Raw genomic sequence first — 40645 nt, forward strand, 5'->3', positions numbered from 1 at the left:
AGATTTGCGCCAAAACAAATTTTTTTGCGTCTCCTTCCGGATAACTACGCCAATAACCAAGATATTTGCTTTAAAAACCTTAATATTTGTATCTACATGAAAAAAACGACAAGCACCCATGCTTGTCGTTTTCCTTTTAAGCTAATTAACCTCTTAGGTTATAGAAAGATGCTAAGCCGTTGTATTGAGCTGTTTCACCAAGATTGTCTTCAATACGTAGTAATTGGTTGTATTTTGCAACACGGTCAGTACGTGATGGAGCACCAGTCTTGATTTGGCCAGCGTTTGTTGCAACTGCGATGTCAGCGATTGTGCTGTCTTCTGTTTCACCAGAACGGTGAGAGATGACTGCAGTGTAACCAGCGCGTTTTGCCATTTCGATTGCATCAAATGTTTCAGTTAATGTACCGATTTGGTTTACTTTGATTAGGATAGAGTTACCTACGCCTCTTTCAATACCTTCTGAAAGTTTCTTCGTATTTGTTACGAATAGGTCGTCCCCGACTAATTGAACTTTTTTACCAAGACGCTCAGTTAGTAGCTTGTGGCCTTCCCAGTCGTTCTCGTCTAAACCATCTTCAATTGAGATGATTGGGTATTTTGAAACAAGATCTTCGTAGAATGAAACCATTTCTTCAGAAGTAAGAACTTTGCCTTCTCCCTTAAGATGATATTTACCGTCTTCTTTGTTGTAGAACTCAGAAGATGCAGCATCCATTGCAAGACGCACTTGTTCGCCTGGCTTGTAACCAGCTTTTTCGATTGCTTCTACGATTGTTTTAAGAGCTTCTTCGTTTGATCCAAGGTTTGGAGCAAATCCACCTTCGTCACCAACAGCTGTGTTTAAGCCTTTTGCGTGTAACACTGCTTTTAGGTTGTGGAAAATTTCAGCACCCATGCGAAGTGCTTCTTTGAAGTTTTCAGCACCAACAGGCATGATCATGAATTCTTGGATATCAACGTTATTATCAGCATGCTCTCCACCGTTGATGATGTTCATCATTGGTACTGGAAGAGTTTTTGAGTTGAAGCCACCTAGGTATTGGTATAAAGGCACTTCTAGGAAATCTGCAGCTGCACGAGCTACCGCCATAGATACACCAAGAATTGCGTTTGCACCTAATTTACCTTTGTTTTCAGTTCCATCAAGCTCGATTAGCGCATGATCGATTGCTACTTGTTCAGTTACATCGAAACCAATAATTTCTGCAGCGATGATTTCATTTACATTGTTTACTGCTGTTTGAACACCTTTTCCAAGGTAACGGCTCTTATCGCCATCACGAAGCTCAACTGCCTCATATTCACCAGTTGAAGCACCACTTGGTACTAGTGCGCGACCGAATGCACCTGACTCAGTGTAAACTTCAACCTCAACTGTAGGATTTCCACGAGAATCTAATACTTCACGAGCATATACATCTACGATAATTGACATTAAAAATCTCTCCTTTAAATTGGTTTATTTTATTAAACTGTTTCCTGTCATTTCAGCGGATTTTTGGACACCTAGTAAATCAAGCATAGTTGGTGCTAGATCACCTAAGATTCCATCTTCCCTTAATGTTAATCCTTCTTTAGTAACGATTACTGGTACTGGATTTGTTGTATGTGCAGTCATCGGCTGTCCCTCAAGGGTAACCACCTCATCAGAGTTACCATGGTCAGCTGTAATGATTGCTGCTCCTCCTTTTGCAAGGATAGCATCAACGATTTCACCTAAGCACTCATCAACCACTTCAATCGCTTTGATTGTTGGCTCAAGCATGCCAGAGTGACCGACCATATCAGGGTTTGCAAAGTTTAAAAGAATCGCATCATGATTATCTTCAGCAATTTCTTTTAAAAGTGCATCCTTCACCTCGTATGCACTCATTTCAGGCTTAAGATCATAAGTTGCAACTTTTGGTGAATTGATTAAAATTCGTGTTTCACCAGGGAATTCCTGTTCACGTCCACCACTCATAAAGAAGGTAACATGAGGATATTTTTCAGTTTCCGCAATGCGGAGCTGTTTTAATCCATTTTGTGAAAGGACTTCTCCTAATGTATTATCTAGATTTGTTGGCTTGAATGCCACATATCCATCGACACTTTCACTGAAGTGGGTTAAGCAGACAAAGAATAAATTCTTCGGATGCTTAGGTCCACGATCAAATGAACGGAAATCGTCATTTGTGAATGTGTTCGAAATTTGGATGGCGCGATCTGGTCTGAAATTATAAAAAATCACAGCATCATTGTCTTGGATGGTTGCAACAGGTGAACCATCTTCTTTGACAATGACAGATGGTAAAACGAACTCATCGTAAATGCCGTTTGCATAAGAGTCATCAACAAGCTCGAATCCATTTTTATATGTAGGACCTTCCCCGTAAACCATCGAACGATATGATTTTTCAACACGTTCCCAACGCTTGTCACGGTCCATTGAATAATAACGGCCAGACAAAGTGGCAATTTCACCAACACCGTATTCCTTGATTTTTTCATCAAGCTGTTCTAGATAGATTTTTGCGGTTTGAGGACCAACATCTCTTCCATCTAAAAAGCCATGAATATACACTTTTTCAATACCTTCTGATGCAGCAAGCTTTAATAAAGCAAAAAGGTGATCGATGTGACTGTGTACACCACCATCTGATAATAAACCGAAAAGGTGTAGGGCTGTACCTTTTTCCTTCACATGCTTCATGGCTGCTAGGAAAGTTTCATTTTTTTCAAATTCATGCTCACGAATGGCAACATTTACGCGGGTCAAGCTTTGGTAGACAATCCGGCCAGCACCAATATTTAAGTGACCTACCTCAGAATTCCCCATTTGACCTTCAGGTAAACCAACGGCCTCACCGCTAGCCTGTAAAGTAGCATGCGGATATTTGTTCCATAAGCGATCAAAATTTGGCTTGTTTGCTTGGGCAACTGCATTTCCTTTTACTTCATCGCGAAATGCAAATCCATCTAAGATGATGAGTGCAACTGGTGATTTACTCATTGCTACCTGCCTCCAAAAGCTTTACAAAAGAGGAAGCATCAAGACTTGCTCCACCAACTAGAGCACCATCGATATCTGGTTGTGACATGTATTCTTTAATGTTTTCGGGTTTTACACTTCCACCATATTGGATGCGTACTGCATCTGCCACGTCGCCGGAGAATTGCTCAGCAACTACTTTACGGATGTGTGCACAAACCTCGTTCGCATCTTCAGCAGAAGAAGATTTTCCTGTTCCAATCGCCCAGATTGGTTCATAGGCAATGACAACCTCTTTCACTTGTTCAGCTGTTAGACCTGCTAATGCTTTTTGAACTTGTGTTCCAACTAGGTCATTCGTTTGACCTGTTTCACGCTGCTCTAATGTTTCACCACAGCACACAATTGGAATTAAACCATGTGAAAAAGCTGCAAGTGTTTTTTGGTTTACCGTTTCATCTGTTTCTGCGAACATTTCGCGACGCTCAGAGTGACCAAGGATCACATAATCAACGCCAAGATCCTTTAAAGCAACAGGACTAATTTCACCTGTAAATGCTCCACTCTCTTCGAAGTGCATATTTTGTGCACCAATTTTAAGATTATAATTTCCTTCTTTTACGTTTGCTACTAAACGCTCTAGGAAAAGAGCTGGCGAACAAACGACAGAATCAACCTTTTCTGGTGATGGAATTAGACCATTGATTTCTTCTACAAATTGAACTGCTTCAGAAAGAACCTTATTCATTTTCCAGTTTCCTGCAATGATTGGCTTTCTCATATTTCACCATTCCTTTCAAATAGAAAAGTGCAAGGCGCCAGCCGATTGGCGGCAAGCATAAGATAGCTTTGACAGAAGGTGCATTTTACCTTCTGAAGCGATTGATTATGACCCGAGCCGATGGCGCCTGGAACTAGACATTGGTCTAGATTGCTTTTTTATTTATCGTTAAGTAATTCGACTCCTGGAAGCTCTTTACCTTCCATGAATTCTAATGATGCTCCACCACCTGTTGAGATGTGGCTCATTTTATCAGCAAGACCGAATTTTTCTGCAGCTGCAGCAGAGTCACCGCCACCGATGATTGAGTATGTATCAGTTGCATCAGCTAGTGCCTGGGCAACAGCTTTTGTTCCGTTTGCGAATGCATCTAATTCGAACACACCCATTGGACCGTTCCAAATAACAAGCTTAGAGTTTTGGATGACATCTCTGTAAGTTTCAGCTGTTTTTGGTCCGATATCGAGTGCTTCCCAATCACTTGGGATTTCGTTAATTGGAACAATTTTAATGTTCGCATCATTTGAGAAATCATCTGCTACTCTTACATCTACAGGCATATAGAAGTTTACGCCTTTTTCTTTAGCTTTGTCCATGAATTGCTTTGCAAGATCAATTTTATCTTCCTCTAAAAGAGATTTACCAATTTCATGACCTAATGCTTTTACAAATGTATAAGCAAGTCCTCCACCAATGATTAAGTTATCCACTTTATCTAAGAGGTTCTCGATGACTCCGATTTTGTCTTTAACCTTTGCTCCACCGATAATCGCTGTGAAAGGACGCTCTGGATTGGATAGTGCTTTTCCTAATACTTCAATCTCTTTTTCCATTAAGAAACCTGCAACAGCCGGTAGGTGTTCTGCAATACCCGCTGTAGAAGCATGAGCACGGTGAGCAGCTCCGAATGCATCGTTTACGTAAACATCAGCTAACGCAGCAAATTGTTTAGCTAGCTCTGAATCATTCTTCTCTTCTCCAGGATAGAAACGAACGTTTTCTAACAATAGAACATCGCCATCGTTCATTTCAGAGATTGCTTGTTCAACCTCTGGACCATACGCCTCATTTGTTTTGCGAACCTCGATACCTAAATGCTCGCCTAAGCGTTTAGCTACTGGGTCTAAGCGAAGCTCGTCTACCGCTTTACCTTTTGGACGACCAAGGTGACTAGCTAAAATAACCTTTGCTCCTTCTTTACGAAGGTACTCGATTGTAGGTAATGCTGCACGAATACGAGTTTCGTCCGTAACCTGACCATCTTGCATTGGAACGTTAAAATCAACTCGACAGAAAACTCGTTTGCCTTTCACATCAATATCTCTTACTGATTTTTTATTCATTGGGAAGGCCTCCGTTCTATGTAATATATTGAATCAAAACTTGTGATTTGACCCTTGTCTAAATGACATTAAAAAGGGAAGGGAACACTCCCTTCCCTACACATGTTTATTATATTGGTTGTTGTTTAGGATTCCAAGATAATGTGCTTTACTGTTTTATACGGTAAAATTATAGACCTTTTTTAGCAATGTAGTCTACAAGGTCAACTACACGGTGAGAATATCCACTTTCGTTATCATACCAAGAGATAACCTTAACCATGTTGCCTTCCATTACCATTGTAGAAAGTGCATCGATTGTTGAAGAATTTGGATTTCCGTTATAGTCACCAGAAACTAGTGGCTCTTCACTGTACCCCATAATTCCATTTAATTCGTTTTCTGCTGATTTACGTAATGCAGCATTTACTTCTTCTACAGTTACTTCTTTATCTAATTCAGCAACTAGGTCAACTAGTGATACGTTAGGAGTTGGAACACGCATAGCTCCACCATTTAATTTACCCTTTAACTCTGGTAATACTAGAGAAACAGCTTTTGCTGCACCAGTAGTTGTAGGAATGATGTTTTCAGCTGCTGCACGAGCACGACGATAATCTTTATGTGGTAAATCAAGAATTTGTTGGTCATTTGTGTATGAGTGAATTGTTGTCATCATACCACGCTTAATTCCAAAGTTCTCATGTAGAACTTTTGCAAATGGTGCTAAGCAGTTTGTTGTACAAGAAGCATTTGAAATTACATTGTGGTTTGCTGCATCGTACTTGTCTTCGTTAACACCCATAACGATTGTGATATCTTCGTCAGTTGCAGGAGCAGAAATGATAACTTTCTTTGCACCAGCTTCTAAGTGTTTCGCAGCGTCTGCACGCTTAGTGAAACGACCAGTAGATTCAACAACTACTTCTACACCTAGGTCTCCCCAAGCAAGTTGAGCTGGGTCGCGTTCAGCTTTAACTAGAATTTCTTTTCCATTAACAACAAGGTTGTTTCCATTAACAGATACTTCTGCATTTAGAGTACCATGTACAGAGTCATACTTTAATAGATGTGCTAACATGTTTGCATCTGTTAAATCGTTTACTGCTACAATTTCAACATTTGGATTGTTTAACGCCGCACGTAATACGTTACGTCCAATACGTCCAAAACCATTAATACCAACTTTTACTGCCATTTTGATTTCCTCCTTTTGTATGTGAAGCCTAAAAAAATTTTTTATATAAGGGTTACCCCTTTATTAACTCTTTTGCAGCACCCTCATCTGTTATTAACAGAGTTCCCTGTGCTTGCTTTAAGTAGGCTTGAATGGCTTTTGCCTTCGAAGCTCCACCAGCTACTGCAATCACATCATGAATTGCAGGAAGATCCTTAAGCTGGATCCCAATCGTTTGAACCCGATGGACTACATTCCCATCTTCATCAAAATAATAGCCAAAGGCTTCAGCGACCGCATGAGATGCAATGATTTTTTTCATATCCTCTTCATCTGTCTTTCGCCGCTCTGCCATTGTAATAGCGTCTCCTATTCCGTGGACAACCATACTTGATGACTTTATCAAATTCAGGACATCTCGTATTGATGGTTCCGCTACGAAAGAATGGTACGCTTCATTGCTCACAACATCAGGTACATGAAGAAGTCTGTAATCACCAGAGGCTTTTTCAGCCATCTTTGCGCAAATAGTATTTGCTTGATTTTCTACTCTTTCTCCTAACCCGCCTCTTGCCGGAACGAATAAAATGCTTCGCCCTTTTGAATCAGGGGTCATCATTTCTGCGACCTCAGCAAGGGTTGTTCCACCAGTAACTGCGACGATATTTTCTCCAAAAAGCCTTTGTTTTATTCTTGAAACGCAAGCTCTTCCCATTTCTTTTTTCACCCAAGGAGTCGTGTCACTGTCGCCTGGAACGACAATTACCTCTTTTATATTTAATTTCTCCTTAAGTTTTGATTCTAAAACCTTTAAACCTAAAACTTCCTTCATAACATTCTCAAGATCTCTTACAAGATCCGCGCCCTCTTTCGTCAAACTCATACCTGCTGTGCTAAAGTCCACGAGGTTTTGCTTTTTTAAAAACTCAACCTCACCGCGGAGTACACGCTCGCTATGACCAAGACTCGTTGAAAGATTCCGTCTCCCTATCGGCTGCATAAGTCGTATGTATTTGAGGATCTCATGGCGCTTTTGCATAACCTCGAGTAGATCGGGTAATAATTTCTGTTGTACTTCAATGATTGAACTCATTATTTTCATTTCCCCTTTTTACCATAAGGGACTTCTTTTGTCCCGGTGTGACATATTATGTCCCGCTTACAGTAAAAAAAAACAACATCTATAAAAATATAATATCGTCGTCGTGTTACATTAATTATAGTACCAATACTTTTCAAAGAATGCAATAAATAAACTGCCTATTTTTTAGGCAGTTGTGATAAAAGCTTATCTTTTTGATAAATTACTCAAGTAATCTTGGATTGTTTCTTTATGGATAATCCCATACTCTACTTCGTTTCCGTCAATTTCGATGACCGGAATCATAATCTGATATTTTTCTAGTAGTACATCATCTTGATAAATATCGATTTCCTGAAAATCTAACGGGTAATCTTCGCTTAGTTCTTCGATCACTTTTTTCGCCTTCGTACAAAGAGAACAATTTTCCTTTGAATACATCGTTACTTGAATGCGACTCACTTGTTACACTTCCAATCTACTGGCTATACCGTTTTCGTTTCGTTGAAGAAGGTATATTTAATTGGTCTCGGTATTTTGCAATCGTTCGCCTTGAGACAAGAATACCATGCTCCTCCTCAAGTATACTGACAATTTCTTGGTCTGACAAAGGCTTTTGTTTATTTTCTTCCTCAATCATTTGTTTCATGACATTTTTCACTTGTGTCGCTGATGTATCAGCCTCACCTGTAGTTTGGATATTTCGGCTAAAGAAATACTTCATTTCAAATATCCCAAATGGAGTTTGCACAAATTTATCCTTCACTGCACGGCTGACTGTTGATTCATGAATCTCAAGCGCGTCCGCTACATCATTCATGATCATCGGTTTTAAATGCGCCGGCCCTTTTATAAAAAAATCAAGTTGACGGTTAATAATTTCACTCATTACATTTTGCAAGGTTATTTTACGTTGTTCCAAGCTCCTCATGATCCATTGGCATTGGTCCACTTTTTCTTGGAGATAGGACTTTGTTTCTGAATCCTTCTCCTTTAAAAAATGCTGATAATATTGAAGGTTCAATGACACCTTTGGCAGATAAGAGTCTTGCATGCTCATTGTGACCACACCGTCTTCTACCTGAATGTCAATATCAGGAACAATGTAATGTGCTTCCCCACCATGAAAGGCCGCACCAGGTCTAGGTTGAAGCGTTTGGATAAAATCAAAGACCTGTTGAATATCAAAAAGCTTTACATTGAGATCTTTAGCGATTTCCTTCCATGACTTTTCAGCGAATTGTTCAAAATGATCTTGTATGATGGTTTCCGCTAAACTGTTTCGCTTCGGAAGTGACTTCAATTGCAATAAGAGACATTCCTGTAAGGACCTTGCACCTACCCCAATTGGATCTAAGCTTTGGATAAAGTGAATTGCCGTTTCAACAGATTCTGTATCTGTATTAAGATCCCTTGCAATTTCCTCAACCGGAAAATACAAATACCCATTGCTATCAAGTAACTGAATAATATATTCAATGGTCCGTTTTCTCTGTTTGTTTAGTTTCATATATGAAAGTTGTGTTAGCAAATGCTCATATAGGCTCGTTTCTTTTTTACCAATATAATCGATTGGATTTGTATATCCATCTTTTGTAACTTTCGTTTTTTTAGGTCGTTCAAAATCCGTGGGTTTTACATCAATTAGGGGATTTTCTAGTGTTTGCTCTTCGAGAAATTTAGTCAAATCCAAAGCTGAGTATTGTAAAAGAGTTATCGCCTGTGTTAATTCCTTTGTCATGACTAGCTTTAAAGATTGTTGTTGAAAAAGTCCAGTTTGCATATTCACTCAAGGTCTCCCCCTTTCTTTGAATTGTTTTATTTTTGGAAGCGTTTACTTTTTATTCGTTATTTTATCAATGTAGTTTGATTGAATGAATATATGGTTTATTTTATCTTACTTCTATCGTATCGAAAAAGTTAAATTTTAGCACGCATTTTAAAACATTTTTTGAAAGATTCTACCTTAAAGAGGTGATTATTGTTGAAAAAGAATGAAATCATGTACACTGGCCCAGTTACTGGGACTTTGAACGAGGCGAAGGAAAATAAAAACAAAGAAGAATTTGCATCAGAATTTGACCCCATCCAAACAATGTGGGCTGTGAATCCGGTTGATGAGGATGTGTATGATGGGACATTGGGGTATAAGGATAACTAAGTGGTTTAAAGTAAAGGGAATATGAAATTGCACCAGGGTTGGATTTATTCGTTCCAGTTTTACTAGATTTTAGGTTGAGGAAGGTAAGATTAAACCTTTTACGTTCCCTTTTCGTTCGATTTCCAGCAAGTAAAGGCACGAATACCACATTAAACAAAAAACTGACCAGAGATATTCTCTGGTCAGTTTTTATAGCGCCCTCGGCAGGATTCGAACCCACGATAAGAGAACCGGAATCTCTTGTGCTATCCACTACACTACGAGGGCATGTCTTTAATGAAACTGCACTCATCATTATAGGATAGAACGCTTTTGATTGCAAGAAGTATGTTTAAATCTCTCCAAATCGGTTATGATGGAATACGTATGAAATTTTGTTTTTTTCCCTGCTTAAAAAGGTATGGGATAAACGTTTGTAGAATACTATAAATTAGTAAAGCGAATTGTTTGACCTTTACTGACCTTAATTGTATGATGGAAATACATAACAAACCTTTTAATTTGTTTAAAGGAGGAAGAAAAATGAATTTAATCCCTACAGTTATTGAACAAACAAACCGTGGTGAGCGTGCATATGACATCTACTCACGTTTATTAAAAGACCGTATTATCATGCTTGGAAGTGCGATTGATGATAATGTTGCAAACTCAATCGTATCTCAGTTATTGTTCCTAGCAGCTGAGGATCCAGAAAAAGATATTTCTCTATACATCAACAGCCCAGGTGGTTCCATCACGGCTGGTATGGCGATTTATGACACAATGCAATTCATCAAACCAAAGGTTTCTACGATTTGTATCGGTATGGCAGCATCAATGGGTGCTTTCTTACTTGCAGCTGGTGAAAAAGGCAAGCGTTTTGCACTTCCAAATAGTGAAGTCATGATTCACCAACCGCTTGGTGGTGCTCAAGGGCAAGCAACTGAAATAGAAATTGCGGCTAAGCGTATCTTATTCCTACGCGACAAGCTAAACAAAATTTTAGCTGAGCGTACTGGCCAGCCATTAGAGGTTATTGAAAAAGATACTGACCGCGATAACTTCATGACTGCCGAAAAAGCAATGGAATATGGATTAATCGACAAAGTTATGTACCCGCAAGACAATAAATAAGAAATAAAAAATCCTCTCACATTTAATCGTGAGAGGATTTTTTTATGCTTCTTTTTGAACAAATTCCGTTAATGCTTCAACTGCATCTTCTTCATCATTTCCTTCCGCAATTAACGTAACTGTTGCGCCAGATCCAACTGCTAGACTCATTAAGCCCATGATGCTTTTTGCATTCACCTTTTTCCCGTCTTTTTCCAAAAAGATGTCCGCGGAAAATTTATTTGCTTCTTGGACAAACATTGCTGCAGGGCGTGCCTGTAATCCCGTTCTTAATACTACCTCAACTTGTCTTTCAACCATTTTTTCTTCCTCCTCAAATTTGTGTAGAATTCTAAAGTTGTGTTTTCTCTACTTATTTTCCTATTCATACGTAAATGAACCAAAAAGGTTTCAAAATGACAGCGCTTTATTTTATTCCAAGTGAGCAAAACGGCTCACTTGATGGATTGGCCTGCCCGTAACTTATCGGCAATTTCATCAATCTTGCGAAGTCGGTGGTTAATACCTGATTTACTAATCTTCCCGGACGTGACCATTTCGCCTAACTCTTTTAAGGTGACTTCCTGGTAGGCAACCCGAAGCTCAGCAATTTCTCTTAACTTATCAGGTAAAATACCAAGTCCGACTGTTTCATCAATATAGCGGATATTTTCCACCTGACGAATCGATGCACCAATTGTTTTATTTAGGTTTGCCGTTTCACAATTCACGAGACGGTTCACTGAATTTCGCATATCCCGCACAATACGTACATCCTCAAATCGGAGTAACGCCTGGTGAGCACCGATAACATTGAGGAATTCTGTGATTTTTTCTGCCTCTTTTAAATACGTAATAAAGCCTTTTTTTCGTTCTAATGTTTTCGCATTGAGATCAAAAACGTTCATTAATTCACAAAGAGAATCATTATGTTCTTTATATAATGAAAAAATCTCAAGATGGTACGAGGATGTTTCAGGGTTATTTACAGATCCTCCTGCTAAAAAAGCCCCACGTAAATAGGACCGCTTGCAGCATTTCTTCGCAATAAGTGCTGGAGAAATTTCATGATGTAGGGTAAAACCTTCAAAAATCTTTAAATCTTCTAAGATATCCTTTGTGTCCTCGATAAGTCGAACAATATATACATTGTTCTTCTTGAGTCTCATTTTTTTACGAACGAGGAGCTCAACACCCACATTATAGCATTTTTTTAGCAATGTATAAATTCTTCTCGCGATAGCGGCATTTTCCGTCTGGATATCAACCACTACTTTTTGACTGGAGAAGGAAAGTGCGCCATTCATTCGAATCAAAGCGGAAAGTTCGGCTTTTGCGCAGCAATCTTTGATGTCTAGGTTTGTCAGTTCTTTTTTCGTCTCTGATGCAAATGACACAGGTTCCAACCTCCTTTTTATCATTAAGGGTAATCTTCAATTACCCTTTTTTGTCTTCTACAAGCATATTATATAATAGATTGGCTACTTTTGTTGTGTCATGCCTGATGACATCATTGTCGTATGAGATAATCTTATCATTAATAATCGATAAACCTAAAGCAGAAAGTCTTTCTAAATCATACACAACAGGCTTTGCTAGTTCTTTTGCATATTTTTCCTTGATTCGTTCCGGAATGTCACCATCATTGACCAAAATCGTATCAATGAACTTTAATTTCATATGATCATATAAAGCTTGCACATGGTCACTTGCCGTATAGTTCAACGTTTCCCCGGCCTGTGTCATCACGTTACAAATATACACCTTTTTCGCCTTAGCTTTGATGACCTCTTCACCGATTTTTGGTACAAGCAAATTCGGTAATATGCTTGTGTAGAGGCTTCCGGGACCAATGACAATCATATCAGCCTGTTGGATTTTTTCGATTGATTCATTTAAGGGCTCCACATCATCGGGTGTTAAAAAGACACGCTTAATTTTTTTACCGGAGAATGGAATTTTGGACTCTCCTGTAACAACATTGCCGTCCTCCATTTCAGCATTTAAAACGACGCTTTTGTTCGCTGCTGGCAGGACTTTCCCTCTAACCTTTAGGACTTTACTCATTTCACCTACTGCGTGAACAAAATCGCCAGTTATCGTTGTCATCGCCGCCAGAATCAAGTTTCCAAGTGAATGACCAGATAAGCCATTGCCTCCAGCAAACCGATGCTGGAACAAATCCTCAATCAAAGGCTCCACATCAGATAACGCAGCTAATACGTTTCGAATATCACCGGGTGGTGGAATATCCATCTCATCACGAAGGCGACCAGATGAACCTCCATCATCAGCAACTGTTACAATTGCTGTAATATCAACAGGCTGATATTTTAACCCGCGTAAAAGTACGGAAAGGCCAGTTCCCCCACCAATGATGACAATCTTAGACTGATTTGAATTGGTCATTACTTTCGTTCCTTTCTCCTCTCAATATCGCGGTGAGAAACATGGGTTTGATATTCACCTTTGAAATAATTCGCGATATATTCGGCAAGTGTAACAGAACGGTGCTGTCCGCCCGTACAACCAATTGCAATCACAAGCTGACTTTTTCCTTCCCGCTTGTATTGTGGGAGCATAAATGCCAATAAGTCGGTTATTTTTTCAATAAATTTCTGGGTTTCCGTCCATTTTAATACATAGCTTGATACATCCTCATCGAGCCCAGTCTTTGGTCTCATAGCCTCGATATAGTGTGGATTTGGAAGAAATCTCACATCAAAAACAAGGTCAGCATCAATCGGAATACCATATTTAAAACCAAATGACATCACATTGACGGTAAATGTAGGTTTTGAATGGGATGCGAACTGTTTTAAAATTTTCTCGCGTAACTCTCTTGGCTTTAAATCCGAAGTATCAAAGATATACTGCGCTCTTCCCTTCATTTCCTCAAGTATCTCCCGCTCAGCCTGGATTCCTTCAAGTGGTGAACCAGTTGGAGCAAGTGGATGCGAGCGTCTTGTTTCCTTATAACGTGTAACAAGCGTTGTATCCTTTGCATCCAGGAATAAGATTTGCGGCGCAATCCATGAAACCTCTGAAAGTTCATCAAGGGATGCAAATAAGCTATCGAAAAATTCACGTCCGCGTAGGTCCATGACGAGCGCAACTTTATCCATTTTTCCGCCTGATTCCTTCATCAGTTCTAAGAACTTTGGAAGCAAAGTTGGAGGTAGATTATCTACGCAAAAATACCCTAAATCCTCAAAGCTTTGAATGGCCACCGTTTTACCAGCACCTGACATTCCCGTTATGATCATTAATTGTATTTCACTTGTTGAACCAACACTCATTGTTTTGCCTCCCAATACCCTAGCTTGGGTCTAATCGATATGAAAGTAATTGAAAATCTGTTGTATATGTAAATGTTCCATAAATAACCCCAGAACCTTTAAGTACATAATCCAATATATGATAATCACCAGGGGCCATCGGCAGATTAGGTATATCCTTTATCTCTTGCCATTTCAGGATTCCCTCTTCGGATTCATCAACATTTTCTCCTTCGAAGTCATTTGCTAAGAAAGAAAACATCATCCATTCTGAGGTTACCTTATCGCCTTCTTTAATGATAAACGTAAAAATCCCTTTAATATCTGGATTTTTTAGATATAAACCTGTTTCCTCACGGTATTCACGGATGCAGGAGTCGCGAACGGATTCACCCGGCTCCATTTTACCGCCAGGAGCCACCCACCACCCGCGTCGTGGCTTTTGTAAAAGCAATACTTTATTGTCTTTGCGTACAACGCAATTGGTTACTCTTTGCACTATCTTTCACCCCAAGTCGGTCCCATATCCAGGTAGACCGTTTGTAAGCAATCTTATGGTTATTATTATACTATTTCTGAGAGGTAGTCACAACGAACAAGATTTACATATTGTTTTTAAGCAAAAAAAGGGGGCACAGGGGATGCCTGTGCCCAAATAAAATCTATTTTATAAAAAGGGGGTCAATTACTACTATTATCATACTCAAAATATATTTCATCCGTGTTACAGGAGAGTTAAAACAAAATTACGTTTTCAAAGTTGTCCTTTACATAGTGAAACAATCGCACCAGATAACTGCTCCATTCCTGATTCTTAGTTCAAAAGCTTGAATTTAATGCATATATTTTAGTTACGGATAAATGTACGAAGGGGGAATGGGAATGAACGAAAAATTGATGGTTCGCCAGGAATTAATGGAGCTTGACCAGAAACATTTTTTACATCCAACCTCACCAATTCAGCAGCAGCAGGATTTCGGTCCGGCTTTTATTTTCACCAAAGGAGAAGGTGTGTTTCTTGAGGATGTGAACGGAAAACGTGTGCTTGATGGCATGTCCTCATTATGGAATGTCAATATTGGACATGGACGAAAGGAATTGGGGGAAGCTGCACAGGAACAAATGAACAAGCTTGCGTTTAGCTCTTGCTTTGCAACATTTAGCAATGAACCTGCGATTAGGCTATCAGCAAAGCTTGCGGAAATCTCACCCGGAAGCTTATCTACAACCTTCTTTACCTCAGGTGGCTCCGAAGCAAATGATACCGCATATAAATTAGCACGGCATTATTGGATATTACGCGGATTTCCCGAAAAAAAGAAAATCATTACTCGGAAAAGGTCCTATCATGGGGTGGCAATGGGTTCAACAAGTGCAACAGGGTTGAAGCCATTTCGGGATTTTACAAATTCATTAGCTCCAGATTTTTACTATACGGACAATTTGTCTGCTGAGAATTTGCGAAGTACGATCGAAGCAGAGGGACCGGATACAATTGCAGCATTCGTGGCGGAGCCTGTTCAAGGCGCAGGTGGTGTCCATATTGCTCCAGACGGATATTTTAAAGAGGTTCGAAAAATTTGTGATGAATACAATATTTTATGGATTACTGATGAAGTGATCACGGGATTTGGTCGAACCGGGAAATATTTCGGTGTTGATCACTACGAAGTAGCTCCTGACATGATGTGTTTTGCTAAAGGGGTAACAAGCGGATATGCTCAATTAGGCGGAGTCGTCCTATCTGAGGCGATTTTTGAGGATTTAAAAAAGCTTTCTACCGGTACACTTTTACATGGATATACGTACAGTGGCCATCCGATGGCCTGTGCAGTAGCGCTGAAAAATATTGAAATCATTGAAAATGAAGGGTTCATCGACAATTCTGCGAAAATGGGAGCAAAAATGCTTGATGGCTTTTCATGGATTCAAGGAGAATCCAGTCTTGTCAGTCATGTTCGTGGTTTAGGATTGATGGGTGCTATTGAAATCAATACGCCACAGCATATAAAAGGACCACTTGCCCCAAAAATCGTAACTGAGGCTGCTAAAATTGGTCTAATCTGTAGATCCGTTGTATTTGATGGGATGGACACTCTTGTCTTTGCTCCTCCACTATGCATTAATAAAGAGGAAATGGACTTGATGATTGAAATGCTGCATCACGCGATTTTTCGGATTGAACGGAGTGTGTAAAGCCACTAAAACCGCCCTTCCTTTTAGAAAGGCGGTTTTACTTTTCTCAAGCCATTACTGGAACTATTTTTAGTTACCTGAATCATAATCTTGGTAATATACTGTTCCTTTTGATTCATAACAACTGTATCATAAATATACTCTTCAAAAACATAATCCCCTAAGGATAAATCTAAGCGTTCCATTTCTGAAAGGAGTTTTTTATATGTATGGTGGATTGATTTATCATCTCCAATATGATATCCAATGAGAAAATCCCCCTTAACAGCTTGAAAATATGGATATCCTTCCTTTGGATGTGGTTGTTCAATGTATAAATGGCTATATTTTGAAAACTCTCCTTTTAAAATCTGTTCCCTTTTTGTTAAACCGCCTATTGGATATCCTGTATCTAGCTGTAATTCATTCAATTCATCAATAAACTCTGAAATTACCTCTACAAATTCTTCATCGGAAATATTTTCAATGTTCCTGCTTAAATAAAGTGTGGCTTCTGGTAAATGTTCGAGCGTAATATGATTAAAATCGAGTTGTGAAGCTTCCTTCATTAATGCTATTTTCGTTTCAATCAGTTTTTCCTTCATTTCCAATTCCTGACGTTTTTTCGCAATTTCTTCTCTTTTCTGATACATCAAAGTTAAAAAGCTCTCAGGAGATTTGTTTTGTGTGTATTGTTGAATATCAGTTAGCGACATATCAAGGTCTTTTAGTAAATCTATCACAAAAAATAACTCAATTTGATTGATTGAATAATAACGGTACCCTTTTTCATTTTTAAATACCGGAGACAACAGACCTATTTGATCATAATAAATGAGGGTCTGTTTGTTCACTTTGCATAGTTTTGCGAATTCACCTGTCGTTAAAAGTTTTACATTTTTTTCATTCATTTTTTGCTTCACTTCCCTTGACTATATAGTAACTATATACACTAGGATAATACCTGTAAAGAAATCAAAAGAACCCATTAAGATTTCGGGTTAAGGAGAATGTGTAACATGAAGACCTCAAAGATGACCTTAGGATTATTATTGATAAATTTATTCATCGCCTTTTTGGGAATTGGTCTGATCATCCCCGTTTTACCTACGTTGATGAATGAATTAGGCATAAATGGAACGACTGTTGGCTATCTGACAGCTGCTTTTGCATTTTCACAATTGATTGTTTCACCATTTGCAGGCAAGGCTGTAGATAAATGGGGAAGAAAAATAATGATCGTCCTTGGCTTATTTATTTTTGGGCTATCGGAATTATTATTTGGACTTGGCAAGGAAATTGAAACATTATTTATTTCTCGGATATTAGGTGGAGTAAGTGCTGCATTTATTATGCCAGCTGTTACTGCATTTATAGCAGATATTACAGACCTGGAAACTCGCCCCAAAGCACTCGGGTATATGTCAGCTGCCATTAGTACAGGATTTATTATCGGCCCGGGGATCGGTGGTTTTTTAGCGGAATTTGGAACACGTATCCCTTTCTTCTTTGCAGGGGCTCTTGGTACAATAGCTGCCATATTAACGATTATTTTTATAGCTGAACCAGAAAGAGCAGCAGAAAATAAGGAACAATCTCTAGAATATAAAAATGGTTTCAGACGTATGATTGAACCTAAATATTTCATTGCGTTTATTTTAATTTTCATAGCTTCATTTGGTTTGGCAGCCTTTGAATCATTCTTTAGTTTATTTGTCGATCACAAATTTAAGTTTACACCCTCTGATATAGCAATTGTCATTACAGGTGGTGCCGTTCTTGGTGCAGTTGCACAGGTTATACTTTTTGATAGGTTGACAAGAATTTGGGGTGAAATCAAACTGATTCGCTACAGCCTTGTTATATCAGCCATACTTGTCTTTCTAATGACCGTTGTTCATTCGTATTTCTCTATTTTACTTGTGACCTTTATCGTATTCGTAGGTTTCGATTTATTCCGACCAGCTGTTACGAATTATCTATCAAACATCGCGGGGGATGAACAAGGCTTCGTTGGCGGTATGAACTCAATGTTTACAAGTTTGGCTAATATTAGCGGACCGATTCTTGGGGGGATATTATTTGATATCGACATTGATTATCCGTATTATTTTGCAACTGTGGTACTAACCTTTGGAGTTGTGTTAACTTTATTCTGGAAAAAGCAAACAGTACCTATTAACAAAGTGAAGACGAGTATAGCAAATTAGACAAATCGAAAACTGCCATGAAATAAAAAACACCTCCGTCGTGGAGGTGTTTTTGTATTATGCTTTTATTTTTTCCATCAATGTTTCGATATAATGCTGTGCTGCTTGAGCAGCGATACTGCCGTCACCTGTTGCGGTTACGATTTGGCGAAGCTGTTTTTCACGGATATCGCCTGCAGCGAAAATACCTGGTACCTTTGTTTCCATATTTTCGTTTGTTTCGATATAACCATTTTCATTTGTGATGCCAAGGCCTTCAAATGGTTTTGAAAGTGGAAGCATTCCAACGTATACGAATACGCCATCTGCTCCAAACTCTGTTTCCTCACCTGTTTGTGTATTGACAATAGTTAAGCTACCAACCTTGCCATCCTTCTCGTGGATTTCTTTTACAGTATGATTCCAGATAAAGTCCACTTTTGGATTATCGAATGCACGTTGTTGAAGAATTTTTTGCGCACGCAGCTCGTCACGGCGGTGAATAATCGTTACTTTCGAAGCGAAACGAGTTAAGTACACGCCTTCTTCTACTGCAGAGTCTCCGCCACCTACTACAACAAGCTCTCGGTTTTTAAAGAACGCCCCGTCACATACTGCACAATAAGAAACACCGCGTCCACCAAGTTCCTGTTCACCAGGTACACCAATTTTCTTATACTCTGCACCAGTTGAGATAATCACAGCACGTGCTTTGTATTCTTTGCTTCCAGCAACTACTGTTTTATATTCCTCACCATCGATGACTTCCTTTATATCCCCGTAAGCATATTCAGCACCAAATTTTTTCGCGTGCTCAAACATTTTTGTGGATAACTCAGGTCCTAGAATATGATCAAAGCCTGGGTAGTTTTCTACTTCTTCAGTGTTAGCCATTTGACCACCAGGAATCCCGCGCTCAAGCATTAATGTTGATAGGCTTGCACGAGAAGTATATACAGCAGCAGTCATGCCGGCTGGTCCGGCCCCGATAATAATGACATCATAAATTTTTTTTTCAGTCATATTTTCGTCTCTCCTAACTTCCATGGGTAAAATTTGATATATCGTTTAGTATCTCCTACCCCTATCCTATAAAATCCTGACAAAATCCGCTATTAATATGCTCATTGAAGGAGTTCTTTAACAAACTTTATATATTTCATGACAGTTGCCTTCGAAATTTTATACTTTTCGGCAACCTGTTTTTGGGTAATTGTCCGTGACACGTGATTGCGCCAAATGTATTCAGTTGCAGCTGCCCATGCCTGCCAGTTAGACACATTGAACTGACGCTTAACGGCTTCATCATAAATCATCAACCAGGTTAAATAAAGCTCTTCATTAGCAGAATCATCATGTTTATTTTTTGAAAATAACGTGTCGGCAATATTATATCCATCAATAATATAAGACGGAACTTTTTCTGTTTTTTTCTTTTTCGCTAGGACATAGTTTGCAAATTCTTGTTCCAGAGTCGCGTGAAATTGAATATGTTTTAAATCCTTACGCACCAAGGATGAATTTGTTTTACTCGCTAAAAATAAACCATATAAACGTTCTTCAATAAAATCACCAGTCAACCAGCGATCGAGTACATCACTAATTGGTTTTGTACGGTCAGATTCCCACGGTGCTGACCCCTTTTTATTTGGATTTTCCTCCAGCACCCGTTTCCACGCATTTTGAGCAACATCATGATGCTCTGTGAAATAGGCAGAATAGGAAAGCCAATAATAAAAGGTTTCATCCCCTTCAAACCCGCTGCGTTGAAGATTTCTTAGCCATTTATACGCAAGATCATGACGTCCAATTAAGCCAAATGTTGCCCCTAGCTTATAACGGTGTTCAAACAGCATGGGATGAATGAGCGATAATCGTTTTGTTAACTCTTTCACCTGCTGATTTTTACGTTGATAATATAAAAAGACAAGAGAATTACATAATGCGTGCAGGTTCCCAGGATTCTTACTCAAAACCTCATCGAGGATCTCAGACGCATTTTCCACATCTCCTGAATAAAAATAGGCAAGTGCCAAATTATTATAGGCAGACCAAAATTCCGGGTACTCACGAATGATTTCCTTTAAAAGGGTCACCGCTTCGTCCAATCGTCCTGTTTCGAGGAAGTCACGTGCCTGTTCCTGCTTGATGATGAGCTCATCCTGTTGGTTTCCGGAAAAATCAAAATCCCCTTCTTCAAGACTTAATAAATCAAGCAGATCCTCTGCATCCTCTGCAAAATCTCCATCAGGTTCTCGCTCTAAATACCATTCTGCATGTTTCCCAGCCTCTTGAAACAAGCCCAAATGGGCGTAATTATTAGCCATAAAATAATAGCACTCAGGCATATCAAAATTTGGCTTATCAATTATTTTAGTAAGATATTGATTGGATAACACATAGTCACCAATTTCCGTTAGTGCAACTGATAATTGGCATAAAAACATTGGTTCAGTCGGTTCAAGCTCAATTGCTCGTTTAAAGTGTTTGATTGATTTATATATATCATGCTGGCGATACGCCTTTAATCCTTTTTTAAAATAATATTCTCCCGTCTGGATAAACGGAATAATCTTAGATGCATGTTGTCTTTCTTTTACGTTTTGTTTTTCCATCGGGGTCCTCCATTAAAATCGAATAAAAATAAAATTATTTCCCAACGTAGTATAACACATAAAGGCATTTGGCACATAGGGGAGCTTGGGTGAAAATAAAAACATTTTAGGAATAGCTTGTGGATAATGTGAATACCGTGGATAACCTTTCCTGAAATGTTAATAATCCGTTATGTTTACTGAATTGAACTAACATATTCACAAAAACAGAGGCTTCGTTGTGGGTAATGTGGATATCGTGGATAAATTATTTAAATCTCAATAAAATAAGGCAGTGAAAAAGGGTGCTTGTTGTGGATAAGCACCCTTGTAAGTTCTTATCTTCTCTTTTGTAAAACTGACAATACATCATCAAGTGGAAGCTTTTGTTCACGAAGCAAGACGAGCAAGTGATAAATAAGGTCTGCTGCTTCCCATTTTAACTCTTCATGTTCACGGTTTTTCGCTGCAATAATGACTTCAGAAGCTTCTTCTCCTACTTTTTTCAGGATCTTGTCTACCCCTTTATCAAATAGGTATGTTGTATAAGCCCCCTCTGGCATTTCTGCTTCTCGCTCTGCGATTATTTTTTCAAGTTCATTGAGGATGGCAAAGCGGTCAGAAGTTCCTACTTTTTCTTCTCCAAATAGAGATTCATTAAAGCATGTATATTTGCCAGTGTGGCATGCAGGTCCTGCTGGCTCCACTAAAACAAGAATCGCATCCTTGTCACAATCGTATTTCAGATCAACAATCTTTTGAGTGTTCCCGGAGGTTTCTCCCTTATGCCAAAGCTCCTGGCGAGAGCGACTGTAAAACCAAGTTTCACGTGTATCAATGGATTTGCGTAGAGATTCTTCATTCATATAAGCTAATGTTAAAACCTCTTTGCTTACGGCATCCTGTACAATAGCAGGAGCAAGTCCCTTTTCGTCGAATTTAATGTCTGGTGTGTTCATCGGACATTTACCCCTTTCTCTTTTAAGAAGTTTTTAACTTCTTTAACGGAAGTTTCTTTGTAGTGAAAAATACTTGCTGCAAGTGCTGCATCTGCCTTACCTTCTGTGAATGCCTCCACAAAATGCTGTGCATTTCCAGCACCACCTGACGCGATGACAGGTATCGAAACAGCTTCACTTACTCGTTTTGTTAATTCGAGGTTGAAGCCATCCTTACTACCATCATCATCCATACTTGTTAGTAAAATTTCACCAGCACCTAGCTTAACTACTTCCTGGGCCCAAGCAACAACCTCCCAATTGGTTGCGTTTCGTCCACCATGTGTGAACACTCGCCAGCTACCCAATTCCTCATCATATTTTGCATCAATGGCAACGACAATGCATTGAGAGCCGAAGAAGTCGGCTCCTTCCTTAATTAAGTCAGGATTGGTTAATGCTGCCGTATTGAGTGAAACCTTGTCCGCACCTGCGCGAAGAATTTTTTTCATATCCTCTAAGGAATTAATTCCTCCCCCAACTGTAAATGGAATCGCGAGCTCTGCTGCGACTTTTTCAACAACCTCAACCATCGTTTTACGACCTTCATGGGAAGCAGAAATATCGAGAAAAACCAATTCATCTGCACCTTCTGAATCGTAAAACTTTGCTAGTTCAACGGGATCACCAGCATCTCGGAGCCCAACAAATTGAATGCCTTTTACGACACGGCCATCCTTTACATCCAAACACGGAATAATTCGCTTTGTGATCATCAGCCCTTCACCTCTTCTAGCGCCTCTTCAACGGTAAATTGATTCGTGTAGATGGCTTTTCCGACAATTGCGCCAGATACACCCTGTTCAACTAGCTTACTGAGTGCCTTTAAGTCATCTATTGAGCTGACTCCTCCTGATGCAATCACTTTTTTACCAGTCGCAGCTGCAAGTGTCGCAACCGCATCGATGTTTGGTCCGCTCAGCATCCCATCTGTTGCAATATCCGTGAAAATAAACGTTTGTGCACCAGCCTTAGCTAGCTCAATACCTAAATCAGTTGCTTTTACAGAAGAGGTATTTAACCAACCTTCCGTTGCCACATACCCATCTTTTGCATCTATGCCGATTGCGATTTTTTCTTTATATTTTTTAAGCATTTCTTTCACAAACTCAGGATTTGAAATGGCCGCACTTCCTAAAATCACACGGTCAACGCCATTTTCAATATAATAGGCAACATCCTCTTCTGTTCGGATGCCACCCCCGATTTGAACCTTTGCATCGAGCTTGGTCGCAACCTCAATTACATATTGATCATTTACTCGTTTACCTGCTTTTGCCCCATCTAAATCCACCATATGAATCCAATCCGCACCCGCATCAGCGAACGCTTTTGCCATATCAAATGGAGAATCACCGTACACGGTTTCCTTATTATAATCCCCTTGAAGCAAGCGAACGCATTTGCCACCACGCATATCGATTGCTGGGTAAATTGTAAAAGTACTCATAACGTCACCTTCTTTTCTACGATAGCAGCGTAGTTTTGGAGAATTTGTAAACCAAGGTCACTGCTTTTTTCCGGATGAAACTGTGTTCCAAACACATTTCCCTTTCCGACAACAGCGGGAACCTCTACATCATAGGTGCTGCTTGCAATCACATTTTCATTAGTAGTTGATGCATAGTAGGAGTGAACGAAATACACATGTCCACCCTCAATATTCTGTAAGAGCGGAGAAGGATTGATAAGAGTAAGGTCATTCCACCCCATATGCGGTACCTTATAGGTTTCTCCACTTGCAGTTCTTCCAGGGATTTTTGTGATTTTACCTTTTAAAAAGCCGAGACCCTGGGTGAGTCCATTTTCTTCACTCTCTTCAAACAAAAGCTGCATGCCAAGACATATTCCTAGGAGTGGTGTTCCTATTGCAACGGATTCTTTTATAAAACCCACTAGTCCTTTTTCATGTAAAATCCCCATCGCATCCTTAAACGAGCCAACACCCGGTAAAATCAGACCGGCAGCTTTGCTAAGCTCATCTGGTGAACTTGAAATGAAGTACTCGTAGTTCATCCGCTCAAGCGCTTTAGATACGCTGTATAAATTCCCCATGCCATAATCGATTATTCCGATCATCTACAACATCCCTTTCGTTGATGGGACCCCCTTAACTCGTGGGTCGACCATGGTTGCCTCATCTAATGCACGACCTAAAGCTTTAAAAACCGCCTCGATCATGTGATGTGTGTTGTGACCGTAGTGAACAATAACGTGGAGGTTGATTCTTGCTTCTAATGCAAGCTTCCACAAAAATTCATGCACAAGTTCTGTGTCGAATGTGCCAACACGAGAGCTTGGGAAATCCGCTTTTAATTCAAAATGCGGGCGGTTTCCAAGGTCAATGACAACCTGTGCAAGTGCTTCATCCATTGGAACAAAAGCATTTCCATAACGCTTGATTCCTTTTTTATCACCAAGAGCTTCACGTAATGCCTGTCCTAAACAGATGCCAATATCCTCTGTTGTGTGATGATCGTCAATTTCAGTATCACCATTTGCATCAACAGTAAGGTTAAATTGTCCGTGCTTTGTAAAAAGATCCAGCATATGGGACATAAACGGAACACCTGTATCTAACTTTGAAATTCCTTCTCCATCCACTGAAAATTCTAGTTTTATATCTGTTTCATTTGTTTTTCGTTCAACTTTTGCTTGTCTTGACATGATTACACCTACCGTTATCTATTTTAATTATAGGAATGATCCTTAGTTAAAAGTTTCTGTCATTTATTTTAATCGTTCTTCAACTGCTCTCGCGTGTGCTTCCAATCCTTCAAGTCTTGCAAAGGCCGCAATTTTAGGTCCATTATCTTCGATTGCTTGTTTGCTGTATGAAATGATGCTCGATTTTTTCGTAAATTCATCCACACTTAGCGGACTTGAAAAACGCGCTGTGCCGTTTGTCGGAAGGACATGGTTTGGACCAGCAAAATAGTCACCCACTGGCTCTGAGCTATAACGACCGATAAATATCGCACCTGCATGCTTGATTTTTCCTACCTGTTCCATAGGTTCCTTCGTCATAATCTCTAGATGTTCAGGTGCAAGTTCATTTACAACTTTAATGGCTTCATCTAAATCATTTGTGACATAAATTGCACCAAAGTCATTGATTGAAGCCCTCGCGATTTCTTCACGAGGTAGTACTGCTACTTGTTTTTCAACTTCTTCAGAGACTGCCTCAGCTAGCTTCAACGAAGGTGTTACAAGAATGCTTGAAGCCCGCTCATCATGCTCTGCTTGTGATAAAAGGTCAGCTGCGACTTCGTTTGGAAGAGCTGTCTCGTCTGCTAGCACAACAATTTCACTTGGCCCTGCAATCATGTCAATATCCACGTTTCCATATACTTCACGCTTTGCCAATGCCACAAAAATATTTCCAGGACCGACTATTTTATCAACAGCTTTGATTGTTTCTGTACCGAATGCCAGTGCGCCAACGGCTTGTGCACCGCCAACCTTATAGATTTCCTGTACACCAAGGATATCAGCCGCTACGAGTACACCAGCAGGAATTGTACCGTCCTTACCAGGTGGTGAAACCATCACGATTCGCTCGACACCTGCAACTTGTGCTGGAATGACATTCATTAAGACTGACGAAGGATAGGCTGCTTTTCCACCTGGTACATATACACCAACTGCGTCAAGTGGGGTTATTTTTTGGCCAAAAATCGTACCATTTTCCTGCATTATCATCCACGATTGTCGAACCTGTCGGCTATGATAGTCTCGAATATTATCAGCTGCTTCTTTAATGATTGGTACAAGGTTTTCGTCTAAGTTTTGATAGGCATCTCTCACATCTGATTCGGTGACTCTTAAATCCTCAAGTAAGACACCATCAAATTTTTCGGTATAGAAGCGAAGGGCTTGATCCCCTTCCTTTTGTACCGCAGCAAGTATTTCTAAAACTGCTTTTCTCTGTTCTTCTGTCCCACTATCAATTGTCCGCTTCAGTGAAACAGTATTGGTAACACGTTCTATTCGCATGCTGTGTCGATCCTTTCTACTGGGATACTACTTTCGATAGTCGTTCCACGATATCGTCAATTTGCTGATCCTTTAAGCGATAGCTTACTGGATTTACGATTAGACGGGAAGTGATGTCCGCGATATGTTCAAGCTCCACTAATCCGTTTTCCTTTAATGTGCGGCCTGTTGATACAATATCCACAATACGGTCGGCTAATCCAATTAAAGGCGCGAGTTCAATGGAGCCGTTTAATTTTATAATTTCCACCTGCTCCCCATTTTCACGAAAATAACTGGAGGCGACATTTGGATATTTCGTTGCAATTTTAGGTGCGACCCCTTTAATTTTCACTTCTGGAAGCCCCGCAACCGCGAGATAGCATTTGCTAATTTGCAAATCAAGTACTTCATACACATCTCGTTCTTCCTCGAGCATTACATCTTTTCCGGCAATTCCGAGGTCTGCCACGCCATGCTCTACATAAGTAGTTACGTCCATTGGCTTTGCTAGCATGAATCGAAATGGTTCATCAGGGACGTCGATTATTAATTTTCTGGAATCTTCAAATTCAGGTGGAAGCTTGTAGCCTGCTTTTTGCAAAAGCTGTGCCGCTTCTTCAAAAATTCGTCCCTTCGGCATCGCGATTGTTAGTTTGTCATTCATTTAAGCTTCCTCCTTTCTTGTCGTTCCTAAGAAAAAGGTGTTTTTGGCAAAAGCACTCGTGCACGCATCTACATCCTTAATTCCAGCGATATCCTGAAGAATAACACGTTCACCCTGTTCTCTCTTATTCATCGCAAAACGGATTGCTTCGTCTCGTTGTTCTGCACTAAAGATCACACAATGAATTTCCGGCTCATCCTGAGGTAAATCAAGTGCTTCCAGAAGACGGTCAATTCGAATTCCAAAGCCTGTCGCTGGTGCGGGACGATCAAATTTTTCAAATAAGTGATCATAGCGACCACCGTTTCCAACTAAAAAGCCAACATTTTCCGCATAAATTTCGAAAAGAATCCCTGTGTAATAGCTCATATGACTAACTAGATTGAAATCAACCTTAACATGCTCCGTTACACCGAATGCCTCTAACTTTTTCCAAAGCATTTCAAGCTCTTCGGCTGCCTTTTTTCCCTCTTCGCAATCAACTAGTTCTTTTGCTTTAGCGATTTTCGAGTCATTTCCTCTTAATTGTAAAAGAGAGAGTAAACGCTGTTTGTCAATGGATGAGAGAGGCAAACCTTTCACATGTTCTCTATAGCCAACATAATTTTTTTCATATAAATAGCGCTGAAGGATATCAGCTCTTGCTTCATTTCCGACAATCTCCATAAACAGTGCCTTTACATAGCCAATATGGCCAATAGGCACGGTAAAATTGGTAAGTCCCGCTTGCTTGAGTGAAGCAATCATAAGGGATATAACCTCTGCATCTCCACTTGTTGTCGTATCACCAATGTACTCAACCCCGATTTGCTCAAATTCGGCAGGTCTTCCACCCTCATGCTGCTGGGCACGGAACACATTTGCCGAATAAGCAATCCGTAATGGATACTCCCCTTTATATAAGCGAGAAGCTGCTACTCGAGCAATAGGAGCTGTCATATCAGGTCGAAGGACAAGTGTATGACCTTGTGAATCCAATAACTTAAAAAGTTGACGGTCAAGGATCGCCGATGCCTCACCGATTGTTTCATAGTATTCAAGTGTTGGAGTTTCAATAAATTGATACCCCCAGCGTTCGATTTGAGTGGACATTGCATCGCGAATTTTCTTTTTCGCTTCATATAAAGCCGGTAATGTATCTCTCATCCCTAACGGTTTTTCAAACATAAACACGATTTTCGTCACCACCAAAGTTTGTATTTATTTATTTTCTCATATTTTTCTAAAATTATCATTTTACTTTAGTTCGCTAATATACTACCAAGATAAAGTATATAATACACCTATCCCTAACATCCGTCAACGGAAATGTAAAAATGTAGTGGATTGGATTTTTATTGGTGTGAATAATGTGAATTTTGTGTATAAAAATGTGGACTCTGTGGGTATTGTGGATAAAAAAATAAAGCAACTGTAGATTGTGTGAATAAAGTGGATAAGTTGCTCGGAATTTTGTAAGCAAGAGAGGAAGAAAAGGAGACAGATGTTGGAAATAGAAAATTCACTAGAAGAAGGAGAAAGAGGAAAGGGGGAAATTGCATAAAAAAAGGAACCAACCCATATTCAATGGTCAGATTCCTCTTTCTCACGCAGTTCCCGTTGTTCTTTTGTATAAATCACTCTCATCGGGTTTCCGCCGACAAAGCTGCCGGCTGGGACGTCTCTGTGAACTAATGTGCCCGCTGACACAATCGCTCCGTCACCGATTTCAACGCCTGGCAGGATTGTTGAATTCGCACCAATCATGACCTCACTACCAATTTTGACGTCACCAAGTCTATATTCCTTAATCAAGTATTCATGAGCCAAGATCGTTGTATTAAAACCTATAACCGAGTTGCTGCCGACACTAATTTTTTCAGGGAACATAATATCTGGCACTACCATAAGGGCGAATGCCGTTTTTTCGCCAACCTTCATTCGTAAGAAGGTGCGGTACAGCCAATTTTTCATTCCTAAAAACGGCGTATAGCGCGCCAACTGAATGACAATAAAGTTTTTTACGACCTTCCAAAAAGAAACCGTTTTGTAGATTTGCCAAAGCGAATTGGGACCTGAAACATCATAACGTTTAGTTCGTCGTTTCACAATTTTTTCATCCTTTTACCAAAACAATATCTAATAGATCACTCATGTTTTCAAGCATAAAATCAGGTTTGTATTCCATTAAGAAGTCTTTCCCTTTATGAGACCAAGCAACTCCCGCAGTTTTTGTGCCTGCATTTTGACCGGCTACAATGTCCTGATAATTGTCGCCAACCATAATGGCTTCATCTGGGGTTGAGCCTAAAAGCTTTAAAGCCAACAATACTGGTTCAGGATCTGGTTTTGGATTTTTGACATCATCTAATGTAACGACGACATCAAAGAATTGATCAAGCTTTGTTAGTTTTAATCCCATATTAACTGTATTTCTTACCTTTGTTGTGACAACTCCGATTTTATAGCCTTTTTCCTTAAGTGTTTTAATCGTATCAAACACATCTGGAAATTCCGTTACGAGTTCGTCATGCTTTTCATGATTGAATCTGCGATATTCTGCAATCATTTCTTCGGCGCGCTCTGGGTCAACGGAAGAGAATGATTCATGTAAGGTTGGCCCATTGAACGGTAATATTTCCTCCCGCGTATAGCGACGCTCTGGGAAGTATGTTTCAAAAGTGTGCAAAAAAGATTGTAAAATCAGTTCATTTGTATCAATTAATGTTCCATCTAAATCAAATAAAAGTGTGTTAATTGCCATAAATAGGTTCCTTTCTGCTATTTTGCTCGACACGTTTCCAGATAAAGGCAACTGCCATCGTTAAAATGGTTGCCGTTATTATGCGTATCAACAGTAACGGTAATACCGGGATACCCAGTGGGATGAAAATTAGCGTATCCTCAACAACCGCGTGACAGGACACTAGGAAAATCAATGCCAATGTAACATCCTTCTTACTTACATTATCCTCTTTTACCGCCTGAATCATTACACCTGCACCTAAAGCAAGGCCGAACAAAATACCTGTTGCTAATGTCGTTGATGTATTTTCTTTCATTCCAAGTGCCTTCGTGACTGGAGCCATCCATTTTGAGAAGACATCCAACCACTTTAAATCTTTTAAAATTTGGATTACAACCATAAGTGGGATAACAATAATCGCTAATTGCAATATCCCAAATGATGCTTTTTCAATACCATTTAAGAGAATACTGCCCCAGCCAGTAATTTGTTCCTCTTTACCTGACACAAGTCCATATTTTGCTAGTTCACTACCACCATTCCAAACTAGATTAATAATAAAAGCAGAGCTAAACGCCAGACCAAGTCTCACTGCTACAATAATCCAAATCTTCATTCCTACTTTTGCAGCCACAGTAGACTCGATAATCATATTATGTGAGAATGAGAGCATGACGGCTAATATAAATACTTCTTTCACAGTTAAATCTAGGGTTAAAATGGCACCAATTCCCGCATAAAGGTTTAAAAAGTTTCCTAAAACTAGCGGTATGGCTGCATCACCTGATAAACCAAACCAGCCCATAATTGGAGCAATCCACTTAATCACCCAATCTAGCACAGGTGTATGCTGAAGCAATGTAACAAGCAGGGTAACAGGAAAAATTACCTTCCCCAATGTCCAAGTAGTCTTTAATCCTACTATGAAGCCTCTCTTGATCATGTCTAGCAAGTTTTCCCTCTCCCTTTAGTAAAATCAAATACGCCTTGGCGTATTTGCGCCCAGATTTTTTAGGCCCACACGATGTGGGTCACAAACACGTTGCCACAGGAAGTGGCGTTCTTAGTCTTTGATCTTACGCTCGAAAAGTTTCCTTTGAAAATCTGTGGCATCCGCCGGAGGCATTAACTTTATTCAGTCTGAGTTTACTCTTTCCCAGTAGCACCACCTAATTCAAATTGGATACAACTACTGAATAAAGTTATTTCTCTAAATAACGTTCATTTGAATACCCTTTTTTTCGTCGATAAACCAGTATGATGAGTGCTCCAACTATCGATACAATTGAAACCAACTGGGCCACTCGAATATCACCAAGCATTAAGCTATCTGTGCGCAGACCTTCGACAAATAGACGACCAATTGAATACCAAATGACATAGGTGAGGAACATTTCCCCACGTCGCAAATTGACTTTTCGAAGCATTAACAATAAAACAAAACCAACTAAGCTCCAAACAGACTCATATAAAAAAGTTGGGTGATAGTACACGCCTTTTATAAACATTTGGTCCATAATAAAGTCTGGCAGCACATTATAGAAGGTTTGGATATTTTCTTCCGCAATCGGGCCACCATGCGCTTCTTGGTTCATAAAATTCCCCCAACGCCCAATAGCTTGACCTAAAATAATACTTGGTGCTGCAATGTCAGCAATTTTCCAGAAGGAAATACCTTTTACCCTCGCAAACACAATTGCTGTTATGACGGCACCAATCAAGGCACCGTGAATGGCAATCCCACCCTCCCAAATCGCAATGATTTTGGAAGGATTTTGTGAATAATAATCCCATTTGAAAATAACGTAATAAATTCTTGCACTTATTATCGCAATCGGCACTGCAAATAGCATGAGGTCCATAAATGTATCCTTATGCAAGCCTCTGCGTTCTGATTCCTTGATCGCTAGATAAAGAGCAAGCATGGTTCCTAGCCCGATAATAAGTCCGTACCATTGAATCCGTAGTGCGCCCAGTTCTAAAAATGTTGGGTCTAATGGTTGTATGTTTCGATCCATTTTCTCAACTCCCTCGTTCAATTTGTCTACATGTCATCGTGTTCCCCATATTCGATTGCACTTGAAAGACGATTTGTAAAATCCTCTGCTGCGTTTAAGCCCATTCGTTTTAGACGGTAATTCATGGCTGCCACTTCTATGATAACGGCAAGGTTTCGCCCTGGACGAACAGGAATTGTATATTTCGTTAAATCAGTATCAATGATTTTCATTTTTTCTTCATCAAGCCCAAGTCGATCATATTGTTTTGTCTGATCCCAAAGCTCAAGGTTGATAACCAACGTAATTCGTTTAAAATTACGGATGGCTCCTGCACCAAATAGGGTCATTACATTGATGATACCAAGCCCCCGGATTTCAAGGAGATGCTCGATTAATTCTGGTGCACTTCCAATGAGCGTATCATCATCCTCTTGGCGGATTTCGACACAGTCATCTGCTACTAAACGATGCCCACGTTTTACAAGCTCAAGTGCTGTTTCACTTTTACCAACGCCACTTTTACCGATGATTAGAACCCCAACACCGTAAATGTCCACGAGAACACCATGAACCGCCGTTGTTGGTGCAAGTTTACTTTCTAAGAAGTTTGTAATCCTACTTGAGAGTCTTGTCGTTTTCATCGGTGACTTAATGACAGGAACGGATTCACGCTCAGATGCCTCGATTAACTCTGGAGGCACTGGCATATCTCGCGAAATAATAATTGCCGGTGTAATATCAGTACAAAGCTTCTCCATACGGTACACCTTTTCATCATGTGACAATTTCTCAAAAAAGGTCAGCTCTGTTTTTCCTAAAAGCTGGATCCGCTCTGCTGGATAGTAATTAAAAAAGCCAGCAAGCTCGATACCCGGTCTTGATATATCACTTGTAGTGATTGGGCGATTGATTCCCTCTTCTCCACTAATCAACTCTAATTTGAATTTCTCAATTAAATCTTTCGTACTAACTTTTGGCACATCCGTACCTCCTTGATTGTCATTCGTGTAGATTTATTTTAAAAAGCCTCGTTTTCTTGCTTAAACGGGCTTGTATATCATTAAAATGGTTTGTATTCAAACTCATTCTCCATTTTAGCATTTTTCTGTGTAACGCCAAAACTTTTCTTACTAAAATTGGGGAAGAATGTTCTGGATGTGGTTTTTGGTGAGGTGGCAGGGTTAAATTGTCTACTTACCTAATTATTTACGATGTGAGTTGATCGAGGACAATTTGGTTTAATACTCTGTGTGATTTGTCCACGAGTCGCTGGCTCAGAGACAATTTGATTGAAACTAGTTTGATTTGTCTTCGAGATACTTAATCAAAGAAATTAAAGACATTCCACTAATAGAATGTCTTTGTATTTCATCATTTCAGCAACGAGTATACATTAGTATCATACGCAACTCCATTTTGATACATATACCCTCGCAAAATACCTTCATGTTCAAAACCGAGCTTTTTTATTAAGTCATTTGATGCTTTATTCTCAAGAAATACAACCGCACCGATTCGGGTTAGGCCAAGTTCGTTAAAGCCATATGAGATGACACGAGAAGCAGCCTCAGTAGCGTAACCTTTTTGCCAGTAGCTAGGGTAAAGTTCGTAACCAATCTCCGCCCGTTTATGTTTAGGAGACCAAGCATTAAAGCCTATTGTCCCGATGAGTCCCTCTCCTTCATTTAATTCAATCCCCCATCTGATGCCTCGCTTTTCTTTATAGTTCTTTGCAACGAATTCCACAAACTGCTCCGCTTGTTTCAACTCAGTTAGAGGTTCTTGTCCGTAGAAACGTGTTACATCATGATTAGAAAAACAGTTAAAGATTTCTTGAGCATCACTATGTACAATTTCTCTTAATCTCAGTCTTTCGGTTTCTAGTATCGGGAACATTATTGAACTCCTTTTAATATATTTTTCTAACCACATAAGTAATTGCATTCGTTTTTAATAATATATTTCTACCATTTCGAATTATTTCATATTCTAGTGGCTTAACTAGTTGATTGATAACCTTCCATCCCTTATAGAAATGATTTAACTTATTTAACATATCTTCAGTTTTAAGATTTATTTCCATCAGCGCATCGAGCTTTTCATTCGTTTCCATATCAGTTTCGGATACTTCTGAATTTACAATGATACAATTGATACCTTCCTTTTTTGTACCTTGTGCCATTCCTTCTACAACTTTATCAAAAACAAGTTCGGAGGATACATGTTCAATACTCGATACGGCGACGATGAAATCAAAGTGATTTTTCATAATTTGATAATGTTCTATGTCTGCTTTTACTAGTTCGATGACGTCCTCTACCCCATACTCTTTAGAATAGTGACCTAGCTTTTCTATAGCCGAAGATAACAAATCAACACATACCACACTGCCCTCTTTGTTTTTGATTTCCTTAGCGATTGGGATGCTGTTTCTTCCGACTCCACAGCCTAAATCTAATACAGATAGATTCCTTTTATCTTGAAAAAAAGGTAGCAGGTCCATAACTGTTTTAACAGGCTTGTATAACCAAGAGCCCTCTTCAAACAATTTATAGTTTTCATAACAAAAATCATGGTATTTCTTTTCTTCTTCCCGAATAAATTTAATTTTGCTCAAAACATTCCCCCCTTTCCTGGTCCACCTTAATTAATATAAAGTTCAACAAAAGAAACACTAATCCTGCTTGGTTTAACACACGTAAAAATGCCTATCAAATTTGATAGGCATTATTTCTTCTTCTCCTGAAGTGGCTCGACGATTACTTTTTGAATCAGTAGGTTTAGTATGGATATAATGACAGCTGCCAATAATGCTGTTCCGAAGCCTTCGATGACGAAGCTGTCACCCATTAGGGATTGTGTTAGCATTAAGGTAATTGCATTGATTACGAATAAAAATAATCCTAATGATAGAACCGTTACAGGTAAGGTTAACAGAATGAGAATAGGCTTGACGATCACATTTAAAATCGATAGGATGATGCTTGCCGTAATCGCTGCGCCGATGCCTTCTAAATGAAAGGTATCGACATAGCCTGCGACAACCATGAGTACAATTGTATTTACAATAATGCTAGCAAGCCATCTCATTATTTATATACATCTCCTTCATTCGGCACAATAAATAACCAAACGAGATAAATGAGACCTAATGAACCAACACCTAAAATGAACCCAACGACCGCCAGAATCCGTAAAAGGGATGCATCAATTCCGGTGTAGTCTGCTAGACCACCAAGTACTCCTCCTAGCATTCGATTTCGTGTTGAACGATATAACTTCTTTTTCATAATAAACACCTCAAAGTGGTTTAATCGTAATAGATCCTGTTTTTGTTTCAGCAAATAGATGTAGCTTTTGCGCCTTCTCTTCATTTGCCTTGAAGCGAAGAGACTTCTGGACAACCTCGTTTTTCTCCTCAATGATTGACATCATTGGAAGCTCTGACTTAAAGTTACCAAGATTTGATTTTAACTCCCCATCAACCTGGTAGTCATTACTAATAAACATATCAATACCGCCTGTTGTTGTTTTTACAAATGCGGTGTGGCAGACATCCCCTTGAAGGTCGCACGTAATATTTCCGTTAAAGCTTTGGAGATCTACTTTTTCAAAAAGACCTGTTGCTGTTACTGTACCATTAATTGTTTCAGCTTCAAAATCTTTACTCGTGATTTGATTGGCTTTTATATGACCATTTGCTGTTTCTACTTCAACTGAATCAGTATCGAAGTTTGAGATGGTAATGGCCCCATTTGCAGTTTTTGCACGAAATTCCTTTACTCGTAAATTTCCCCCTGAAATTGGTCCATTAAACATGCGTGCCTTAATACTTTCATAGTTTTCCTGTGGAACATAGATTTTCGCATGAACCTTCATTTGCTTTTTTTGAATCGATAGACGAAGCGCGCCATTTTCAATCGAGAATAGGACATCCTCTAAAAAAGCCTTGCGGGCACGTTCCTGATTTTCAATGTTGTATACTTTTGCTTCACACTCAACACGAACATCCCGCTCTTCCCACGGAATAATGGTGATACTACCATTTGAAACATCTAGGTCAAGCTTGGTAATATATACGTCCTTATGTTGAAAGATATGTTTCACATCAACTGCAGTACCAAAATTAAAGTCAAGATCAAGGTCCTTGATTTTTTTTAGTGCAGTATCTATAAAATCCATAAATTTGTGTTTGGCTGTGCCTTTATGTTCATATGAACTATGTTGTTGTTGGGATTGCTCGAATTGAACCTGAGTTGATAGTTCGGTTTTTATGTCTTGTGCGGGATCCGCTGAATCTTCACCTGAATGCAGTTTTTCAATTAGAATAATGGCTTCCTCAGCTGTCAGTTTTCCTTCTTCAACTAGCTTTAAAATACGTTTTTGTTCCTCTTTCATAAGTAAATTCCTCCTTTAAAATGAATCATGGGCTAATACTTGAATTCCTTTCACAATGTTCCAAATCACAATTCCAATGTTAATAATGGCTAACAGGATGAAAATCAGCACCATGGCTGCTGCAAAAGCCTCCACCGACCACATAAAGAAAAACGGAATGATGATAAAAACGACTGTAGCTGCCGGAATAATATGTGAAATTAATGCATGGAGGGCATGCTTTTTAACTGCTGGATTTTGTACAAGAATATAAACGACGATTGGTAATATAAACCCTGCAAAGAAAATACTGAAGTAACACAACGCTGCTATTAATTTATCCGTATCCACTCTACATCTCCCCTTTACACCTCTATATACGAAACCTAATCAAGATTGGTTTCAACATTTTATAAAAATACGTCTGGAGACTTAGATGGCTGCAGGGCTACAGGTACCGCTCATGCTGTTCCTTTCACTATGAATTGTCTTCTCTATCAAAAAAATCCATTGGCCCCCCCAATGGATTTATTACTTAGGCTTTCTTTCTAAAAGCCCTCTAAAACTTTCACGGTAATGCCAGGCTAAAATTCCTTCAAAAAGAGTTATTATTACAGCTAATAATAGTAACTCGGAATCTACGAAAATATGAAAGGCCAAAATATTAACGATTAATCCTGCTAAAATCACCAAAGCCAACGGTACATATCTGCGAACGATCAATAGGATGCCTGCAATGATTTCAACGCCTTTTTCCAATGCTAATAAATAGCCATCCCCCAAAAATTCCATTGCAGCTGGACTTGTTGGAGCAAATGGCTCAAATCCAACCAAGACTACATACCCATTTAATCCAGCACCTAAAAAAATGGTTCCCAATAGAATCTCAATGATTCGAATCGTGATTTTCATTTTCGAGCCCCTTTTTATTAATTTGGTGTACCTTATTCCACTTTCCCCAGGAATATTCCTAATAAAATGACAAATTTGGTAGACGTAGAGAAACGATCTCCTTGTTACTTTTGCCTAACTCTCTTGTCAAAACTAATTACCGAATAGTATTATTCTATACTTCAAGATTACCATAATATTCTAATTTTAAGTTTAAAATCAGTAACTCTTTACAAAAAAATAAATATCCCGATTTGCTCTATGCAAATCGGGATTATGCTTTTATTTCGTAACAGTTTCTTTTTCTTTAATCAATTCCTTCATTCGCTTTCGGTCGCGTTCAAGGACTGGTTTTAGGTAGTGACCAGTGTGGGAGGCTTCGATTTTTGCAATTTCTTCTGGTGTACCTGTTCCTACGATGGTACCACCTTTGTCTCCACCTTCTGGTCCAAGGTCAACGATATAATCTGCTGTTTTAATTACATCAATATTATGCTCAATGACAAGGACTGTATCGCCATTTTCCACAAGTCTCTGCAACACCTTTAGTAGCCTTGAGATGTCATCTACATGTAGTCCAGTTGTAGGTTCATCTAGAATATAGAACGTCTTCCCAGTGGAGCGACGATGTAACTCAGATGCGAGCTTCACACGTTGCGCTTCTCCACCAGATAAGGTGGTAGCCGGTTGCCCCAATTTGACATAGCCTAAACCTACATCAAACAGAGTCTGTATTTTTCGTTTGATTTTAGGGAGGTTTTCGAAGAACATAACTGCTTCTTCAACCGTCATATCCAATATATCTGAGATGTTTTTATCCTTATACTTAACTTCTAATGTTTCACGGTTATAGCGTTTTCCATGACAAACCTCACAAGGCACATACACATCCGGTAGGAAGTGCATTTCGATTTTAATGATTCCATCTCCACGGCAAGCTTCACAGCGACCACCTTTCACATTGAAACTAAAGCGCCCTTTTTTATAGCCCCTTACCTTTGCTTCATTTGTATTCGCAAACAAGTCGCGAATATCGTCAAACACACCTGTGTAGGTAGCCGGATTGGAACGTGGTGTTCGTCCAATCGGAGACTGGTCGATATCAATCACTTTGTCTAAGTGCTCAAGGCCCTTTATCGTCTTATGTTCACCTGGCTTGCTTTTTGCACGGTTTAGCTTTTGCGCAAGAGATTTATGAAGGATCTCATTTACTAATGTACTTTTACCTGAACCAGATACACCTGTAACCGCAACGAACATTCCTAAAGGAAACTTCACTGTTACGTTCTTTAGGTTATTCTCCTTCGCTCCAACAACTTCGATATAGCGGCCATCTGGTTTTCTTCTTTCAACGGGAAGCGGAATGAATTTTTTACCTGAAAGATATTGACCAGTTAAGGAATGGGAATCCTCCATTACTTCTTTAGGAGTTCCCGCTGAGATGATTTCCCCTCCGTGAGTACCAGCCCCAGGGCCAATATCAATTAAATAATCTGCTGCAAGCATGGTATCTTCATCATGCTCTACCACAATTAACGTGTTCCCGATATCCCTCATGGTTTTTAATGTATCAATGAGGCGGTCATTGTCCCGTTGGTGCAGACCGATTGAAGGCTCGTCTAAGATATAGAGAACCCCTGTTAATCGTGAACCAATTTGGGTAGCAAGACGAATCCGTTGCGCCTCACCACCAGACAGAGTTCCTGCTGCCCGACTTAGCGTTAAATAATCAAGTCCTACATTATCTAAGAACCCCAGTCGTTCCTTGATTTCTCTGAAAATAAGGTTGGCAATCTGCATATCCTTTTCAGAAAGCTCAATATTAGAGAAAAACTCTAAAGATTCGTTAATGGAAAAGTCAGTAATATGTGAAATATGTTTTCCGGATATTTGAACTGCAAGGCTTTCTTTTTTCAAACGATGACCTTTACAGGATGGACAAGGCTTTTCACCCATGTATTTTTCCATTTGCTCACGAATATAATCGGAGCTCGTTTCTTTGTAGCGTCTTTCGACATTTCGAAGTACGCCTTCAAACTGAATATAATTTTCACGAACCTGGCCCCAATCATTTTCATAATGGAAAAAGATTTCCTCGCCATCACTTCCATATAAAACCTTATCCATTAAATGCTTCGGTATATCCTTAACCGGCATATCCATATCTATACCGTAATGGTTGCACACTGCTTCAAGCAATTGCGGATAATATTGTGAGCTAGTCGGCTCCCAAGGAGCTATTGCATGCTTGCGAAGTGATAAATCCCAGTTTGGAATAACGAGATCAGGATCAACCTCAAGTTTACTTCCTAAACCATCACATTCAGGACACGCACCAAATGGGCTATTGAAAGAGAACATTCTTGGCTCAAGTTCACCAATTGAAAAACCACAGATTGGGCAGGAATGCAGTTCACTAAATAATAGCTCCTCTTCGCCCATTACATCAATAATGACCCTTCCTTCTCCAAGACGAAGTGCTGCTTCAAGAGAATCAGCTAGCCTTGAAGTTACTCCCTCTTTTACCACGATACGGTCAACAACAACTTCGATTGAATGTTTTTTGTTTTTTTCAAGTTCGATATCGTCAGAAATCTCCAGCATTTCTCCATCGACACGAACTCTCACATAGCCCTGTTTTTTAATATCCTCTAAAACTTTTACATGCGCTCCCTTTCGTCCTGATACAACAGGAGCAAGTACTTGGAGCTTGGTCCGTTCAGGATATTCTAAAATCCGGTCAACCATTTGTTCAATGGTTTGAGAGGTGATTTCAATCCCATGGTTTGGACAAATCGGTTTACCGACACGCGCATATAATAAACGTAAATAATCATAGATCTCTGTAACTGTTCCAACGGTTGACCTTGGGTTACGGCTTGTTGTTTTTTGGTCAATTGAAATCGCTGGGGAAAGCCCTTCGATTGAATCGACATCTGGTTTATCCATTTGTCCTAAAAATTGACGTGCATATGCGGAGAGAGACTCAACATAGCGTCTTTGTCCTTCCGCATAAATGGTGTCAAACGCAAGGGAAGACTTCCCTGAACCAGATAGGCCAGTGACCACAACCAATTTGTCTCTTGGAATCGTAATGTCTATATTTTTTAAATTATTGGCCCTTGCGCCCTTCACAACAATTTTATCTAATGCCATGTATCTGTCATCCTTCCGCTTTTAACTCCAAAATTAAATCACGTAATTCAGCTGCTCGTTCGAAATTAAGTGCTTTAGCAGCTTCTTTCATTTCTTTTTCCATGTCAGCAATGACTTTATCGCGTTCCTTCTTCGTTAATCCTGTTAACTTAGGTGCTGCTTCATAGTTTTCTGTTTCTTCTGCCGCCACCGTAGCTCGAATGACATCTCGTATTTCTTTCTGTATGGTCTGTGGAGTAATACCATGCTTCTTGTTATATTCCTCTTGAATCTCACGTCGTCGTTTTGTTTCATTAATCGCGATTTCCATTGAATTCGTGATCTTATCCGCATACATGATGACTCTTCCGTTCGCATTTCTTGCTGCACGACCAATTGTCTGGATAAGCGAACGTTCTGATCGAAGAAAACCTTCCTTATCCGCATCAAGTATGGCGACAAGTGAAACCTCCGGAATATCTAATCCTTCCCGAAGCAGGTTAATTCCAACAAGGACATCATATTTACCCATTCGAAGGTCGCGAATTATTTCAATCCGTTCAAGTGTTTTAATTTCTGAGTGTAAATAATTCACCTTAATCCCAATATCCTTCAGATAGTCCGTTAAGTCCTCAGACATTTTTTTCGTCAAGGTAGTCACGAGAACACGTTCATTTTTGTTAACGCGATCTTGGATTTCACCTAATAAATCATCAATTTGGCCTTGAATTGGCCGAACATCTATAATCGGATCAAGCAGTCCAGTTGGGCGGATGATTTGTTCCACCATTTCGTCAGTATGCTCAATCTCATAAGGTCCTGGTGTTGCTGAAACATTGATGATTTGACTTATATGTTTTTCGAACTCCTCAAAACGTAATGGGCGGTTATCCAATGCGGATGGAAGTCGGAAACCGTGATCGACTAATACTTGTTTTCTTGCTTGGTCACCATTGAACATTCCTCGAATCTGTGGCAATGTAACGTGCGACTCATCGACAACAATTAATAAATCGTCAGGAAAATAATCCAATAATGTATATGGTGTTGAAC

General features: G+C 39.5%; 42 protein-coding genes and 1 tRNA gene. 4 read left to right on the forward strand and 39 right to left on the reverse strand.

Translation table 11 applies throughout. The features are described 5' to 3' along the window. Nucleotides 1–145 precede the first annotated feature (145 nt). The 8 genes from eno to rpoN form a co-directional block, all read right to left on the reverse strand. Entirely contained in the window at nucleotides 146–1438 is a 1293-nt protein-coding gene (eno, locus tag V7138_RS21205; RefSeq protein ID WP_335401279.1) for a phosphopyruvate hydratase, read from the reverse strand. Between the two features lie 24 nt (nucleotides 1439–1462). Beyond that, nucleotides 1463–2995 carry a 2,3-bisphosphoglycerate-independent phosphoglycerate mutase gene (gpmI, locus tag V7138_RS21210; protein ID WP_335401280.1) on the reverse strand — a complete coding sequence of 511 codons (1533 nt, stop codon included), beginning with the start codon at nucleotides 2993–2995 and terminating at the stop codon, nucleotides 1463–1465. After that, nucleotides 2988–3755: a triose-phosphate isomerase gene (tpiA, locus tag V7138_RS21215; RefSeq protein ID WP_335401282.1), complete on the reverse strand. Its 768-nt coding sequence runs from the start codon at nucleotides 3753–3755 to the stop codon at nucleotides 2988–2990. Before tpiA ends, gpmI begins: the two co-directional genes overlap by 8 nt. A gap of 158 nt (nucleotides 3756–3913) precedes the next feature. Next, complete coding sequence (locus tag V7138_RS21220; protein WP_335401284.1) at nucleotides 3914–5098, reverse strand: phosphoglycerate kinase; 1185 nt, start codon at nucleotides 5096–5098, stop codon at nucleotides 3914–3916. 169 nt (nucleotides 5099–5267) lie between these two features. Then, a complete protein-coding gene (gap, locus tag V7138_RS21225) occupies nucleotides 5268–6275 on the reverse strand; it encodes a type I glyceraldehyde-3-phosphate dehydrogenase (protein ID WP_335401286.1) in 1008 nt (335 codons plus the stop codon). A 52-nt stretch (nucleotides 6276–6327) separates the two neighbouring features. Then, nucleotides 6328–7347: a sugar-binding transcriptional regulator gene (locus V7138_RS21230; RefSeq protein WP_335401288.1), complete on the reverse strand. Its 1020-nt coding sequence runs from the start codon at nucleotides 7345–7347 to the stop codon at nucleotides 6328–6330. A gap of 195 nt (nucleotides 7348–7542) precedes the next feature. After that, the gene (locus V7138_RS21235) at nucleotides 7543–7788 is read right to left on the reverse strand and encodes a glutaredoxin family protein (protein WP_335401380.1); all 246 of its coding nucleotides are present in this window, start codon (nucleotides 7786–7788) and stop codon (nucleotides 7543–7545) included. A 25-nt stretch (nucleotides 7789–7813) separates the two neighbouring features. Further along, nucleotides 7814–9118, reverse strand: a complete 1305-nt coding sequence (gene rpoN / locus V7138_RS21240; RefSeq protein WP_335401383.1) for an RNA polymerase factor sigma-54 — start codon at nucleotides 9116–9118, stop codon at nucleotides 7814–7816. A gap of 201 nt (nucleotides 9119–9319) precedes the next feature. Between rpoN and V7138_RS21245 the strand changes: the two genes are divergently transcribed. Continuing rightward, complete coding sequence (locus V7138_RS21245) at nucleotides 9320–9496, forward strand: hypothetical protein (protein WP_335401290.1); 177 nt, start codon at nucleotides 9320–9322, stop codon at nucleotides 9494–9496. Between the two features lie 195 nt (nucleotides 9497–9691). Here the strand turns inward: V7138_RS21245 and V7138_RS21250 are convergent. Further along, nucleotides 9692–9763, reverse strand: a tRNA-Arg gene (locus V7138_RS21250). 255 nt (nucleotides 9764–10018) lie between these two features. Between V7138_RS21250 and clpP the strand changes: the two genes are divergently transcribed. Further along, entirely contained in the window at nucleotides 10019–10609 is a 591-nt protein-coding gene (gene clpP / locus V7138_RS21255; protein ID WP_335401292.1) for an ATP-dependent Clp endopeptidase proteolytic subunit ClpP, read from the forward strand. 42 nt (nucleotides 10610–10651) lie between these two features. Here clpP and V7138_RS21260 read toward each other — a convergent pair whose 3' ends face one another. The 5 genes from V7138_RS21260 to V7138_RS21280 all read right to left on the reverse strand — a co-directional run bounded on the left by V7138_RS21260 (nucleotide 10652) and on the right by V7138_RS21280 (nucleotide 14365). Continuing rightward, the gene (locus V7138_RS21260; RefSeq protein WP_335401295.1) at nucleotides 10652–10909 is read right to left on the reverse strand and encodes an HPr family phosphocarrier protein; all 258 of its coding nucleotides are present in this window, start codon (nucleotides 10907–10909) and stop codon (nucleotides 10652–10654) included. A 134-nt stretch (nucleotides 10910–11043) separates the two neighbouring features. Then, nucleotides 11044–11985, reverse strand: a complete 942-nt coding sequence (gene whiA / locus V7138_RS21265) for a DNA-binding protein WhiA (protein ID WP_335401298.1) — start codon at nucleotides 11983–11985, stop codon at nucleotides 11044–11046. A gap of 40 nt (nucleotides 11986–12025) precedes the next feature. After that, nucleotides 12026–12997, reverse strand: a complete 972-nt coding sequence (locus tag V7138_RS21270; protein ID WP_335401300.1) for a gluconeogenesis factor YvcK family protein — start codon at nucleotides 12995–12997, stop codon at nucleotides 12026–12028. After that, a complete protein-coding gene (rapZ, locus tag V7138_RS21275) occupies nucleotides 12997–13887 on the reverse strand; it encodes an RNase adapter RapZ (RefSeq protein ID WP_335401303.1) in 891 nt (296 codons plus the stop codon). The genes V7138_RS21270 and rapZ overlap by 1 nt, the downstream gene beginning before the upstream one ends. A gap of 19 nt (nucleotides 13888–13906) precedes the next feature. Then, the gene (locus V7138_RS21280) at nucleotides 13907–14365 is read right to left on the reverse strand and encodes an NUDIX hydrolase (RefSeq protein WP_335401304.1); all 459 of its coding nucleotides are present in this window, start codon (nucleotides 14363–14365) and stop codon (nucleotides 13907–13909) included. A 383-nt stretch (nucleotides 14366–14748) separates the two neighbouring features. Here V7138_RS21280 and V7138_RS21285 point away from each other — a divergent pair, with 383 nt between their 5' ends. After that, the gene (locus V7138_RS21285) at nucleotides 14749–16062 is read left to right on the forward strand and encodes an aminotransferase family protein (RefSeq protein WP_335401306.1); all 1314 of its coding nucleotides are present in this window, start codon (nucleotides 14749–14751) and stop codon (nucleotides 16060–16062) included. Nucleotides 16063–16085: 23 nt separating this feature from the next. On the opposite strand, the gene V7138_RS21290 is transcribed toward V7138_RS21285, so the two are convergent. Continuing rightward, entirely contained in the window at nucleotides 16086–16952 is an 867-nt protein-coding gene (locus tag V7138_RS21290) for a MerR family transcriptional regulator (RefSeq protein ID WP_335401309.1), read from the reverse strand. Between the two features lie 108 nt (nucleotides 16953–17060). On the opposite strand from V7138_RS21290, the gene norA reads away from it, so the two are divergent. Further along, on the forward strand, nucleotides 17061–18251 hold the full coding sequence (gene norA, locus V7138_RS21295; RefSeq protein ID WP_335401312.1) for a multidrug efflux MFS transporter NorA: 1191 nt from the start codon (nucleotides 17061–17063) through the stop codon (nucleotides 18249–18251). A gap of 57 nt (nucleotides 18252–18308) precedes the next feature. Here the strand turns inward: norA and trxB are convergent, their stop codons facing one another. The 24 genes from trxB to V7138_RS21415 form a co-directional block, all read right to left on the reverse strand. Further along, nucleotides 18309–19253: a thioredoxin-disulfide reductase gene (gene trxB / locus V7138_RS21300; RefSeq protein WP_335401314.1), complete on the reverse strand. Its 945-nt coding sequence runs from the start codon at nucleotides 19251–19253 to the stop codon at nucleotides 18309–18311. 101 nt (nucleotides 19254–19354) lie between these two features. Beyond that, entirely contained in the window at nucleotides 19355–20845 is a 1491-nt protein-coding gene (locus tag V7138_RS21305) for a tetratricopeptide repeat protein (RefSeq protein WP_335401317.1), read from the reverse strand. A gap of 317 nt (nucleotides 20846–21162) precedes the next feature. Beyond that, complete coding sequence (gene hisIE / locus V7138_RS21310) at nucleotides 21163–21783, reverse strand: bifunctional phosphoribosyl-AMP cyclohydrolase/phosphoribosyl-ATP diphosphatase HisIE (protein ID WP_335401319.1); 621 nt, start codon at nucleotides 21781–21783, stop codon at nucleotides 21163–21165. Continuing rightward, complete coding sequence (gene hisF / locus V7138_RS21315) at nucleotides 21780–22538, reverse strand: imidazole glycerol phosphate synthase subunit HisF (protein WP_335401321.1); 759 nt, start codon at nucleotides 22536–22538, stop codon at nucleotides 21780–21782. The genes hisIE and hisF overlap by 4 nt, the downstream gene beginning before the upstream one ends. Continuing rightward, entirely contained in the window at nucleotides 22538–23272 is a 735-nt protein-coding gene (hisA, locus tag V7138_RS21320) for a 1-(5-phosphoribosyl)-5-[(5-phosphoribosylamino)methylideneamino]imidazole-4-carboxamide isomerase (protein WP_335401324.1), read from the reverse strand. The genes hisF and hisA overlap by 1 nt, the downstream gene beginning before the upstream one ends. Beyond that, nucleotides 23269–23901: an imidazole glycerol phosphate synthase subunit HisH gene (hisH, locus tag V7138_RS21325; protein ID WP_335401327.1), complete on the reverse strand. Its 633-nt coding sequence runs from the start codon at nucleotides 23899–23901 to the stop codon at nucleotides 23269–23271. Before hisH ends, hisA begins: the two co-directional genes overlap by 4 nt. After that, on the reverse strand, nucleotides 23902–24489 hold the full coding sequence (gene hisB, locus V7138_RS21330) for an imidazoleglycerol-phosphate dehydratase HisB (RefSeq protein WP_335401330.1): 588 nt from the start codon (nucleotides 24487–24489) through the stop codon (nucleotides 23902–23904). A 63-nt stretch (nucleotides 24490–24552) separates the two neighbouring features. Then, nucleotides 24553–25818 (reverse strand): histidinol dehydrogenase, encoded by a 1266-nt coding sequence (hisD, locus tag V7138_RS21335; protein WP_335401333.1) that lies wholly within the window; start codon nucleotides 25816–25818, stop codon nucleotides 24553–24555. Between the two features lie 16 nt (nucleotides 25819–25834). Continuing rightward, the gene (gene hisG, locus V7138_RS21340) at nucleotides 25835–26464 is read right to left on the reverse strand and encodes an ATP phosphoribosyltransferase (protein WP_335401336.1); all 630 of its coding nucleotides are present in this window, start codon (nucleotides 26462–26464) and stop codon (nucleotides 25835–25837) included. Beyond that, complete coding sequence (locus V7138_RS21345) at nucleotides 26465–27637, reverse strand: ATP phosphoribosyltransferase regulatory subunit (protein ID WP_335401337.1); 1173 nt, start codon at nucleotides 27635–27637, stop codon at nucleotides 26465–26467. It lies immediately after the preceding gene. A gap of 390 nt (nucleotides 27638–28027) precedes the next feature. Continuing rightward, nucleotides 28028–28552 (reverse strand): acyltransferase, encoded by a 525-nt coding sequence (locus V7138_RS21350; RefSeq protein ID WP_335401340.1) that lies wholly within the window; start codon nucleotides 28550–28552, stop codon nucleotides 28028–28030. 7 nt (nucleotides 28553–28559) lie between these two features. Further along, nucleotides 28560–29207, reverse strand: a complete 648-nt coding sequence (gene ppaX, locus V7138_RS21355; RefSeq protein ID WP_335401342.1) for a pyrophosphatase PpaX — start codon at nucleotides 29205–29207, stop codon at nucleotides 28560–28562. Beyond that, nucleotides 29197–30132, reverse strand: a complete 936-nt coding sequence (locus V7138_RS21360) for a nucleoside recognition domain-containing protein (protein ID WP_335401386.1) — start codon at nucleotides 30130–30132, stop codon at nucleotides 29197–29199. The genes ppaX and V7138_RS21360 overlap by 11 nt, the downstream gene beginning before the upstream one ends. Before the next feature lie 259 nt (nucleotides 30133–30391). After that, nucleotides 30392–31207 (reverse strand): prolipoprotein diacylglyceryl transferase, encoded by an 816-nt coding sequence (lgt, locus tag V7138_RS21365; protein WP_335401345.1) that lies wholly within the window; start codon nucleotides 31205–31207, stop codon nucleotides 30392–30394. 26 nt (nucleotides 31208–31233) lie between these two features. Then, on the reverse strand, nucleotides 31234–32169 hold the full coding sequence (hprK, locus tag V7138_RS21370) for an HPr(Ser) kinase/phosphatase (RefSeq protein ID WP_335401347.1): 936 nt from the start codon (nucleotides 32167–32169) through the stop codon (nucleotides 31234–31236). A 391-nt stretch (nucleotides 32170–32560) separates the two neighbouring features. After that, nucleotides 32561–33085 carry a GNAT family N-acetyltransferase gene (locus tag V7138_RS21375; protein ID WP_335401349.1) on the reverse strand — a complete coding sequence of 175 codons (525 nt, stop codon included), beginning with the start codon at nucleotides 33083–33085 and terminating at the stop codon, nucleotides 32561–32563. A 13-nt stretch (nucleotides 33086–33098) separates the two neighbouring features. Continuing rightward, nucleotides 33099–33806, reverse strand: a complete 708-nt coding sequence (locus V7138_RS21380) for a class I SAM-dependent methyltransferase (RefSeq protein WP_335401351.1) — start codon at nucleotides 33804–33806, stop codon at nucleotides 33099–33101. 110 nt (nucleotides 33807–33916) lie between these two features. Continuing rightward, the gene (locus tag V7138_RS21385) at nucleotides 33917–34279 is read right to left on the reverse strand and encodes a phage holin family protein (RefSeq protein ID WP_335401354.1); all 363 of its coding nucleotides are present in this window, start codon (nucleotides 34277–34279) and stop codon (nucleotides 33917–33919) included. Then, a complete protein-coding gene (locus tag V7138_RS21390) occupies nucleotides 34279–34479 on the reverse strand; it encodes a PspC domain-containing protein (protein WP_335401356.1) in 201 nt (66 codons plus the stop codon). Before V7138_RS21390 ends, V7138_RS21385 begins: the two co-directional genes overlap by 1 nt. A 10-nt stretch (nucleotides 34480–34489) precedes the next feature. Further along, the gene (locus tag V7138_RS21395) at nucleotides 34490–35587 is read right to left on the reverse strand and encodes a DUF4097 family beta strand repeat-containing protein (protein ID WP_335401359.1); all 1098 of its coding nucleotides are present in this window, start codon (nucleotides 35585–35587) and stop codon (nucleotides 34490–34492) included. 15 nt (nucleotides 35588–35602) lie between these two features. Further along, nucleotides 35603–35917 carry a DUF4870 domain-containing protein gene (locus V7138_RS21400; RefSeq protein ID WP_335401361.1) on the reverse strand — a complete coding sequence of 105 codons (315 nt, stop codon included), beginning with the start codon at nucleotides 35915–35917 and terminating at the stop codon, nucleotides 35603–35605. 180 nt (nucleotides 35918–36097) lie between these two features. Then, nucleotides 36098–36478 carry a hypothetical protein gene (locus V7138_RS21405; protein WP_335401363.1) on the reverse strand — a complete coding sequence of 127 codons (381 nt, stop codon included), beginning with the start codon at nucleotides 36476–36478 and terminating at the stop codon, nucleotides 36098–36100. 261 nt (nucleotides 36479–36739) lie between these two features. Then, nucleotides 36740–39613: an excinuclease ABC subunit UvrA gene (gene uvrA, locus V7138_RS21410; protein WP_335401364.1), complete on the reverse strand. Its 2874-nt coding sequence runs from the start codon at nucleotides 39611–39613 to the stop codon at nucleotides 36740–36742. 7 nt (nucleotides 39614–39620) lie between these two features. Next, on the reverse strand, nucleotides 39621–40645 hold a 1025-nt coding region (locus V7138_RS21415), incomplete at its 5' end, for a helicase-related protein (RefSeq protein WP_335401366.1).

The sequence above is a fragment of the Bacillus sp. JJ1533 genome (genome assembly GCF_036965045.1).
Classification (GTDB): domain Bacteria; phylum Bacillota; class Bacilli; order Bacillales; family Bacillaceae_L; genus Ferdinandcohnia.

Bases quoted from the DNA above. Each gene is read 5' to 3' on its own strand.
- V7138_RS21385 (WP_335401354.1), bottom strand. From the start codon at position 34,279: ATGAGATGGCTTGCTAGCATTATTGTAAATACAATTGTACTCATGGTT.
- hisH (WP_335401327.1), bottom strand. From the start codon at position 23,901: ATGATCGGAATAATCGATTATGGCATGGGGAATTTATACAGCGTATCT.
- V7138_RS21375 (WP_335401349.1), bottom strand. From the start codon at position 33,085: ATGTTCCCGATACTAGAAACCGAAAGACTGAGATTAAGAGAAATTGTA.
- eno (WP_335401279.1), bottom strand. From the start codon at position 1,438: ATGTCAATTATCGTAGATGTATATGCTCGTGAAGTATTAGATTCTCGT.
- gap (WP_335401286.1), bottom strand. From the start codon at position 6,275: ATGGCAGTAAAAGTTGGTATTAATGGTTTTGGACGTATTGGACGTAAC.
- V7138_RS21230 (WP_335401288.1), bottom strand. From the start codon at position 7,347: ATGAGTTCAATCATTGAAGTACAACAGAAATTATTACCCGATCTACTC.
- V7138_RS21305 (WP_335401317.1), bottom strand. From the start codon at position 20,845: ATGGAAAAACAAAACGTAAAAGAAAGACAACATGCATCTAAGATTATT.
- clpP (WP_335401292.1), top strand. From the start codon at position 10,019: ATGAATTTAATCCCTACAGTTATTGAACAAACAAACCGTGGTGAGCGT.
- rapZ (WP_335401303.1), bottom strand. From the start codon at position 13,887: ATGAGTGTTGGTTCAACAAGTGAAATACAATTAATGATCATAACGGGA.
- gpmI (WP_335401280.1), bottom strand. From the start codon at position 2,995: ATGAGTAAATCACCAGTTGCACTCATCATCTTAGATGGATTTGCATTT.
- hisA (WP_335401324.1), bottom strand. From the start codon at position 23,272: ATGAGTACTTTTACAATTTACCCAGCAATCGATATGCGTGGTGGCAAA.
- hisG (WP_335401336.1), bottom strand. From the start codon at position 26,464: ATGAATGACAAACTAACAATCGCGATGCCGAAGGGACGAATTTTTGAA.
- V7138_RS21260 (WP_335401295.1), bottom strand. From the start codon at position 10,909: ATGGTTGAAAGACAAGTTGAGGTAGTATTAAGAACGGGATTACAGGCA.
- V7138_RS21395 (WP_335401359.1), bottom strand. From the start codon at position 35,587: ATGAAAGAGGAACAAAAACGTATTTTAAAGCTAGTTGAAGAAGGAAAA.
- hisF (WP_335401321.1), bottom strand. From the start codon at position 22,538: ATGATCACAAAGCGAATTATTCCGTGTTTGGATGTAAAGGATGGCCGT.
- ppaX (WP_335401342.1), bottom strand. From the start codon at position 29,207: ATGGCAATTAACACACTTTTATTTGATTTAGATGGAACATTAATTGAT.
- V7138_RS21390 (WP_335401356.1), bottom strand. From the start codon at position 34,479: ATGAAAAAGAAGTTATATCGTTCAACACGAAATCGAATGCTAGGAGGA.
- V7138_RS21405 (WP_335401363.1), bottom strand. From the start codon at position 36,478: ATGAAAATCACGATTCGAATCATTGAGATTCTATTGGGAACCATTTTT.
- tpiA (WP_335401282.1), bottom strand. From the start codon at position 3,755: ATGAGAAAGCCAATCATTGCAGGAAACTGGAAAATGAATAAGGTTCTT.
- hisD (WP_335401333.1), bottom strand. From the start codon at position 25,818: ATGCGAATAGAACGTGTTACCAATACTGTTTCACTGAAGCGGACAATT.
- trxB (WP_335401314.1), bottom strand. From the start codon at position 19,253: ATGACTGAAAAAAAAATTTATGATGTCATTATTATCGGGGCCGGACCA.
- V7138_RS21270 (WP_335401300.1), bottom strand. From the start codon at position 12,997: ATGACCAATTCAAATCAGTCTAAGATTGTCATCATTGGTGGGGGAACT.
- lgt (WP_335401345.1), bottom strand. From the start codon at position 31,207: ATGGATCGAAACATACAACCATTAGACCCAACATTTTTAGAACTGGGC.
- hisIE (WP_335401319.1), bottom strand. From the start codon at position 21,783: ATGAACACACCAGACATTAAATTCGACGAAAAGGGACTTGCTCCTGCT.
- hisB (WP_335401330.1), bottom strand. From the start codon at position 24,489: ATGTCAAGACAAGCAAAAGTTGAACGAAAAACAAATGAAACAGATATA.
- norA (WP_335401312.1), top strand. From the start codon at position 17,061: ATGAAGACCTCAAAGATGACCTTAGGATTATTATTGATAAATTTATTC.
- V7138_RS21290 (WP_335401309.1), bottom strand. From the start codon at position 16,952: ATGAATGAAAAAAATGTAAAACTTTTAACGACAGGTGAATTCGCAAAA.
- V7138_RS21360 (WP_335401386.1), bottom strand. From the start codon at position 30,132: ATGATCAAGAGAGGCTTCATAGTAGGATTAAAGACTACTTGGACATTG.
- V7138_RS21220 (WP_335401284.1), bottom strand. From the start codon at position 5,098: ATGAATAAAAAATCAGTAAGAGATATTGATGTGAAAGGCAAACGAGTT.
- rpoN (WP_335401383.1), bottom strand. From the start codon at position 9,118: ATGCAAACTGGACTTTTTCAACAACAATCTTTAAAGCTAGTCATGACA.
- uvrA (WP_335401364.1), bottom strand. From the start codon at position 39,613: ATGGCATTAGATAAAATTGTTGTGAAGGGCGCAAGGGCCAATAATTTA.
- V7138_RS21285 (WP_335401306.1), top strand. From the start codon at position 14,749: ATGAACGAAAAATTGATGGTTCGCCAGGAATTAATGGAGCTTGACCAG.